We start from the raw sequence: 57,671 nt of genomic DNA on the forward strand, positions 1-57,671 counted from the left end.
AATGGTATTGGTGGAGAAATTGTTTTAAAAACGTTGGCAGATGTCAGAATGCTTGAATTTTTTACACCGGTAATTTTTGCTTCTGCGAAAACCATTACATTTTTAAAAAACCATTTTGATATAGATATAAACTTTAATGGGATTACTAATTTAGATCAGATTATAACGGGAAAAATTAATGTATTCAATGCATGGAGTGATCGTGCAGATATTAATTTCGGTCAAGAAGATCCAATAATTGGGGAGTTTGCTATAAAGTCCCTTTTTGCAGCAACCAAAGCTTTAAAAGAGGATATTATTGATGTTTTAGTTACAGCACCTATAAATAAACATACCATCCAGTCAGAACAATTTAATTTCCCTGGTCATACTGATTATCTGGCTCAAGAATTAGATGGTGAGAGTTTAATGTTTATGATTTCCAATGATTTACGTATTGGTTTATTAACAGATCATGTTCCAATAAAAGATATAGCCAGTCATATTACACCAGAACTCATAGAAAGCAAAGTCAATACGGTATATAAGAGCTTACAGAACGATTTTAATATTAGACGACCAAAAATTGCGGTCTTGGGCATCAATCCACATACAGGCGATAATGGTGTAATTGGAAAGGAAGACGATGAGGTTATGCGTCCAACACTAAAAGCACTAAATGAAAAAGGAAAATTAGTTTATGGACCTTATGCCGCTGATAGTTTTTTTGGTTCCAGTAATTACAAAAATTTTGATGCTATTATTGCATCCTATCATGATCAAGGTTTAATTCCATTTAAAACGCTATCATTTGGGAATGGTGTAAATTACACCGCAGGTTTGTCTAAAATAAGAACGTCACCCGACCATGGAACAGCTTTTGAAATTGCTGGAAAAGGGGAAGCGAATGAAAATTCGTTTAAGGAAGCCGTCTTTTTAGCGCTTAAATTATATCATAATAGAATGGAGAATGCTGAATTAGCTAAAAACCCATTAATTACACCGCAAAAAAAGATATAAACAAAAAAATGTTTATAAGTGTTATAAGCTAAATAATTTTTATATATTTGCAGGCTCAAAATAGATGTGATAATGAGGGAATTGAAAACGTTTACAATACCATTTGTAGGGTTAAAATTAGGGAAACATCAATTTGAGTACAAAATAGATAAGACGTTCTTTGATTTTTTTGAATATCAAGATTTTAATGATGCTGATATTGCTGTGGACTTAGAGTTAAACAAGAAAACAACATTATTGGAATTACATTTTGAAATGTCAGGAACTGTAAATGTGAATTGCGATTTAACAAATGAGCCTTATAATCAGGAAATTAGAAATAGTTTTGATTTGGTGGTTAAATTTGGTGAAGACTATAATGATGAAGAAATTGATCTGTTAGTTATACCACACGGAGAATATGAAGTGAATGTACAACAATATATATACGAAACCATTATATTGACAATACCTTCAAAATTAATTCATCCAGGCGTAGAAGATGGCACCTTACAGTCTGATATACTTGAAAAATTAGAAGAATTAAGCCCTAAAGAGAAACAAGAAAAAGAAGATAACGAGGAAATTGATCCGCGTTGGAATACATTAAAGAAACTATTAACGGATAAATAATAATAACAATGGCACATCCTAAAAGAAAAATCTCCAAAACAAGAAGAGATAAAAGAAGAACCCATTATAAAGCAGTAGCTCCACAAATTGCAACTTGCCCAACTACTGGTGAAGCGCACTTATATCACAGAGCTCATTGGTTTGAAGGAAAACTATATTACAGAGGTCAAGTATTAATTGACAACTCGGTAACAGAAGAAAACGCAGCATAACTACTATGCGTGCATACAAGAAAACGCTCATCACTGAGCGTTTTTTTTATGATAAATTTTTATAGAAGCCAAAAACGACTTAATTTGCACTAAATTAAACCGAATATCGGTGCGTTTTGGCGAAATTTCATCAAAAACGTCTCGTTTTAATGGTTTTAGCGAAATAATTTATACGTATGAGTAAAATCTCAGCAGCCATTACAGCTGTAGGTGCCTATGTGCCAGACTATGTGTTGACTAACCAAATTCTTGAAACGTTAGTGGATACAAATGATGAATGGATAACCTCCAGAACAGGCATTAAAGAGCGTAGAATATTAAAGGAAGAAGGCAAAGGCACTTCATTTCTTGCTATTAACGCTGCAAAAGACCTCATCAACAAAACAGGTCTCAATCCCAAAGAAATAGATTTAGTAATTGTTGCAACCGCAACACCAGATATGAAAGCCGCCTCAACAGCAGCTTTTACAGCTACCGAAATAGGCGCTACTAATGCGTTTTCATTCGATTTGGAAGCTGCATGTTCTAGTTTTTTATTCGGAATGTCTACCGCTTCTAGTTATATTGAATCGGGTCGCTACAAAAAAATACTATTAATAGGTGCTGATAAAAATTCATCATTTATAGATTATAAAGATCGCGCTACATGTATTATTTTTGGTGATGGTGCAGGAGCCGTTTTATTTGAGCCTAATACTGAAAATTTGGGTTTACAAGACGAATACCTAAGAAGTGATGGTGCTGGACGTGAGTTTTTACAAGCTACTTATGGTGGCTCATCCTATCCGTCAACACCAGAAGCCGTTGCAGAAGGCAAACATTTTATATTCCAAGATGGAAAAACCGTATTTAAAAATGCTGTTTTTAATATGGCTGATGTCGTTGTTAAAATATTAGAGCGCAATAATTTAAGTAAAGATGATATTGCATGGTTGGCCGCTCATCAAGCTAATAAACGTATTATTGATGCCACAGCAAATAGAATAGATCTTGACCAAAACAAAGTCATGATGAATATCGAAAAATATGGTAATACCACTTCGGCTACCTTACCATTATTATTAAACGATTACGAATCTCAATTAAAAAAAGGCGATAAAATTATTTTTGCAGCCTTTGGAGGTGGATTTACTTGGGGCTCTATTTATTTAAAATGGGCTTATAACTCTTAACTAACTAAAAAATTAAAATCAAAACTAAAATCTAAATAATTATGGATTTAAAAGATATTCAAAACTTAATTAAGTTTGTAGCAAAGTCAGGTGCTAGTGAAGTAAAATTAGAAACTGATGACGTTAAAATCACCATTAAAACCGGAGGTGACGAAAAAGCTGAAACAACAACTTATGTTCAGCAAATTCCAGTAGGTGCACCAGTTGGACATGTGCCTGCAGCTCCAGCACCAATGGCAGCTGCTGTTGCACCAGAAGCGGCAGAAGAAGACTCAAAATATATTACGATCAAGTCGCCTATTATTGGAACGCTTTATAGAAAGCCATCTCCAGACAAACCAGTTTTTGTTGAAGTAGGTCAAACTATAAAAGAAGGTGATGTACTTTGTATTATTGAAGCTATGAAATTATTCAATGAAATTGAATCTGAAATTTCAGGTAAAATAGTAAAAGTATTAGTTGATGATTCTTCTCCAGTTGAATTTGATCAACCATTATTTTTAGTCGATCCATCATAATCTAAAGTTTAAAGTTTAAAATTTAAAGTTCCAGTTTTTTAGCTCGAACAATAAACGTACAAAACCATAAACTTATAAACTCAATAGAATTATGTTTAAAAAAATATTAGTTGCCAATAGAGGGGAAATAGCCTTACGTGTTATTAGAACCTGTAAAGAAATGGGCATAAAAACGGTAGCTGTGTATTCAACTGCAGATGCTGAAAGTCTTCATGTAAAGTTTGCAGATGAAGCGGTTTGTATTGGACCTCCTCCAAGTAGTGAATCGTATTTAAAAATGTCGAATATCATTGCTGCAGCCGAAATTACAAATGCAGATGCTATTCACCCAGGATATGGGTTTCTATCTGAAAATGCCAAATTTTCAAAAATTTGTGAAGAACATGACATCAAATTTATTGGTGCTTCTGCAGATATGATTAATCGTATGGGTGATAAAGCCAATGCGAAAGCAACCATGATTGAAGCAGGCGTGCCTTGTGTTCCTGGAAGTGAAGGAACTATAGATGATTATAAACACTGCGAAATATTAGCCGAAGAAGTTGGATATCCTGTTATGCTTAAAGCATCAGCAGGTGGTGGCGGAAAAGGTATGCGTGCTGTTTGGAAAAAAGAAAACTTAAAAGACGCTTGGGAGTCTGCTAGACAAGAATCTAAAGCTGCTTTTGGGAACGACGATATGTACATGGAAAAACTCATAGAAGAGCCAAGACATATTGAAATCCAAATTGTAGGCGATTCTACAGGAAAAGCTTGTCATTTATCAGAACGTGACTGTTCTATTCAACGTCGTCATCAAAAATTAACGGAAGAAGTTCCTTCGCCATTTATGACGAAAGCCCTTCGTAAGAAAATGGGAGATGCTGCCGTAAAAGCTGCCGAATATATTAAGTATGAAGGTGCAGGAACGGTTGAATTCCTTGTGGATAAACACCGTAATTTCTATTTTATGGAAATGAATACGCGTATCCAAGTAGAACACCCAATCACAGAGCAAGTTATTGATTTCGATTTAATTCGTGAGCAAATTTTGGTTGCATACGGTGTGCCAATTTCTGGTAAAAATTATACACCAAAATTACATTCAATAGAATGCCGAATTAATGCGGAAGATCCATTTAATGATTTCAGACCTTCACCAGGTAGAATCACGACACTTCATGCACCAGGTGGGCATGGTGTACGTTTAGATACGCACGTTTATGCAGGTTATGTTATTCCGCCATATTATGATTCTATGATTGCGAAATTAATTACCACAGCGCAAACACGTGAGGAGGCTATCAATAAAATGAAACGCGCTCTTGATGAATTTGTTATAGAAGGTATAAAAACAACCATTCCTTTTCATAGACAATTAATGGAGCATCCAGATTATTTAGCCGGAAACTACACCACTAAATTCATGGAAGACTTTGTTATAGAAAAGCCAAGTGATAATTAATAAATAAAAGCTCCGAAATATTTTCGGAGCTTTTTTTATGAGAAACTGGATTCATTTAATAAACCTAACTTCTGTGTTTAAAAAAAAGATTTCCAATTCTAATGCTGGTTGTAAATTTAAGCCTTCTTTAAAGTTTATTATTTTATCTGCTAATAACACTTTTAATATTTTAATCCGAAACGCAATATTACAATCATCTTTATTAAGATGGAGCTCTCCGCTGACATTCATTTTGTAAAACCAATACTATAAGTTGCATACTCTTGTTGTAAGTAAATTATGTTAAGTAGCAATCTCATAACTTTCTTCAGTTTTTATTAAATTTATATTGCAATTATTATATGAGAAACTATGCGCGCAAACTTGCATTCAGGGGGATTGGTTGCATACGTTTCCTTATTCTCACCAAATAACTATATCATTTCTCGTTAAAAGTTGTTATGATAACTTGAATTCCAGTTCTAAAATTCTTACTTTAGTGGCAAAATAAATTATTTATACAAAAAAACATGAAAAAAAAATTACACAAAGTTTTACCATTCGTAATCCTTATGTTTTGTTTGTCAGCTTTTAGTCAAGAACAACACTTTAAAAAAGTGATTGCTGAACAAGAAAACAGTATGATGATTAATACCACGTATTCAATGAGTATTAATCAATTAATGAGCGATTTGAGTAAAGCGCAGCAGCGAGGAGACTCGCGAGAACAAGTTAATAACCTTGTGATTGAAGTGCCGAATCTTGATGGGGAATTAGAAAAATACTTAATTCAAGAAGCATCTGTTATGTCGCCAGGCTTACAAGCGCAATATCCAGAAATCAGATCGTATGTTGGATATGGAATTGATACGCCTAGTTCATATTTACGTTTTAGTATATCTCCTTACAAAGGAATGTCAGGTATTGTTTTATCTGGTATAGAAGGAAAAGGTCTTGTTATAGAGCCTGTTAAGAGTAATGTATCTCAAATAATTGTTCGTGAGAAACAAAATTCAAATTCGGAAATTCAAAGTTTTGAGTGTTCAACTCCTGAAGAATTAAGTGAAGAAATTGGAGATATTGTAAATTCCAACCGAACTGGAGCTAATGGTACCTTACATACTTTTGATTTAGCGATGTCTGTAACGGCAGAGTATTCTATTTTTCATGGCGGAACCTTGCCACAAGTAAATGCTGCTATCGTGAATACCATGACTGTTGTAAATGCCATTTTTGAAAATGAATTTAATGTGAACATGATATTAATTCCAAATAATGATGCTGTTATATACTTAACTACGGCAACTTCACCTTATAGTAGTACTAATGATTCTGGGTATAATGGTGTTTTGCAATCAACTTTAAATTCAGTTATAGGTAATGCTAATTATGATATTGGTCACCTAATGGGCGGTATTGGAAATAATGGTAATGCTGGTTGTATTGGTTGTGTGTGTGTTGCAAATCAAAAAGGTAGTGGATATACAACAAGTACAACCCCAATAGGTGTGAATTTTGACGTGGATTATGTTGCGCATGAAATGGGACACCAATTTGGCGCAAACCACACGTATACATTTAGATCCGAAGGTGGAATAGCTCAAATGGAACCAGGTAGTGGTAGTACGATAATGAGTTACGCAGGTATAACAGGTACTTCTGATGTTCAACCATTTGTAGACCCTTATTTTCATGCCGTATCTATTCAGCAAGTAAATGCGCATGTAAGTACCAGAAGTTGTGATATAGAAACACCTACTGGAAATAATATTCCAACGGCTAATGCTGGTGCAAACATAACCTTACCGAAAGGAACGCCTTTTAGGTTAACAGGTGCTGGAACAGACGCAGACGCAAATGATAATTTAACGTATTGTTGGGAGCAATTTGATGAGAACAATGGTGTAACTGAATTTCCAAGCCCAACATCAACAAACAGTAATGAACCACAATTCAGATCGTATTTACCAAGTACAAATGCTACGAGAACATTCCCTAAAATGGAAGATTTAATAGATTTTGGTGTCAACGGTACGTTATACGAACAAATTCCTACAGTAGGAAGAAATGCAGATTTCAGATTAACCGTGAGAGACAATAGACCTGGAGGTGCGGCAAATGCCTTTGATGATATGCGTGTTACATGGAACAATACGGCAGGACCCTTTGTAGTGACATCTCAAGAAACAAATCAAATTGTATGGACTCCAGGAGATACAGAAACTATTACGTGGGATGTGGCAGGTACAACTGCAAATGGTATTAATGCGGCTAATGTAAATATCATATTATCTACATCATTAACGCCAGATGTAGACTTTACTACAGTTTTAGCTACAAATGTTCCTAATAATGGTTCCTATCAAATTGTAGTTCCTTCTGTGACTTCTGCTTATTCTAGAATTCTTGTGGAAGCGGCAGATGGTTCATTTTTTAATATAAATGATAATTATTTCGCCATAGGAAATTATATCTACGTTCCAGGTGATAGTTGTGAAGATTATTTCTTTGCTTCGGGAGGAATACTATTAGATGAAGATGCAGGGCAGTTTAGTGGTTTTAGATTACCTATAGCCGATTCTAAAACAATTTCAGACCTTAGAATAAGTATAGATGCTTCTACATCAAATAGTGGTCAAATTCGTGCAGCTATCAGACCACCATCTCAAGCAGCAGGATTTAATCAAGTATATTGGGGTGCATGTGCTGGTTCTACAGATCTTATTTTAACGTTTGACGATGCTGGAAACCCTATTAACTGTACTGATACAGCTAATAATGATGTGGTATTACCAGCGCAACCTTTAAGTTTTGCAGATGGTCAAAATTCCTTAGGAGATTGGATTTTCTTTATTGGAGATGTTGTAGTAGATGGCGTACGAGTTACGTGGAATTCTACAACGATCACTATCTGTGAGTCTGGTATTTTTGTTCCAGAATTAAGTGTCGACGAATTTGGATTAGATGCTTCATTTGCGGTATTCCCAAATCCAAATAACGGAGATTTCTCTATTAAGTTTAAGCCTTTAACAAACGAGACTATTAATGTAGAAGTGTTTGATATAAGAGGTAGAAACGTTTATAATAAAACGTATAACAGTACAGGTGATTTTAACGAGTCTATCTCGTTGAGTAATGCCCAAGCTGGTATGTATTTATTAAATGTTACACAGGGAAGCCAGAAAATCACTAAAAAGTTAATAGTTAACTAAATAGTGTCGCTTAATTTTTATAAAGAATAACTCCGAAAGCAATTTCGGAGTTTTTTTTTGATATTCCTTTCCAATTACCGCAACCTAGTATATCATGCATTAGCTATATTTAATTATTGTATATTTTTAATTAACTAGAAAATGAAAGGGATTACAACATTAAAAAAACAGTAAATTAGCCTTATGAATTTATCGTATTGGGAAAATAAAACCTGGCTAAATCAAGTGAATTATACTGTTGTTGGTAGTGGTATTGTTGGATTAAATTGTGCATTACAACTAAAACTACAGTTTCCGAAAGCCAAAATTTTAATTCTTGAGCGTGGTATGTTACCGCAAGGTGCTAGCACTAAAAATGCAGGTTTTGCTTGCTTTGGAAGTTTAAGCGAAATTCTAGACGATTTAAAAACCCATTCAGAAGATGAGGTTATAGAACTGGTTCAAAAACGGATTGACGGATTAAATTTATTGCGTCAAAATCTTTCAGATCAAGCTATAAATTATCAGCAGCTAGGCGGTTATGAATTGTTTAATAATGATAATCAGGCATTTTATGATACGTGTTTAACTGAAAGAGAATCCATTAATAAATTGCTGTTTCCAGTTTTAAAAGAAGCGATATTTTCACTTAAAACAAACGATTTTGGATTTGAAAATATTCACAAACAACTCATTTTTAATCCATTTGAAGGACAAATTGATACAGGTGATATGATGGAGGCTTTATTATTAAAAGTGCAATCAGCAGGCATTAAAATACTTAATAACGTAACCGTTGAAGCGTATACAGAATTGAATAGTATGGTTGATGTAAAAACCAGTCACTTTCAATTTAAAACCGAAAAATTATTAATAGCAACCAATGGCTTTGCATCGCAATTAATAAACGAAGACGTAAAACCAGCTAGAGCGCAAGTGCTCATAACAAAACCAATTCCTAATTTACCCATTACAGGAACTTTTCATTTAGATAAAGGTTATTATTACTTCCGAAACATTAATAATAGAATCCTGTTAGGTGGTGGTAGAAATTTAGATTTTACGGGTGAAGAAACTACGGTAATGACCGAAACGGCTCTTATTCAAAATCATTTGGAACAGGTATTGAAAACGACAATTTTGCCAAATACGGCTTTTGAAATTGATTATTGCTGGAGTGGTATTATGGGTGTTGGAAATCAGAAAAAACCAGTTGTTAAACAACTATCAAACCATGTATATTGTGGTGTGCGGTTAGGCGGAATGGGTGTTGCTATTGGCAGTATAATAGGAAAAGATCTTGCCCAATTACTAGATTGATATGATAAAAAAACTATTCAAATTTATTTTTAAATGCATCCTATGGCTTATAGTTTTATCAGTAGCAATGGTTTTATTATTCAAATGGGTTCCCGTACCTATTACGCCATTAATGGTTATTCGTGGTGTTGAAGAATACCAAAAGGGTAACAAAATGACTTGGGAACACGATTGGGTTTCCATTGATAACATATCAAGACATTTACAATTAGCGGTTATTTGTAGTGAAGACCAGCGTTTTTTAAAGCACAATGGTTTTGATATCAAGGCTATAGAAAAAGCTTTGGAGAATAATAAAAAAGGTAAACGCATAAAAGGTGCTAGTACCATTAGCCAACAAACAGCCAAAAATGTGTTTCTATGGCCAAATAGGAGTTGGTTACGCAAAGGTTTAGAAGCCTATTTCACGTTTTTAATAGAACTGACTTGGAGTAAGGAACGCATTATGGAAGTGTATTTAAATAGTATAGAAATGGGTAATGGTATTTATGGAGCCGAAGCGGCTTCGCAATATTGGTATAATAAATCGGCTGCCAAATTATCACCTATGGAAGCAGCTTCAATTGCAGCTATTTTGCCTAATCCGTTGCGATATAGAGCGCAACCAGCATCTAATTATATTGCAGGTAGAAAGTCATGGATTGTGAAACAAATGGGGTATTTTGGACGATTAGATTACAACCAAGTCGATGAAAAAAAATAGCGCAATAAAAAGTGAATTATACAATTTGTGCTTGATGTCCTTAAACAAGCGGTTGGGCGCCATTCAGAAACAAATTGCGGAAATTCAAGAATCTTTAACAAGTGAAACCAAAAGTAGTGCAGGCGATAAGCATGAAACAGGGCGTGCCATGTTACAGCTGGAGCGTGAAAAAGCAGGAGTACAGCTTTCTGAAATACAAAAGCAACAGGACACGCTTTCTAAAGTGAACGTTATAAAAACCTCCGAAACTATTTGTTTAGGAAGTGTGGTGTTCACAACCAAATCCAATTATTTTATTGCTATTAGTGCTGGTGAATTTTTAATTGCTGGTGAATTGTTTTATGCTATTTCACCGCGTACACCAATAGGAAAATTGTTATTAGGAAAAACAGTACGGAATGAAATTGTTTTTAATAAACAGACGATTAAAATTGAAGCTATTATTTAGTAATTTCTAAATGAACGATATCACCTTTTTTCAATTCTGAAGCATGTTCAAATACGATAATTGATTCTTCAAATTCGGCCTCTATCAAAAAATAAGACCCTTTAAAATAAGCTTTTTTAACGACTACTTTTATATCCGATTTTTCAACCACTTTCAGTTGGTGTGCATAAATAAACTGACCTTTAATACGATTAAATTCTCCAAAGAAGGCAGCTACTAACGCACTTTCAGGGTTGTTATAAAGATCTTGTGGTTTTCCTTGAGCCGCTATTGTTTGGTTGTTTAAAACAATAATTTGGTCAGCAAAACCTAAAACATCTTCTTGGTCGTGTGTGGCAACCAAACAGGCGATATTTTTTTCTTTCAAATAGTTAAAAACCCGACGTCTCAATGTTTGTTTTTGGTAATTATCAATATGGCTAAAGGGTTCATCCAGCAATAAAATTTCTGGTTCTTCAGCTAAAGCGCGGGCTAAAGCCACACGTTGTTTTTGACCACCACTTAAAAGCTTGACTTTGGTTTTTGCAAATTCGGTAAGTTCAACAACATCAAGAAGTTCAGCGGTACGTTCTTTTTTTTCTTTCGGAAAAAAATTAGATAGATGCTTACCTATATTTTCTTCCACGGTTATAAATGGCATGAGTTCAAATTCTTGAGCTACATACTTCATGAAATCATAACCAACCACTAAATTGTGTTTGGGTCCAAGAATCTCCATGTCTTTCCAAAAAATATGACCTGAATCCAAATCATATTCACCATAAAGAAGTTTTAATAAGGTGCTTTTCCCTGAACCGCTTTCGCCAATTATAGCTGTGTTTTCACCGGGCTGTATGCTGAAATTTATAGCCTGTAAAATGGGTGTTTTTTGATAAGCGAATTTGAGATCTTTTACGTTTAGCATGCTGCAAAAATACGGCAAAAAAAATTCGCTTCTAAAAGAATAGAAGCGAATTTATTATGTTGATGATCTATGTTATTGCTTAATAAATTTTCTGTTTATAACGCGACCTTCAGACTCTAATCGTAAAATGTAAAAACCGGTTTGTAATTTTGAAACATCTAAAGCGTTTGTTTCTAATTTAGAGTTTAATACTTTTTTTCCATTGATATCAAAAACGGTTGCAATTTTACCATTTAAAGAAACAGGTGTTGAAATATTAAGGGTGTTTTCAACTGGGTTCGGGTAAATTGCTAACGTTTCCAATTCATAATCCTGAACCGTTAACGACTCGCCTTCAGTAACACAAAGTCTTTGATTGATTGTTGGTGTTGGAATATTATCTACAACACCTGATGGCCAGTAAATTATTAAATTATCTATGGCTGTTTCTGTTCCCAATCCGAAATGAGTATTTAACGTGCTCATAAATCTAAAACCTTCACCACTCCTTACATCGCGAATTTGAACGCCTGAAGCTGTGTGAATTTCAACACGTGCTCCAATTCCATTTATATTACTATAACCAGCTGTTCCAACAGTACAAATACTAATCCAATTATTAGCATTCCCACTATTCATATAAATACTTCCATTACTAAAAGAATCTATGAAACCATCATTATTTAAATCGCCAAATGAACCATTACTTCCTGATATTAAGTTTTCTTGAAGCGAAAATGTTAAGTCACCATTTCCAAATAGAATATTTCCATTGGATGCAATATCTAAATTTCCATCATTATCAAAGTCATACGTCACATTTTCTATACCTGTATCAGGCATCAATTGAACGCCTGAAGCAGTTGTAACATTTGTGAATATTACTGTAGTATTTCCTTGATTATCTGTTACTAAATCATTTCGCATCATTTTATGAGAACCAGAGCTGGCACCTATAAAGACGTCCATATCGCCATCATTATCAAAATCACCCCAAGCGGATGACCATGTCTGCATTGGATCTGCTAATAACAAGGCAGATGAAACTTCAGAATAAGTACCATCACCATTATTTTTATGCATTTGATTCATACGTCTGGCTTCTTCACCACCACATTTTGCAATAAACATATCTAGGTTTCTATCGTTATCATAATCAATCCAAATCGAACCATAATTTCCACCGGATTCATACATACCTAATCCGCTAGGTACGCCCTGTACGTTTTCGCCTTGATAGTAGGTTAGGTTACCCTGCCCATCGTTTATAAAATATACGTTTGGTGCTAAGTCATGACATACAAATGCATCTAAATGGCCATCGTTATTAATGTCAACAAAATTAGAGCGTTGCGAAAAAACATAGGGATCATGAGAATCTTCCGTAAAAGTACCATCACCATTGGACCTCATGAACGTTACGCCATTTCCGCCACCATATAATAAATCAGTATAGCCATCCGCATTATAATCAGCAGCAGCTAAACTCCAACCTGGCGTATTGTTAGCGTAAGATGTGGTAATATTCCTTCCTTGAAATCCGCCAGAGGGCAATTGTTCTTGAATATTAATATTGGTATTGGAAACAGAAACAATATCATCTAAATGATCACCATTCATATCTACAATAGCTCTATTTGTACCTGTAGTGGTAAGGCTACTAACTGTAAATGTTACAGCAGGCGGAATTGGAGGATCGCTTTCAGCAATTTCAAAATCAAAACCATTTGTGTCCCAGCGATTATCGAAGGCAATATAATAAGTTTCACCTGCCAAAACGTTTAAAGTCGCAACGGACAGGTATACACTACCGCTGTCATCATCACCACCTTCGCAAATTAGTGCGCCACATGTTCCACTAAAAATATGAACTCGTGTATCACGCCCAGCATTTTGAGTTAAATCGGTTGAAACGGTTAGAAAGGTATCAGATTCGGGTATGTATTTAAACCACTCGCCTAAACTAGCTGCGTCTGAGCTGGTATTACAATTGGGGCTTGGAACTTCGCCACCGTCTATTAATGCTACATTATAAATACCTGGTTGTGTAATTGGTGTAGCAGCATCTGCTTCGGAACACGTATTGGAACTTGTTTGGGCATGTGTAACGGCAAGCGTTAAAAATGCAAGTAAAAGTAATTTTGTTTTCATGAGTTAAGGAGTTGATTTCTAGCTTGATATTTTACTAATATAAGTGTTTTTTTTATTTTAATTTTAAGGTCCTACGTTTATTCACATCTGTCGGTTAAAGAATTTATCCATTCGGTAATTAAAGCAACACCTTCTGTATGTTGTAATGTGCGTCCTAATAAAGGCATACGATATTGTTCCTCAACAGAAGTCATTCTAAAAACAACTACGGAAGCTTCGGCATTTGCTGGGTTCATAATTAATGGATATTCGTCTCCAATATTGGTATCTGGTTCTACGCAAATTCCCATATTACTTGCCAATTCATTTTCATTATATGCAAAACGCATTGGTCTGTATTCGCAGTAGCTTTCTTCTGAATGACAATGCGCGCAGTTAATATCTAAATATGAACGAGCACGCATGGTTAGGGATTCTGACGTATCATCCCAAGCTACCATGGTATCAATATTTCCAGGATAATCAGCGTTTAAATACCCGAGGTCTACCCATTTCTGTAATTGATTGCTTGTACCATCTTGGTACACATAGTTTTTATTTAAATTCTGCGGTTTTGGACCTATTGGGACGGGTGTTCCAAATTTATTATGACACGTAAAACATTCGGCTCTTGCGGGAACACGATAATTCACATTTTTAATGGTACCTGCTTCGTTCCAGTCTAAATTTACAAAGCTACCATTGGTGGTAAAGGTGGCTTCGGTTTGCTCTTCATTCCAAACATATTCAGCAAATTTCCAACCACTATCTGTAAAATACATGATTCGTGTTTCCATAATTCTGGTATTACCTGTTGGCAACACATTATCGTAATAAAAATTCTTTATTAAAAAAGCACCAACGGGAAAATTTAAGGGTTTGTAATCCGTGTCATAAGATGCTTTGCTACCATTTGGCATCCATACAAATCGTTTTTTATGTGCATAGTCACTAAATAATGCTGAGTTCAAATCGTAAGGAATAACACCTGAAACGGGCTCCAGATTTTTTAAATCGCCTTCAAAAAAATTATAATCGGATAAGTTAGGATATGGCAAGTCATCTGGATTATAAATAACAGGAGATGCTGGCAAAATAGTTACCGTTACTGTTCCTGTTGCACAATTATTGTTTGAAGAACAGATAGTATATACAAAACTATCAGTCCCTAAATAATTACTAGTTGGTGTGTAGCGTATCTTATCGTCACTTGGGTTATTTGGTGTATTGTTATCAAGAATGGAAATAGTGGCATAGGTAGAATTAGTAACCGTTAATACACCGGTTTCCGGAATATTATTATCATTGGCAAGTACATCAATTTCAACAAAGCTATTTTGAAATACTTGTGCAGTATCAGCTTGAGCTTGAATTTGCAATGCTACATAATCGTCATCTTCTGATTTACAAGCAATCAGTGTAAGACCAATAAGTAGTAAATTAAGGTAGTTTTTTTTCATAATCGACTAGAAAGGCGACTACGAATTTAAGTAAAAAAAATGCCAATATTTTGATTAAAGCTTGATATTTATGTGTTTAGGGTGAATAAACGTTAAACTAAATCGTTTTTTAGTAAATATTCCGCAATTTGTATCGTGTTTGTTGCTGCGCCTTTTCTTAAATTATCGGCTACAATCCACATGTTTATGGTATTTGGTTGCGATTCGTCCCTACGGATTCTACCTACGAACACGTCATCTTTTCCGTTCGCATAAATAGGCATTGGATAGGTATTTACATCTGTATTATCTTGTAAAATAACACCTTCCGTTTCGTTTAGAAGTTTACGAACATCACTTAAAACAAAATCAGTTTCAAATTCAATATTCACCGCTTCACTATGGCCTCCAGTTGTTGGAATTCTTACAGCTGTTGCCGTAACTGCTATAGATTTATCATCTAGAATTTTTTGCGTTTCACGAACCAACTTCATTTCTTCTTTGGTATATCCATTGTCTTCAAATACATCACAATGTGGTAAGGCATTTTGGTGAATTGGATATGGGTAAGCCATTTCGCCATTAATACCAGCCATTTCATTTTCTAATTGTTTTACGGCTTTTAATCCAGTTCCCGTAATAGATTGATAGGTGGAAACAACAACACGCTTGATGTTATATTTTTTATGAAGTGGTGCTAAAACAAGTACCATTTGAATGGTAGAGCAGTTAGGATTGGCAATAATTTTATCAGCTTTAGTTAACGTAGATGCATTAATTTCAGGTACAATTAATTTGGTATTTGCATCCATGCGCCAGGCAGACGAGTTATCAATTACAGTGGTTCCAGCAGCTGCAAATTTTGGAGCCCATTGTAACGATGTTTCACCACCTGCAGAAAACAACGCTAATTCTGGTTTTAGGGAAAGCGCTGTTTCAAGATTAACAACCGTATATGTTTTACCTTTGAAAACAATTTTTTTACCAACAGATTTTTCTGAAGCTACAGGTATTAATTCGGTAACAGGAAATTGACGTTCTTCTAAAACTTTCAACATCACTTCTCCTACCATGCCTGTGGCACCAACTACAGCTACTTTCATCTTTATTATTTTAATTACAAAACTAAATAATTATTAAGGTAATTGTTTAAAAATAAACATAAAAAAACCACTTCTATTATGAAGTGGTTTAGGGTTAGAATATGCAATGTAGCGGTTACTACGTCTTATTTTTTCAAGAGATCACGGATTTCCATTAATAAATCGTTATCCGTTGGTCCTTTAGGCGCTTCAGGAGCTACCTCAACAGGTTTTTTTGTTTTATTATAGGCTTTCACAATCATAAATAATACAAAACCAACTATAATTAAATTGATTATGGTATTTATCCATTCGCCATACATAATAGCGTTTTCGGGCGTTGCTACTGTGCCATCTGCTGCTAAAACAGCTTGGTCAAGAATGATTTTCATATCAGCAAAATCAATTCCACCAGAGAAGTGCCCAATTATAGGCATCATAATATAGGTTACAAACCCTTTAACGACTAAACTAACTGCGCCAGCCAGTATAACAGCAACAGCAAGATCTATGACGTTACCCGTCATGATGAAATTTTTGAATTCTTTAAACATAATTTATAATTTTAGTTAGTGATTTACGCCTTAAATTTAATTAAAAAGTTGAATGTAAGCGAATTGACAAGGATATTATTTTAAAAAAACACGTTTTACACGTTGAGATACAGCTGTTATAATTTCATAAGAAATACTTTTTGCTGTGTTAGCGAATGCGTTAGCGGTTGGTTGTTTTCCGAAGATGATAACTTCATCTCCCTCTTGACAATCAATATCTGTAATATCCACCATAATCATGTCCATGCACACATTTCCTAAAATGTAGGCTTGTTTGTTATTGATAGTAACGAAACCTTTTCCTTTTCCATATTGCCTACCAATGCCATCTGCATGACCAATAGGAATGGTGGCCGTTTTTGTTTTTTTAGTTGCTATATACGCACGATTATAACCAACACTATCGCCTTTTTCAATGCTATGAATTTGCGAAACAATAGACTTTAAAGTTGCAATAGGTGTGAAATTTTTATCTTCTAATTCCGAGTTCCCAAAACCATATAAACCAATTCCAACGCGTACCATATCAAAATGTGCTTCAGGATAATTTAATACGCCTGATGTATTACAAAGGTGTAACATGGGTTTGTATCCAATAGAATTTATAAAGGAATCTGAAATACGTGTAAATAGCTGAATTTGTTTTTGAGTAAATTCTTTTTCATTAAAGTCTTCGCTGGCTGCTAAATGTGAAAAAATAGATTTTACCTGAATACTATGCGTCTCATTTAATGTAGAAACTATTTTAGGAACATCGGTTTCCTCAAAGCCTAAACGGTTTAAACCTGTATTAAATTTAACATGAACGGGATAGTTGGTTTGTTTTTCGCCTTCAGCAACTTTTATAAATTCATTTAAAACAAAATGACTGTATAAACTAGGTTCTAAACAGCGCTCAATAAGTGTTTTAAAATTTATAGATTGTGGATGCAAAACTAAAATAGGTGTTCGAATTCCAGCATCACGCAACGCGACACCTTCATGCGTATAGGCTACCGCCAAATAATCAACATGTAAAGTTTCTAGGTGTTTAGCAATTTCTGAAGCATCACTGCCATAGGCATATGCTTTAACAACGGCTAATATTTTGGTTTTTGAATTTGTTCTAGACTTTAAGTACTGAAAATTATTCGTTAAGGCATTTAAATCGATTTCAAGAACGGTTTCATGCACTTTTTCCATTGGAGTCTTTGGTATTGTTTTCAATTTCTTCTGCACCTTCAACTTTCATGCTTCGTATTTTATCACGTTGCATAGATTTGTAATAAGCAGCACGACTTAAAGGTTCGTACTCATCTACTTCACCTAATAAAACGAGGTCATCGCTTTTAGATTTTCGGTAGCTGTATTGTGCTAAATTTCCTGTTTTGGTACAAATAGCATGCACCTTGGTTACGTACTCTGCTGTTGCCATTAAATTTGGCATAGGACCAAACGGGTTGCCTTTAAAATCCATATCCAAACCAGCAACAATAACCCGAATACCTTTGTTGGCTAAATCATTACAAACGCGAACAATTTCATCATCAAAAAATTGGGCCTCGTCAATACCAACCACATCACAGTCGTCTGCCAAAATAGGGATATTAGCTGCTGCCGGAACTGCTGTAGAACGAATTTTATTGGCATCGTGAGATACGACCATATCATCGTCATAACGCACATCTACAGTGGGTTTAAAAATTTCAACCTTCTGTTTGGCAAATTGTGCACGCTTGAGTCTACGGATTAATTCTTCCGTTTTACCGGAAAACATGGATCCGCAAATAACTTCGATCCAGCCAAATTGTTCTTTATGATTTACTGTATTTTCGAGAAACATTTTGTAATTTTAACACTAAAATAAACGGATTGTTCGTTTTGTATAAAGGTGGCGTAAATTTATTAAAAATCAAAAGCATAATTAGGTTTTAAAGTTAAAAAGTTATGAAGAAGAAGTTAGAGGCTGAATTAATGAGTATTGCACATAGAATCTTAAAATTAAAAGGTAAAGATGATTTGAATAAAATGCATCTAGAAGTGGCTGCTTTATATGAAAAATTAACGGTATTAAAATTTGCGAAAGAAAATTTTGAGGATGATATTCCTACTATTGGTAATGATTCGTCATTTTTTGATATGCTAGATGTAGCTTTTAATAATAAAGTGAGCGACAACATTGAATTTGAAGATAAGACGTACATAAATCTTGATGATTCTGAACACGAAGAAATTATGGAACCTGCCATTGAAAAAATAAAAGATATGGTGGCTCAAATGCCTCATGAAGCGCAAATGGTAGATTCGCTTTTTGAAAAGGCAACTTCAAAAACCCAAGTTCATAAAATTGATTTGGATGATATAACTGCTGGTTTTGATAACGAACCTATTTTTGACCCTGTTAAAAAAACGGATGGTAATTTTAAAAAATCGCTTAACGATAAACTTAAAAAGGGTTTGGTAATTGGGCTTAATGATAAAATAGCTTTTATCAAACATTTATTTGAAGGTGAAGGCGATGATTACAACCGTGTGATATCGCAAATAAACACCTTGAATTCAGTTGAGGAAGTACAAAACTTAATTTTAAATATTGTAAAACCGGATTATAATAATTGGGAAGGTAAAGAGGTTTATGAAACCCGCTTTATGGAGCTTATTGAAAGTAAATTCGATTAATAATAATATATCTCAACCTACCTTTTGTTAAACATGATTTTGAATGTTGAAATACATCAGAAGATTGTAAATTTGAATAGAAATCAGTTTGCTTTATGAAACTTTACATTGTTCCAACACCTATTGGTAATCTGCAAGACATGACTTTTAGAGCTATAGATGTTTTAAAATCAGTGGATTTAATTCTTGCTGAAGATACCCGAACATCTGGAAAATTATTGAAGCATTTTGATATTGGCACACCATCACAATCACACCACATGCATAACGAGCATAAAACGGTTGATGGTTTAATCAATAAATTAAAAAGTGGTGTAACCATGGCTTTAATTAGCGATGCAGGAACACCTGCTATTTCTGATCCTGGATTTTTATTAACCAGAGCTTGTATTGAAAATAATATTGAAGTAGACTGTTTACCAGGAGCAACTGCTTTTGTGCCAGCATTAGTAAATAGTGGGATGCCTAATGATAAGTTTGTTTTTGAAGGCTTTTTACCTGTAAAAAAAGGACGACAAACGCGATTATTACTCCTTGCTGAAGAGACCCGAACCATTATTTTTTATGAAAGTCCACATAAACTGATAAAAACACTGACCCATTTTTGTGAATATTTTGGAGAAGACAGACCTGTTTCTGTTTCCCGAGAACTCTCCAAACTCTACGAAGAAACCATTCGCGGCACTGCCAAAGACGTTTTAGAACATTATACCAACAAACCTCCAAAAGGTGAAATTGTGGTAGTTGTAGGTGGTAAAAAGTAGATTTTGATTTTTCAAAAACAATTATGGAAATCTTTTTTGTAGGGCTTTGCTCCATTTCCAAATTTTAAATTTTCCCTAACAGTATCTGTCTAAAATTTCAGTATCTTAATCACTACAAATTAAGACTATGAAAAATAAGCATTACAACGTATTCGTTATAGGAAGTGGTATTGCAGGGCAAACCGCGGCAAAAATATGCCGAGAAAATAATTTAAGCGTCGCCATTTCCGATAATAGAGAATTTGGTGGAACTTGCGCCAATAGGGGTTGCGATTCCAAAAAAATATTACTGCAATTTTCGCAATTGGTTTATCAAAGTAATAAATTTCAAGGACTTGGAGTTAAAAAAAATCCGAAGTTAAATTGGAAGCAAGTTCAAAAATTCAGACGTTCTTTTTCTAATCCCATTCCCCCAAAAACAGAACAAAATTTAAAAGATTTAGGTATGTCCTTATACCACCAATCACCAAAATTTATAAGTAAAAATGAAGTTGAGGTCGAAGGGAAAGTAGTGTCTGCCGATTATTTTGTAATTGCCACCGGAAACATTCCAAGACCGTTAGATATTGACGGTAACGAATTTTTAAAAGTGAGTGAAGACGTTTTGGATTTAAAGAAAATTCCAAAATCTATTACATTCATCGGATCGGGATATATTGCCATGGAATTTGCATGTATGCTTGCAACTCTGGGAAGTCAGGTTACCATTTTAGAACGAGAGAAAACAGCTCTAGCTAATTTTGATCAATTTTTAGTAGAAAAATTAATTACTAAACTTGAAAGTTTAGGCGTGAAATTTATTTTTAATGCGGATGTAACGGGTGTTAAAAAATTAAAAAAGAATTTAGAAGTTTCATTTTCTATTGATGGCGAAGTTACCACACACAAATCGCGATTGGTTATTAATGCGGCAGGCAGAGTTCCAGCTATTGAAGCTTTAGATCTTGAAAAAGCCGATATTGAAGCGGATCATGATGGCATTGTTGTCAATGATTATTTGCAAAGTAAATCGCACTCAAAAGTTTATGCTTGTGGTGACGTTTCCAATAAATCGTTAGCTTTAACACCACTTTCAGGACTTCAAGGCTATATTGCCGGAAATAATATAATTAAAGAAAACTCTAAAACTTTTGATGTTCCGTGTATACCGTCAACTGTGTTTACAACACCAAATTTGTCATCGGTAGGATATGGTGAAGAAGACGCCAAAGCGCGCTATAAAAATATAAAAGTGTATCAAGGTGATGCTAGTAATTGGTTTAATGCCAAAAAAGAAAATGAAGACACCTATGCGTATACCATTTTAGTTAATGAACGTACTGACGAAATTGTAGGCGCTCATATTTTAAGTTCAGAAGCCAATGAAAGCATCAACGTTTTTGCAACGGCTATTTATAATAAAATGACGGTAAAAGAATTCAAGCGTATGGTTTTCACATATCCATCTTATGTTATTGACCTAAAAAGTATGATGGAAAATTAATAGATATAGAAAGCGAAAAGAGAAACAACACGTTACAAAATTGCTTTAAATATTTAAATTGAAAATATGCAAGAATTACTTCATAGCATTAGTCAATGTACCATCTGTAAAGACTATTTGCCGTTAGGTCCAAGGCCTGTGGTTTCAGCTCATAATAATTCTAAAGTTATCATTATAGGTCAAGCTCCGGGCACTAAAGTCCATGCTTCAGGAATTCCTTGGGATGATGCTAGCGGAAAGCAATTACGGAATTGGCTAGATGTGAGCAAAGAACAATTTTATAACCCTGAAAATTTTGCCATTATGCCTATGGGATTCTGTTACCCAGGAAAAGGCAAGTCGGGGGATTTACCGCCAAGGCCAGAATGTGCACCACAGTGGCATCATCAACTTTTAGAGCACATGCCGAATGTTGAATTAATTTTACTCATTGGCATGTATGCACAGCGTTATTATTTAAAAAGCGATGCTAAAAAAACGCTAACGGAAACCGTTGATAATTTTCAAGCGTATTTGCCCATGTATTTACCCTTGCCACATCCATCGCCTAGAAATCGGTTTTGGTTGACTAAAAATCCTTGGTTTCAAACGGAAGTTTTACCTATATTAAAAACAAAAGTCCATAGCCTTATCAAATAAAAAATCTATCTTTATTTTTCGGTTAAAACCCAATTATCATGATTAAAAAAATACTATTTCTATGCGTTTTCAGTGTGGCTTTTTCAAGCTTAACTCAAGCACAATCCATAAAAAAACAAACCACAAAAGAAAGTTTAGAGCAAACAGTTATAACTGATTTTTCAGGCGATTTAGCTTACGAAACTACGGCATTTGTTGAAAAATATTGGCGTGTGGTTGGAAATACAGGATTTAATGAAAGTATTAATTTCATAGCTAAAAATTTAGAAAGTGCTGGCTTCGTTTTAGAAGAAAAGTCAAAACCAAACAACCGACTTACCTACCGAATTGAAAAGCGTCCATTAAAAAATCCTACATGGGAAATGGTTGATGCGCTGGTAACTTTTAATAGCAAGGAAGCACCGCTTTTAGCACATAAAACCAACCGAAATATGGTGGCTTTAAATTCCTTCAGCACACCAAAAGAAGGTGTTACAGCAGAAGTGATTTACGTAGAAGATGTTCAGAAATTAAAAAAAATGGATGTGAATGGAAAAATTATTTTCGCTGAAACCAGTCCATCACGTATTTATAATGACGCCATCGTTAAAGGTGGCGCTATTGGTTTAATGACGTATGATAATCCATCGTATTTACAACCGGAAAAAAATACAACCTCTATTCAATTTCGCTCTATTCCTTTAAATTCTAAATTAAAGCCTTGGGCAATTGCCTTGTCCTATCAAGCTAAAGAGCGTTTAAAAGAAGCGCTTTCAAAAGGGCCAATTACCTTAAATGTTCAAATAGAAACTAAAATATATGAATCGGAAGAACTCACCATTGTTGCCGATATTAAAGGAAATAAATTGCCAAATGAACGTTTAGTTTTTAGTGCACATGTTCAGGAGCCAGGTGCCAATGATAATGCTACCGGAGTTGGTGTTGCGCTAGAAATGGCAACGCTTTCAGCAAAGTTATTAAAAGATAATACATGGAATCCTACCAGAACACTAACCTTTCTTTGGGGAGACGAAATTGTGTCTACAGGTCGTTATGTGCAAGAGGATAAAACGCGTGCTCAAGATATAAAATGGGGAATTAGCTTGGATATGGTTGGTGAAAATACAGACATCACAGGTGGTTCATTTCTCATTGAAAAAATGCCAGATCCTAGTGCTATTTGGACACGTGGTAATGATAAACATTCAGAATGGGGTGGCAGTAAAATGAGTTTAGACCAAATGAAACCACATTATTTAAACGATTTTGTTATTGGTGAATTTGAAGCCCAAGGCAAACGTGCCAATTGGGAAGTCAATACCAACCCGTTTGAAGGTGGAAGTGATCACATGCCTTTTTTACGAAGTAATATTCCAAGTGTCTTGTTTTGGCATTTTACCGATCAGTTTTATCATACGGATAATGACCGATTGGACAAAGTATCTAAAGAAACGCTTAAAAATGTGGGAACAGCGTCTTTACTGTCTGCTTATATTCTGTTGAATTCTGATGCAACAACTGCAAAAACGATAATTGCGAATATTGAAACCGCAGCAATTTCCAGATTGCATGAAGAATTAAAACAAGGAAAAATAGCCATTAAAAAAGGTGATAAGCTAGCCGAACAAATTGAAATTATAAAGGCTTGGGAAGATTGGTATGTAAAAGCAATAGCCACAACGGTTGATATGTCGCCAGAAGCGACGTCTTTAAAAGAAGCTATTGAGAAAGCACAAGCTTCGGTTCGGGCAACTTCGGAAGCTGCGCTTTTGGAGTTGAGTAAATAAAAACCTCACTATTTCTAGTAAGGTTTAATCTATTTTCTAACAGCGAAGCGGTCTAATATCTAACATCTTTTATTACACATGCTTTCCAACCTCAAAACCATGTTTTCCTAAAAATTGATTTCCACTTTCTATGGCATCATTTTCTAAAGTTGTTCCCATGCTATCGTTCCATCTATTTAAATATCCAAACAGTGAAATAACGCCCAACATTTCTACAATTTCACCTTCATTCCAATGTTGGTGTAAGCGCTTTTGAATGGTTTCATCAACGCCATTCGGCACTTGACTTGCTGCTAAACTAAAATCGAGAGCAGCACGTTCCGCTTCCGAAAAAGCCGGATGTGTTCTATAGTCCCAAATATTATCTAATTGTTCTTGTTCAGCACCATAGCGTTCAGCAGCACGAATGGCATGTGCTTGGCAATACCTGCAACCCGTTGCGTTGCTTGAAACCCAGGCAATCATGCGTTTTAAAGCAGACGTTACACGACCTTCATTCGCCATAACCGCTTTGTTGAGGTTTATAAACGCCTTGGAAATGGCCGGTCTGCGTTGCATGGTTAATACAGAATTTGGGCAAAAACCGAGTGTTTCATTAAAAAATTCTGCTAATTCTTTAGTTTCTAAATCGTGGTCTGCGGATAATGGTGTTACAAGTGGCATAGTCTATTTTTTTATTGGTATTTTTGAATGAACAAGCATCAATTTAAGCTTGTACCAGTATTTTATTTTAATCCTAACAAGTAACAAAAAAATCAACATACATGGCAAATACAAATAAAGTAATCACACATTGGAAAGGGAATCTACAATTTGAATCGGATAACCCAAATGGGAAAACGGTTTTAATGGACACCAGTCCAGAACATGGTGGTCATAGTTCAGGCTTATCACCAAAAGCCATGATGCTTTCGGCTTTAGCAGGTTGTTCAGGATTGGATGTGGTGTCTGTTTTAGATAAAATGAAAGTACAAGTTTCCGATTTCCGAATGGATACTTATGGCGAATTAACCGAAGAGCATCCTAAATATTACCATAGCGTTTCTGTAGAATATCATTTTTATGGTGACAATCTAGATGAAAATAAAATTAAAAAGGCAGTCGATTTATCTGTCGAAAAATACTGTGGTGTTATGGAAATGTTTCGAAAATTCGCAACTGTAAAAACGCGTATTTATTATCATAATACATAATTATTATCATTATTTTTCAGGGTTAATATAAACAATAATACTTAATATTAGTTTTAATTCTTATATTTAGTTAAGAATAACTGTTTAATTAAACCCAAATTTATTATGAAACCACTCGTCACATTTTTACTTTTGTTTGGCATGTTCTATAATGGAATGTGCCAAACTTTTCCTTACGAACGGGAATGGGGTACTTACGCGGAGTTTACGAGAAATACTCGTGCTCACGCTATGGACAGTGAAGGGAATATTTATTCCGTAGGTTTTGTAACAGATACAGATGTGTTTCCTACAACTGCAGCTTCTCACCAACCCATCTACGGTGGTGGCCAAGCAGATGGCTTTATTACAAAATACAGCAGTGATGGTAACTTTTTATGGGGAACCTATTTTGGAGGTGAAGATTTTGATGTCATAGAAGGCATTGCTATAGACAGTAACGATAATATTGTTGTTGTAGGCTTTACCTATTCTGCTACAGGCATTGCCACTCCAGGCGCCTTTCAAGAACAACCTACCGATCGTGGTGGTGGTGCTTTTTTAGCAAAGTTTACTGCAGAGGGTAACCAGCTTTGGGGCACGCATTTTTATAACAGTGCCATTCGTCCTGATGACGAAGCACCTTATAACTTTCATCAAGATTTTTGGTCGCCAGAATATTATAGAGCGGGAATTACCATAAATACTGTCAATGATATTTATATATATATATCAGATTATAATTATAGTCAACCCACCAATAATATAACAACTTTGGGTGCCTTTCAAACAGAAACACTTGGTAATGGAAGTACTATAAGCCAGTTTACAGCTTCTGGAGATCGTGAATGGACTAGCTATTATGGAATTAACAGTGCGCGTATTAATGGTATAGTTGTGGATGGCTCGGGATTGTATGTGACTGGTACCAAGGTGGATTTTCCTACATCTCCTAATGTGCCCAATACCTATTTTGATACTTTTGGCAGCTACACATTCTCCTATTCAAATATTTATGATGCTTTTGTTTCGGGCCTTTCATTGGATGGCAGCACCCGACTTTGGAGTCGCTATCTAGGTGGTTCTGGAGCAGAATTTTTGGGAGGAATGTCATCTTTAGCATTGGATGGCACGGGGCTTTATATAGCAGGTTACTCTGGAGGTAGTACCAATGGGAGTGTTACTGGTATTGCTACTCCGGGAGCTTATATGGAATCGAAGGGATGTGGCGATGGTTTTTTAGCAAAATTAAACCGTTCTGGTGAGATAGACTGGCTTACCTATACCTTGGATTGGGTTGAGGGAGCCTACGAGGATTTAGGTATTTCTTGTGGTGAAAATGTGCATAGAATCAAATCCGTTTTTAGCGGCAAGAGTGGCGTATATTACACAGGGCAGACAAGTGTTTTACTGGACATTGCCACGGAAGAAGCCTTTATGGAAACACTTTATGGAAACACCTTGTATGGACAAATGGATGCCTTTATTATGAAGTTCTCTACCGAAGGCGAACGTGAATGGGGTACTTTTTTTGGTGGTGAAGAAAACGAAACCATTCCTTGGGTCTTTCCTTTTGAGGATGCTTTTTACGTCGTAGGACGAACGTCTAGCACTGAAAATATAGATACCCTAGGAAGTACATATTTAAAAAGTTTACAAGGGTATATCAATAAATTTTCTCCCAGTAATTTAAGTGTGGCAGAAGCGGCTACGTCACCTTTTGCTATATATCCTAACCCTGCTAATGATGTTTTGTATATTAAATTAAATGACAATATGCAATCTTATTCCAGTTCTTTTAAAGTTTATAATATTGTAGGTCAAGAAGTTCTAAATACAAAGCTTCATACTACTGAAATCAATCAAAAAATTGATGTTTCTGGGTTGTCTTCGGGTGTTTATATCGCTTCATTATCTTATAATAACCAAATATTTACCCATAAAATCATTATCGAGTAAACAGGTACATTCCAAATAGTAGTTGGTGTGCAAACACATTATAAAAGTCTAAAGGTGTCATTGAAAAATTCCTACCTTTAGGCTTTTATCATTTACCTTGTAAATTTAATGATATTATATGCGCTGGACCATTAAACCAAAACCGGAATCTAAAAATGTGGATGCTTTGCAAAAAGTACTCAACGTGGAACCCATTGTTGCTAACTTATTATTGCAACGTGGCATAGAAACATATGATGCTGCCAAAACATTTTTCAGGCCAAGTTTAAAAGATCTACATGATCCATTTCTGATGAAAGATATGGATGTAGCGGTTTCACGAATTGAAAAAGCATTAGAAACTGGCGAAAATATAATGGTTTATGGCGATTATGATGTGGATGGCACGACATCTGTCGCCTTAATGAGTTCCTATTTAAAAACCCGAACAGAATTTGTTGCAACCTATATTCCAGATCGCTATGATGAAGGGTATGGTGTATCTTTTAAAGGTATTGATTTTGCAGAAGACAATGGATTCTCGCTCATTATTGCATTAGATTGTGGCGTAAAAGCTATTGATAAAGTGGCTTATGCGAACGAAAAGGGCATCGATTTTATAATCTGTGATCACCACAGACCTGGCGCCGAATTACCGAAAGCTATTGCTATTTTAGATCCTAAACGTGATGATTGTGCGTATCCATATAAAGAATTATGTGGTTGTGGTGTTGGGTTTAAACTCATTCAAGCTTTGGCATCTAAGCAAGGACAAACGGCTGCTGATTTAACCGAATATCTCGATTTAGTAGCTACAGCCATTGGCGCTGATATTGTTCCCATAACGGGTGAAAATCGCGCGCTAGCTTATATGGGTTTACAGGTTATTAATACCAATCCGCGCCCAGGATTTGCAGCTATCATTTCCGAAGTTAAAAAAGAAACACTTACTATTACGGATGTTGTATTTACTATTGGTCCACGAATTAATGCGGCGGGACGTATGAAACACGGTAATTATGCCGTGACCTTATTAACGGAAACCGATCCGGAATTGGCGAAAACCTATGCTGAAGAAATTGAGTTTTTTAATTCTGATAGAAAAGAAACCGATAAACGCATTACTTTAGAAGCGCTAGCCCAAATAGAAACGAATAATGAGCAGGAAGGTTTTACAACCGTTGTATATCACGAAGCGTGGCACAAAGGGGTAATTGGTATTGTAGCTTCTAGATTAATAGAAACCTACTACAGGCCAACCTTGGTATTTACCAAAAGTGGTGATCGGTTAGCGGCTTCGGCACGTTCGATCAGTGGTTTTGATGTGTATAACGCCTTGGAGGCTTGCGCGGAACATATTGAACAGTTTGGTGGCCATAAATATGCGGCAGGACTTACCTTGAAATCTGAAAACTATGAAGCCTTTAAGCAAGCTTTTGAAGATGAGGTTTCAAAAACTATTGATAGATCGTTATTAATACCAGAAATTAAAATTGATGCCCAAATTGAGTTAGCCGATGTAACATCAAAATTTCACCGCATTTTAAAACAATTTGCGCCATTTGGCCCTGGAAATATGTCGCCAGTTTTCATGACAGATAATCTGCATGATACCGGTTATGGCAAATGTGTTGGTGAAGATAAAAGCCATTTACGGATTACAGTTACCAATCCAGAACGTAGCAATAAATTAGTCTGCATAGGATTTAGTTTAGGTGATAAACTTGACTTAATTACAGATAAAAAACCCTTCTCTGCCGTGTATTCTATTGATGAAAACCATTGGAATAATCAGGTTTCCTTGCAGTTGAAACTTCGGGATATAAAATAATGCTCATTTTTGTATCTGTTCTAAATCTAAAATTAAGAAGATTGTTATTTTAGATTTCAATACTTTTGTAAAATAGTCACGATTCTAGTATCGTCTATGAATGCATCAACATGGCAAAAAAAGATCCCTACGCAGCCTTGCGTATCAAAGAATTCAATATATTTCTGTTAGTTCGCTTTGCATTGATTTTTGGTTGGTCTATGCAATTTATTGTTATAGAATGGCAGGTTTATGCGTTGACAAAAGATCCATTGAGTTTAGGGTTGATTGGTCTTTTTGAGTTTGCTCCTGCATTCGTTATGGCTTTGTTTGCAGGACATATAGTTGATCAGCGTGAAAAGAGAAATCTTTTGGCTTTATGTATTGCTGCATTTTCATTAATAAGTTTTGGATTGTTTTGGCTAACGTCTCCATCTGTGATGGAATCATGGTCTAAAAATAGCATTCTCTATTCTATTTATGCTTTGGTATTTTTTGGTGGTTTATTGAGAGCATTTTTCGGGCCAACCATTTTTTCCTTAGTAGCACTTATTGTTCCGAAAAAAATATATCCAAATGCGGCAACTTGGAATAGTTCTACATGGCAAATGGCACGAGTTTTAGGCGTTGGATTTGCAGGATTTTCAATCAGCTGGATTGGCGTTCATTGGTCTCTATGCATTATTTTTGGATTGATATTGTTTTCATTTATAACCATATTTCAAATACCAAGGAAACCAATACTGAACCCGAAAATAGGTGAGGGTGTTATTTCAAGTTTAAAAGAAGGATTATCATTCGTTTTTAATACGAAAGCAATTTTAGGTGCTATTACTTTAGATATGGTTTCCGTTTTATTTGGAGGCGCAATTGCTTTAGCAGCAGTTTTCGCAGAAGATATTTTAAAAATTGGCCCACAGGGTTTTGGGGTTTTAGTAGCAGCTCCTTCAGTTGGTTCCTTTTTAACCATGTTGGTGACTGCATATATTCCAATAAGTAAAAATGCCGGAATGAAACTTCTAGTTGCTATTTTTGGTTTCGGACTTTGTATTATTGTGTTTGGTCTTTCTTCCATATTTTGGGTTTCAGTCGTTGCGCTCTTCTTTAGTGGTGTTACTGATGGTATATCCATGGTCATTAGACAAACCATTCTTCAAATTAAAACTCCAGATCATATGCGTGGTCGTGTATCTTCAGTGAATTCTATGTTTGTGGGTTCTTCTAACGAATTAGGTGCGCTTGAAAGCGGTTTAACAGCCAAATATATGGGAACAGTAACAGCTGTTGTTTTTGGTGGAACTATGACTTTAATTACGGTACTTACTACAGGAATTGTTTCGCCAACATTTAGAAAGCTAGATTTAACAGCCGATTTGGAGGAACATGAAAATGCGGAGTAAATGTTTATACTTTAAAATTTCTTCAACTCTAATGTTTCACCATCAAAAACACCATAGGTATAATATTGAATCCAATCGCCTAGATTCACATATTTCGAATTTTCGTTGAGGTCTATTTCTAACGGTAAATGTCTGTGGCCAAAAATAAAATAGTCGCTGTGTTTAGTTTCTAATTTTCGTTTGCAATATTGAACCAACCATTCATTGTCTTCGCCTAAAAACTTGGCGTCATCATCACCTGAAATCAGCTTATTTTTCACACTTAAATATTGGGCAATTCTCACACCAATATCAGGATGCAACCATTTAAAAAGCCACTGAAAAACAGGGTTTTTAAAAACTTTTTTCATGCGTTTGTATCCTGTGTCACCAGGGCCTAATCCATCACCATGACCAATTAAAAACGTTTTATTGTTAAAGGTATATTCTTGTGGTTTATGATAGACAGAAATCCCCAACTCTTCTTCAAAATAGCCATCCATCCATAAATCGTGATTACCCACAAAAAAGTAAATAGGAATCCCAGAATCCGTTATCTCGGCAAGCTTGCCTAGCGTTCGCGTAAAACCTTTTGGCACCACGGTTTTATATTCGAACCAAAAATCGAATAAATCACCCATCAAGAAAATAGCAGCAGCATCGCCCTTAATTTCGTCTAACCACGCAACAAATTTTTGTTCACGAGGGCGTGAGGCTTCTGCTGTTGGTGCACCCAAATGATTATCGGATGCGAAATATATTTTTTTTCCTTTTGGGATGTTCATGTAGTAAATATAATCTATTCCTGCGGAGGCAGGAATCTAATAGTTATTCAGTTTATAAACTTAAATACACAACATAATGTTCAGTGTCTTTTAGTTATGAGATCCTTTTTTTTAAAGTGGTTTGTTATCACTAGCATACCATTCTGCAAAACTGGTATCTGTTTCCTGAAGTTTTAAAGAATGTAATGCAATATGACTAGGTAATAAGGACTTTATTTTGTCGGCAAAATCAATCACCATCATTTCACTTGTTGGCTGATAATCCACCAAAAGTACATTATGACCACGAACCTGAAGCTCTTTTGCCAGTTCTACATGTGGTGTGTTTTTATTAAAAACAGTGGCATGATCAAACACATCAACAATTTCTGTTTTCACAATTTTTTTTAAATCACCAAAATCAATCACCATTCCAAACTTGACATTACCCGAATCTGAAATTGGTTTTCCAATAACGGTTACCGATAATTTATAACTATGGCCATGTACATTTTTACATTTCCCGTCATAGCCATAAAGGGCATGTCCTGTCTCGAATGAGAACTGTTTTGTAATTCGAATATTTCCCATACTATTAATTTTCCATGCAAAGATAATCGTTTTGTAAAAGGAAACGGTTTTTAGAGTACATTTGCCCACTTTTTATTTTGCATCTACTTATGAATCAATTATTTGAAGAAATTGCTTTTGTTGAAAATTTACAATATGAGCGTATTATTGATGATATTTTAACACAGAAATACAGTTTGGTTGAAAATTTTTTCACCGATCTGGAGGTTTTGGAATTAAGAAAATCGTTATTAGATAAACATGAAGCTGATGTTTTTAAAAAGGCCGCTATTGGGAATAGGGTGAATGAAGTGATAGAAAAATCCATTCGTGGTGATGTGATTTTATGGATTGACGAAAACCGAGCAGATCCATTAGAAGCCGCTTTCTTCAGTAAAATAAATAACCTCATTGAATACTTAAACAAAACGTGTTTTTTAGGTATTTTACATAAAGAGTTTCACTACGCATTGTATCCGGAAGGTACATATTACAGACGGCATTTGGATACGTTTCAGAACGACGACCGACGAAAATTATCCTTTGTATGTTATTTAAATGAAGATGGATGGCTCCCTGAAAACGGTGGGGAATTGGTATTGTATTTAAATGAAAATGGCAAAGAAACAGAAAAGGTAATCTACCCGTTTCCAGGGCGTGTGGTTATTTTTGAAAGTCAAATATTAGAACACGAAGTCAAGCCCGTAAAAACCGAACGATTAAGTATTACCGGCTGGCTTAAAACGCGCTAATTATCGGCGTTTATTGCGGTTGTAAACATAAATGATTATCAATACAATTGCCAAAACTAAAAAAAGCATATTTCCGCCCATACTAATCTATATTTGAGTTGTTTTTATTATATCTGTAAATAGCGTAAGCAATTATTACAAGTACCAAAAAGGGTACAAATGAGCCTATAAATACACCTATTTCATAATCGCTATTTGGTGCGTTTTTTACTTTCTCTTCAATATTTACTTCTTGCAAAATCGAAATAAGTGCCATCATTTTACTAACAATTAGATGTCAAAGTTACTGTTTTTCCGAAAGCGGTAAAAATTCTTGTCTAAATTTTATAATTAGTGGCAATCCTCTGGCAATAATCCAAAATGTAAAAGCAATAAAAATGCCATAAAGCTTGTAATCTAAACTATCCAACAAAAATAATAGCGGAACAAAAACGAGAAAGGTTGCCATTAATAATACGTTGCGTAGAACTTTCATTTTTCCAAGCCCTTTAAACATGCCATCAAAAATAAATGCAATAGCACATAGTGGTTGCATGGCTAAAACAATCCAGAACACATTGTAAAACTCAATTAAAACTGATTCTTCCTTCGTGAAAACATGACCAATAAAATTATAGAAAATGGAACCTAAAACAGCCATAATAACACCTAAAATAACGCCATATTTTATCAGTTTATTACTTAAGGTAATTAATTTGCCATATTCTTTTCCTCCTAATAATTTTCCTGATAAAATATTTCCAGCACTGGCATAACCATCAATTATAAAAGCACCTAAAAACCATAAATTTATAGCAATGGTGTATGCGGCAATGTATTCTTTACCATAACTGGTAGAAAATGAACTAGCAAAGTAAAGGGTTACATTCAAAGCAAGAGTTCTAACAAACAAATTGAGAATCATAATAGCAAACCGATTAATTTCTTTGTTAAACGGAAAACTAAAACGCAATGGAATAGCTGTTTTTGTCAATAAATAATAAGCCGAAATAATAGCCATTAACATTTGAGCAATAACACTTGCATAAGCTGCGCCTTTAATATTCATGGCAGGAACATATCCTTCAATACCATAAACCAAAACGATGTCTAGAACAATATTCACACTGGCGCCAACAATGGCAATAATCATTGGGTAATAGGTGTTTTGAAGTCCTCTAAAGGTGCCAAAAATTGCAATTGTAAATAGGGTAAAAGGAAATCCAAAAACCCGAATTTGATAATACTCAACACTATAATTCAGAATTAAATCAGAGGCATTATAGAGTTTAAAAATGCTTTCGGCAAACGGATAGGTTCCTAGAATTATAAAAATACTTAATGATGTAATTATAAAAATAGCTTGAGCTGGCAGATTTTTTACCTTATCTAGATTATTAGATCCAACATATTGTGAAACAATGGACGAAATAGCACTTCGCGTTTGGCCTAAAACCCAAATTAGCATGGAAATAAAGGTGCCAACAATACCCACAGCTGCTAATGATTCTGTAGCGTTTTCGGAAATATTTCCTACAATAGCCGTGTCAGTAATAGACAAAATTGGTTCTGCCACACCAGCAATTAATGCAGGAATGGCTAATTTATTAATATGTTTTAAACTAATGTTGGTGCTCACAATACGAATTCGTAACAGTAAAAGGGATGTTCACTTTGTTTTGGAAAATAAATAGACCCTAATTTCTTATAACCGCGAAGTTCGTAAAACTTTTGGTTTCTAGCGTTCTTTGAAAACGTATCTAACCTGATAGAGGTAAATTCATTTTTGTTTGCAATATTTTCAGCAAAATCCATCAGTTTTCTAGCCCATCCTTTACCTTGGTAATCCGGGTGTATGGCCACCCTATGAATATATAAGTTATTGGAGTTTGGTGTTAGCCAGCCTATAGTTTCGTATTCAGCATCCATTTTAGTAGAAAGAACTAAACAGCCTATAATTTTTTTAGCTTCCTCTAGAACGTATAATTCATTTCTAGCCACATCATTTTTAAAGGCACTTCGGCTAGGGTATTGAGAATTCCATTGTTGTATGTTTTTAGAAATCATATCAATAGCACAGGCTTTGGTAATTTCTAAAATTGCATCAATATCTTGAGTGGTTCCTTTCCGAATCATAATAAAAGCGTATTTTTGCGTAAATTTTCACCTAAATTAGTTATAATTTTTTCAATATGAAGAATATTTTAGTACCAGTAGGATCGTCTAAAAATGCGGTTAGTCATTTGCAGTATGCTGTGGATTTTGCCAAAGCATTTGGTGCGAAAATTTATGTGGTTCAAGTTTATAATATTTATTCCAAAGCTGGAACCATGATAAAAGTGGATCATATTTTAGAGCGTGAAAGTTATGAATTTTTAAAGTCGCACGTGGCTCAAGTTGATACAAAGGGTGTTGAGGTTGTTGTAAAATCATTTAAAGGAAAATTGGTAGATACGCTTGAATTGGTTTGTCACTCTTTAGATATTGATTTAATTATGATAGAACCAAGGACTAACTCCTTGCGGGAAGAAGTATATCTAGGAAAAACGTCTGGAAAAATCATTAAACAGACTAATATTCCAGCATTAATAGTCCCTGAAGGCATCAGTTTTAAACCTATTGTTTATATTTTAGTCGCTTTAAAGTCGGCTATAATTAAAAAGGAATCAGCCTTAATACCGCTAATTGCCATTAAAGATCAGTTCCGATCTATTGTGAATTTATTGCTCGTACAAACACCATTTTATAATGAAGGTGATTTTGAAATAAATCCAGATTTGGCGAAATTAATAACGAATATTACTAAAACGGAAAATGGCACAACGTTTCAAGGCGTGCTAGAACATTATAAGGATAATGATCCAGATATGTTATGTGTGGTAAGACGTAAACGTGGATTTTTCTCTAAACTTTGGGAGAAAAATACCATCTTGAAAAAAGATTTTCAGAGCAATACACTACCTGTTTTAGTATTAAGTGGTGTGAAATAAATAATTCTTCAGAAGAAGGATTAAACCTAAATAAAAATAGTTTATTTTCGTTGCTCAATAGACAATATTACTAGCCATACGTTTATTTTGGGGGATTAGCTCAGCTGGCTAGAGCGCTACGCTGGCAGCGTAGAGGTCATCGGTTCGACTCCGATATTCTCCACTTAAAAAGCAATGTGAAAGCATTGCTTTTTTTATGCTTAAATTTTATAATAGTTTTTCGCAGTTTCAGTAAAATCGTGTATTTCAAAGGTTTTTTCGATGGTTTTATCGAATATCAGACGCTTTTTAAAACCTCATGAATTAGTACTGCGTAGATATGGCCCCAACCTAACTTATTATGAAATTTGTTTTATTAATTGCCCTTTTTTGCAGCTATTCTATAAACGCTCAAAGCCAAGAATTTAATCCAGAAACTAATGATGTTCCTTTATATCAATTTGCAAGTTTTACCAATGTTGGTGATATAGCTTATAGTATTGAAGACATTCAATTAAACGAAAATTTAATTTATAAACCGTTGCAATCAGAAAACCACAGTGTAGGTTTTACGTCTGATAATTTTTGGATTCAGTTTAAACTAACCAACTCGCAAGCAACTGAACATGTTTATTATTTAGAAACAGCCAGACCTATTACAGATGTTGCCAATTTATATCAAATAGCAGCTACTGGTACTGAACGTTTTAAAAGTGGCGACCAAATTCCATTTGGTGAGCGCCAGGTTAACTACAGATCAACCGTTTTTAAAATTAAACTACCTCCTAAATCTACTCAACAATTTTATTTGCATTTAAAAAGTGATGGTGAAACTATCAACTTACCATTAAATTTATATAATGAGTCTGAATTTTTACAAAACACCTACAACCAACAACTATTTCTAGGTTTGTTTTATGGTGTTTTATTGCTAGCAGGTATAATCTATTTGTTTTTCTACATTAGTTTAAAAGAGCGTTCATTTCTATATTACGGATTATATGTGTTTTCAATAGCTTTGCTTCAAGCGGCATTAGATGGATTATTATTTGAATTTGTTTGGCCAGAAAGCGGGTATTTTAATAGTCGTATGGTTTTAATTACGGCATTATTTTCTAATTTATTCTTGTTGAAGTATTGTGAACATTTTTTAAATATAAAAAGCCATTTTAAAAACGTGACTAAATACTATCAAGTTATTTACATCGTGATATCTATTCTATTTGCTTGCATTTTTATTAATGAATTTACATTAAAAATGACCTATCCTGTTAGTAATGTTAATGGTTTGATTAGTCTGCTATTAATCTTGTTTACGGTATTTGTTATGCGCTATAGACGGATTGCTTTAGATGCTTTTTTCTCAATAGGCATTTTGTTTTTAGTGATTGGCTTACTCGGTTTCGTTATGAACAACTTGAGTTTGTTGCCTAATAATTTTTACACTGAAAATAGTGCCAAATTTGGTGCAGGTCTTGAGGTGATATTCTTATCCTTATCCATGACGAACCTGATTAGAAAGTTACGTGAAGAAAAAGAAGTTTCACAAGCTTTAGCATTAAAAAAATCAGAAGAAATTAGTGAGGTGAAAACCTATTTCATGTCTAATATGAGTCATGAATTGCGAACGCCTCTCAATGCTATTTTAGGGGCCACTCAAGAACAATTGGAACAGCAAAACGGGGCAGTAGATAGTTCATGTTTAGAAATTATTAAAAACGCCTCTTATAGCTTACTCAGTAATATAAATGATATTTTAGATTTTGAAAAAATTGAGAAAAACGAATTAATTTTAAAGCATGATGTTTTTAAACCCTTAGAACTATTACAGCAGATTAGCGAAAACTGGAAACTTCAAGCCGAAAATAAAGGTCTACAATATACGTTTCAAATTAAAGGAACGGTACCAAAAAGTGTTCTTGGCGATAGCGATCGGTTTATACAAATTATCAATAATGTTCTTGGAAACGCGGTAAAGTTCACGGAGTCTGGTACAGTTTCTTTTGAAATGCAATGCGTTGATATCTCTAATACTACAAGTCGCTTTTCTTTTCATTTTTCCGATACAGGTGTAGGCATACCATTAAATTTACAAGAAGATGTTTTTGATAGTTTTAGTCAAATGCGAAATGATAACAAACGTCAGTTTGGTGGATTGGGATTAGGGTTAACCATTGTAAATCATTTAGTAAAACGTTTTGAAGGCGAAATTACTATTGATAGTCAAGAAGGTGTGGGAACGGACGTTTATATTGATATTCCTTTAGAAATTAATCGTGAACAACAGCAAAAACCACTAATTTCCATAAATAATGATTCAAATGCCGAGAAGCATATTTTAATTGTAGAAGATAATTTAATGAATCAAATGATTATGAAAAAGCTTTTACAAATGAATTCTAAATTTACATTTGAAGTAGCCGAAAATGGTTTAAGAGCTATAAATATGTTAAAAGAAACCTGTTTTGATGTTGTTTTAATGGATTTGCAAATGCCAATTATGGATGGGTATGAAGCCACTGAAATAATTAGAAGTGGACAACTTGGTTTAAAGAATCAAAATATTCCAATTATTGCAGTTACTGCTGATGCTATGCAGGAAACACAACAGAAAGTAATTGATATTGGTATGACTGATTATATGACCAAGCCAATAAATAAAGCGCTCCTATTTGAAAAATTATTTGATTGTACTCCTGTTTTGGCAAAACCAGCTTAAAAGTAAAGTTGCTGTTTTAAATCTGGAATGTCAATAACATCATTTAAATGGCAATTGTCAATTTCAAATAAATCGGCAAAGGTTGTAAATGTTGTATTATTGGTTCGGGTACGAATGGTTCCTTTAGGGAAAAACCGTCTTTTTTCTATGAAACTAACTTTATCTATCCATCCGCAAACGGTCAATTCTTGTTTGGTTTTATGATAACTACAAAAAATATAAATTTCTGTTTTAAAATAGTCTTGAAGTTTTAAAAAATTGTTGGTGTAATATTTCCTAACATCAGTCGTGCGCCCCATTGTTTTAACATCAATAGTTTTGTTGTTCACAATTAAATCTACGCCATCATCACATCCGCCTGATCCATCCATCATGCCTAAATTAAAAAAAGACATCACCACAGACTGCCCAATAATTCCAGTTAGTTGTTGTTTTTTGGTACCATTAGCCGTGAAACGCTTTCCGAAATCATGAGTTTTAACAATAGTTTCGCAATGCGTAATCAGACTATTTTCAACTTTTACGGTAAACATATCGGTGTTATTTCATCGATTATTTACTGTAAGATACTAAAAATGTGTTAAGTAGATTTTTGTGAGAATGAAAAATAAAGGTTGCAGCTTATTAAAATCAGATTTTTTTTGGCGGCATTATAAAAGAAATACTTGATGAAACAACAGTTTCAAGTGCTTTGGGCAAAACCATATTATTCCAAGGATGCTGTCCATTAAAAACGTGATTAGAATTTTCTATTCCAATTAATTGACTACTCATATTCCATTTATGCAATGCTTCTGCCTCATTAAATTTTACGGATGGATCATCAATACCGTGTATTATTAGCTGCGGAATTTTAATTCTTTTAGATGCTGCTTCAATATTGAGTTGTTTTTCATGAGTTTTAAAATCTTCATAAAATTGATAATTATGAGGCATTTGCTGTTGGGTTCTACTGTTTAAAACATACTTAACGCCTTCTTCTTTCCATGCTTTTAAATCTCCTATCGTTGCCGTTCTATTGGAAAAATTAGAAACACTTGCCCATGTAATGAGTTTTTTTATTCTAGCGTCTTTGGACGCTTTTAATATTGAAATTCCACCACCACGTGAATGCCCAATGAGCGTCACATTATTGGGATTAATTTCTTTTAATAATTCATTTTCTTCTGACATTAAAAAATTTAGAAAGTCGCCCAAATCATTCAGCTCTTTACTGTAATTATTTTCTGCAAAGGCCTCTAAATCCGGAAAATCAATTGGATTTTCAGCGGTACCTCCATTATGTGAAAAATTGAATTTAACAAAAAACAAATTAGCTTTTGAAAACTGTTCGGCTACCATATTCCATGGTCCCCAATCTTTAAAACCTTTATAGCCGTGACAGAATACAACTAATGGTTTTTGTTCCCCATTTTTATTAAAAAAAGCGTCCCAAACAATTGGTTTCTGGTGGTTTCTATTTAAAATTAAATTTTTGAGTATCACGAAATCTTTTTTTCAATAAAATCTACTTTTTGGTTGCAGATTTCTAAAATAAGCTGTTTTAGTTGGGCTTCATAGTCTGCTAATATTTCATTAGAAATAAGCGCTTCCTTATCGCGACTTCCCATTTGTTTTTTATGAAATTTTAAAAATCCAGCGCTTAAGTTCTTAAACGAAATTATTCCCGCTTCTACAGGTTCCGTAAAAGGTTTTTTAGCATGCATTAGGTACGCATACGTTAAAACCTGGAATGATTTACTGTACTTGTCGTAATCCGTTGTTAAATCGTCCCAATTGGTTATTTGTACTTTAGCAGGATCTACACGACCCGATTTATAATCTATAATTCGTGTTATACCATTTCGTTTGTCAACACGATCTACTTTACCCGTAATTCTAACAGGAAAATCAAGTTCAGGAATTTGTATTTCTGCTGTATTATTAAGTTCAATAGCGATAATTTCAAGAATGTTTCCGTCTTTTAAATCGGCTATTTCTAAATCTAAAAAATTAGATATGTAGCGCTTGGCAATTTCAAAGACAATTAAATTTTTCCCTTTCGTAATATCGCCTTCTTTATATAAATCTTTAAAATGTTTGGTAACGGTTGCATTTATTTTGAGTTTCATTTCTGCAACCTGTTCCCATGTTATTTGTTGGCCTTCAAAAGGTTTGTAGAAATCTTCCAATGTGTTATGGATAACCGTTCCAAGTGTATTGGCAGCAACGGTTTCTTCAACATCATCATGTTCTTTTATTTTCAACACTTTCTGAAAATAAAAATCGATAGGATTCCGAATATAACTGGTTAAAGCAGATGGTGAAAACCCCTTGGCGGCATAGGTTTTAATTTGATTTAGAATATCGTCATTTTTTGTAATAACAATTTCGTTCAAATTAGAATTCATGGAAATATCTGGAACAGCAATGGTGTGCTTAATTTTATGGATATTTTCTAGATCCAATTGGGTTATAAAACGACTTTTCTCACCACCCTTTAACGCGTCAATTTCGGTATTATAAATAATGAATACACGTTTAGCACGTTGTAATAATCGGTAAAAGTGATAGGTATAAACAGCATCCTTCTCTTTATAGGTTGGGAGTTTGTTTTCCAGTTTTACATCAAAAGGAATAAACGAATTATTACTTTTTCCCGATGGTAAAATGCCTTCATTTACGGATGATATAATAACGGTTTCAAAATCTAAAACACGGGATTCTAACATACCCATAATTTGTAAACCTTCTAATGGTTCGCCTTTAAAATCTAATGTTTCGGAACTTAAGAGCTCTTTGTACACGCTAAATAGACTAGTAATATCTTTTAGATGTTTATACTGATTATCCAAAAGGGTAAGCTCATTAAAAAGCGTATTGAATTTGAATAGATGTTCTAGTGCTAATATATTTTCCTTTTTATGCTGTTCTAAATGTGCTTTTATTTTTAGAATTAGTTGTTGACAGCTATTTAAGGCAGTTGATGTGTTATTCCTCCAGTTTCCAAAAAGCAGGTGAAACAAAGCTTCGTGTTGAGGTGCTAATGCCGTTAATCGCGCTAAAGAAATGTATATTAAATTATTAGATTCTATAATTTGAACCACCTTTTGCAAGTCGTTAGAAGTGCCAGATTGGAGTAGTGGACTTATAAATTGATGTGATAATAATTTAATAACGTCCTTAAAATAATAGTCATTTGTTTCCTTTTTGTGGATAAAGAATAGCTGTTCAAACAAGGTTGCTAATGGAATGGATTTTAAGGGCAATCCCATCGTGATATTCAGTGCATTTATGGATTCTGGGATAGAATTTAAAACAGGTAATAACAAGGATTCTTCGCCCAAAACAACCGCTGTATTATTAAGCGAATTATTTTCTTTATGGAGTTTATTCAGGATATTACCGATACATTTAGCTTGCCCAACATTTTTGGGTACACCAATAACCGAAATGCCTTTTGGTTCTGTGTAGTTGTCCGCTATCCAATTCATAGAATTGGTTTCGAAATAATTCCAATTTTTTTTATGTTGCCTGATAAATAAGCTGGCATCATGATTTTTATTTTCAAAAAATGCTTTATCAATATCCCAATAAATATCAGCATGACTATTTTCTAATAGTTCTTGAATTATGGTTTCTTCGGCTTTATTCAGCGCGTTGAAACCTAAAAAGACGTGATGTTTTTCAGGGTTGGCTTCAATATAATTCTGAATGCTTTCAACAGCTTCTCGATATATTAAACCTTGATACCCTTTCTTTTTATTTACGAGATTTTCGGTAAGTTGGTTGTAATAGATTTTAAGCTTTTTCCAGAATACGAGATAATTTTTTACAAAATCCGTTTGGTTGGTGTCAACTGACCAGTGATTTATCTCTTTAATAGCACTTAAATAGTCGAATATCTTTTCTTGCGGAATAAGATATCTGTCAATTTCATTAAAATCTTGAAGCAGTATTTGTGCCCATTTAGAAAAGACATCAAAGCTATCTGGATTTTTTTCGTTGTGAACCTGAAGATAGGTTTCATAAAACTCAAAAAGTAATTCGGTATTTGAAATAGCTCTAAGCTGTGAAAGTTCCTCTACAAACTCTTCAATACTTAATATGGTTGGAGAAAATATGGGTTTTTGTAATGACGTGGATAATTCATGTTTTAAAAACACACCAGCACGTTTGCTAGGCAGAATAAGTGTAATATTGGAAATATCAACTTGCTTTTTAGTTAAATCGGCAAGGACGTCATGTATAAAAGTTGTCATGTTATAAAAATAAAAAACGCTCCGAATATTCGGAGCGTTTTTCTATTTATTTATGAGAAATAAATTATTTCACTAAATTGATTTCTACACGTCTGTTGTTAGCTCTACCTGCTCTAGTTTTATTAGAGTCAATTGGTTTAGCCTCTCCAAAACCTTTAGAAGATAATCTAAACTGATCAATACCATTATTAGTTAAGTAATCTTTTACAGATAACGCTCTAGCTTCAGATAAGTTCATGTTTAATTTCTCGCTACCAACACTATCCGTATGACCTTCTACTGTAAATTTAGCATTAGGATACTCATTTAAGATAGCAATAATATCTGCAAGTACTTTTTCAGATTGTGTTTTGATAGTAGATTTACCTGTATCAAATAAGATTGTTTTAGCGTAAGCATTTAAAGCTTTTTGTACAGCTTCAGTTACTTCTGGACAACCATTGTTTGCAACAGTACCTACTTTGTCTGGACATAAATCATCTTTATCAGCAACACCGTCACCATCTCTATCTGGCCAAGGACAACCTTTATTAGCTGCAGGACCTGCTACATTTGGACATTCGTCTAAATGATCAGCAACACCGTCACCATCAGCATCAGGACAACCGTTTAAAGATTTTAAACCAGCAACTGTTGGACAATCATCGTCTTTATCAGCGATACCGTCACCATCAGTGTCAGGACATCCATTAAATTCAGCTGGACCAGCTTCATTTGGACAAGAATCTTTACTATCTTCAATACCGTCACCATCTGTATCAGGACAACCGTTGAAAGCTGCTAAACCAAATACTTCTGGACAAGCGTCATCTTTATCATATATTCCATCACCGTCAGTATCTTTACCTCCAAATTTGAAAGTAACACCAGCAGTATGTTGCATGTGAGAATCTAAATAATCTTCGAAAGCATGCTTGTAAGCAGATTGAACTGTAATACCAACATTTTCGTTAACCCAGAAATTAATTCCTAAAGTTCCGTTTAATGTTCCAGCACCAATTTCGTCAACCCATGTGTAACCACCACCTACTCCTAAGTAAGGGTCTAACCATGATGAGTCTAATAATTGACCAAAACTGTATTTAACAATACCGTCAAGTCCGAAATAAGTTACTTCATCATATCTAGCTCTGTCATCTCCAAATTTATCAATTTTGTTTAAAGAAGCTGTTGCGCCTAATGTGAATCCATTACTTAAGTAACGACCTACCGTTAATGAAGATAATGAAGGTAAAATGTTCCAGTGGTCTGTAGCATTAAAATACTCATCAAAATAATCACCAAGAGGTGCATCTTCACCTGTAGGATAGAAATCGACTGCGTTTACTCCAAGGCTTATTGCCCAAGGGTTGTTTTCATCTTGTGCGTAAGTGTTACTCATACCTAACATAAGTAACATAGCGAACAATAATCTGCTAAGATTTTTCATATTCAAAAATTTAATTTTTAAGTGTTAATTGTAAACAAAAGTAAGTTGTTAAATATTATTAACAAAGACAAATATAGAAAAATATTGTATAATTCCCCTAAAATCTGCTTGTTTGTCATTATTTTAAATAATTTCTAATTGTTTGCCGACTTTTATAAAAGCAGAAATGGCCTGATCCAAATGTTCTTTTTCATGTGCAGCCGATAGTTGTACACGAATACGTGCTTTATCCTTTGGTACAACCGGAAAAAAGAACCCAATAACATAAATTCCTTCTTTTAATAACATATTTGCCATAGTTTGCGATAATTTTGCGTCATATAACATAATAGGTACAATAGCCGAGTCACCATCTACGATATCAAAACCTGCTTTTTTAATGCCTGCTTTAAAGTAATCTGTGTTCCAAGCTAACTTATCTCGTAAGGTTGTGTCATTAGATAACATATCAAACACCTTAATAGAAGCGCCAACAATTGCTGGTGCTAAAGAATTTGAAAATAGATAAGGTCGTGAACGTTGACGTAATATTTCAATAATTTCTTTTTTAGCTGTCGTATAACCACCCATTGCACCACCCATGGCTTTTCCTAAAGTTCCAGTAATGATATCAACACGATCCATAACACCTTTTTCTTCAAGGGTTCCACGTCCTGTTTTTCCTATAAAACCGGTAGCATGACATTCATCAATCATCACCATGGCATCATATTTATCAGCTAAATCGCAAATTTTATCTAAAGGTGCTACCAAACCATCCATAGAGAAAACACCATCTGTAACTATAATTTTATGACGAGCACCATTTTTATTAGCCGCAATCAATTGTTTTTCCAAATCTTCCATATCGTTATTTTGGTAACGATATCTGGCTGCCTTACATAAGCGAACACCATCAATTATTGACGCGTGATTTAAAGCGTCAGAAATAATAGCATCATCTTTTCCTAATAAAGGTTCAAAAACACCTCCATTGGCGTCAAAAGCTGCTGCATATAATATGGTGTCTTCCGTTCCGTAAAAATCGGCTATTTTTTGTTCTAGTTCTTTATGGATATCCTGTGTTCCACAAATAAAACGTACTGAAGATAAACCAAATCCGTGTGTATCCATAACATCTTTTGCTGCTTGAATAACATCTGGATGTGAGGATAGCCCTAAATAATTATTCGCACAAAAGTTTAAAACGGTCTCGCCTGTGTTTAATGTAATTTGTGCACCTTGTGCAGAGGTGATAACACGTTCGGTTTTATAAAGTCCGTTGTCTTTTATTTCTTCTAACTCGTTTTCTAAGTGTTGTTGAATTTTTCCGTACATAATCTTTAATATTTTTACAAAGTTAAAATTCTTTTATAGCAATGCCATCATTTATATAGATAAGTATTTTTTTGGTGACCTCAAAGTTCATAACCTTTAAAATAGATTCATAGCTTTCTAATTGCTGAATATGTGTTGGCATTTCCTTTCCTGCTTTATAATCTATAATTACAGCGTCTTTATTATTTCGTATAACCAATCTGTCTGGTCTTAATATGCTGCCATCATTTGAAATAATATCACGCTCATTATAAACTGTTATGTTTTCGTCCGTATAATAAGGTGACAGTTTTGGATGATTAATAATTTGCAATACCGTTTCCTTTAAAATAGGTTCTTGAGTTTGATTAATGGTGCCATTTTCTAAAAAAGATTGCAAGACATAATCTACATCAGCTTCCGTTTTGATTTCAGCCATAATATCATGGATCAAGTTTCCTTTTTCAATGGCTTTTTCTTGAATGGTATCCCATAAACTTGCCGAACGCGTTATAATCTTAATGTTGTGTGCTTCTTTTGGTGTTGAAATAAAACTATTCCGAATAATTGTTGACAGCTCTTTAGCCTTCGTTTTAGATTCCTTTATTTGATTCCCAAATTGATACAGCATTTGATTGTTTTCCCATTTACCTATTTGTTGCAAATAGCTAATTAAAAAGTCAGCATAACTTTTTTGGTTGACATCTCCTTTTGCATTGATATCCAATTTTGAAATAACGTATAATTGTTCAACAGGTCTGGTAAGTGCTACATATAATATATTAATATTATCGAGTTCTAGTTCCGATTGATGCCTATCAAAAATCTCCTTACCAGCATCACCATAATTTTCAAAAGCTTTACTGTAATTTAATAAGGTGTGACTAAAACCATTAAAGGTTTCTGGATTAATAGGAAACCACTCTTGAGGTGTAATTTCTCGATATATATCCAAATCTGCAAATGGGAATATAACCACTGGAAATTCGAGGCCTTTAGATTTGTGAACCGTCATGATTTGAATAGCCTGATAACCTTCAGGCGTTACAATACTTAATTTCTCATTTTTAGAATCGAAATAATGCAAAAAGCTGCCAATATCAGCTAGTTGTTTTTCGGAAAATTCTAAAACCACATCCATATAATATTGAATAAATGCATCCGAATGACTTACCAATTTAAATTGGCGAATGATGGTTTCTACCAAATCATAAAATGACAGCTGAATCAATTCATTATAATCAATAAAAAAGCCTAGCGACTCCAATTGTTTGAATAAGGCCGAAACATCAAATTGAATATGGGCTTTTAAAAAGCTATGCTTATCTTCAATTTGGCATAAATGCGTAATATGGAGTAGAATTTCAGCTTTGGTTTCTTGATTTTCAGGTTGTAAAAGCAAGCGTAATATATTGTTGACAAACTGCACATTTTGCGAGCTATTCAATAATAAGGTTTCAGACGACATGATGTTCAACCCTTGTTCACTTAAATAATTAGCTATGGCAATGCCTTCTTTTTTCTTTCGGACCAAGACGCAAATATCGGCTTCTTGATAACCGTTTTCCAAACAGGATTTAATGGTGTTATATACTTCTTCGGAATAAGCTAAAGCTTTATCATCTACATCATTTAAATCCAAAAACTCTAATTGCACATAACCAGACTCTTCTTTTCTTGTAAGCTGTTTAGCCGTTTGATATAAGCCACTATGATCTGGATGACTAAAAATAGTGTCTGATAAATAGTCGAAAAAACCATTATTGAAATTAATGATTTCTTGAAAGCTTCTAAAATTAGATTCTAAAGGAATTATTTCCGGTTCTAAATGAAAGGCATTTTCTGTTTTATTATATAAGTTGATAAACTGTTCGGCTTTTCCACCACGCCATCTGTAAATAGCTTGTTTAGCATCGCCTACCAACATTATGCTTCCTGGTTGTGATGCTATGGCATTATCCAACAATGGTGTTAAATTTTGCCATTGTAATTCAGATGTGTCCTGAAACTCATCAATAAAATAATGCTTGAACTTTTCGCCAATTCGTTCATAAATAAAAGGTGTTGGTTGGTTTTTTATTTCCTGACTAATTAAGCCATTGAACTCGGAAATAAGCATCACATTTTGTTCCTCTTTAATAAGTTGAAGTTCGGTATTTATAGCACTTAAAACGGATAGTGGTGTTAAGTTTCTATAAATAGCTTTTAAAAGTTTAAAATTTAATACGGCCGTTTTGGTGGTTATAAAAAACTCGGCTAATTGCGGTTGGATGCTCTCAATAGTTGCCGCAGTATCTGCATCGGTTTTAGATTTTGGGTAAATCGTGCTGCCTTCTACTAATTCGGTAGGCCATTTTACGCTATCTACATTTTGATTAAAATCGCCATCCGATACCTTTTTGAAATAATTAGGAATAGACCCGCGCGAGAAATTTTCAAATACCAATCCGTTATCGGCTATGAAACCCAGCGCATGAGTTGCACTATCAATACTTAATTGTTCCGTTTTTTTAATTTCCTGACGTAATGTCGTTTTTAATGCTTTAAAATCGTCTAGCGTTTTGTCTTGGAGGTTTTCAATAAACGGTCTATCGTTTTCATTGACTAACAATTTTGAAATTGCATAAAAATCTCTCGCCACGTCCCAACTTTTATCATCATCGGCTTTTTCAATGGCAAAATCGACCAACGTTTTGGTTAAGCGTTTATCGGTTCCGGCTTTGGAAATTAATCGGTCTACAGCTTCATTTAATAAGGTTTCCACATCTAAAGCGACTTCAAAATTTAAGGGTAGTTTTAAATCGTGCGCAAAGGTTCTAATAATCTTGTGTGTAAAACCATCAATCGTAGATATATCAAAAGCCGCATAATTATGCATAATAGCATCTAGAATCCGATTGCTTTTAGCGGTTAAATCTTCTGCAGACAAATTTAAATCGCGACAAAGTTCATCAAACATCGGATTTGATTGTGTGACTATATCTTCTGAAGAAAAATCTTTTAAAGCATCTATTATGCGTGTTTTCATTTCACCAGCTGCCTTATTGGTAAAGGTAATAGCTAGAATATTCTTAAAAGCTAGGGTACTAGAAGCTTGTAGTAAAATAGTTAAATAAGCTTTTACTAGTGTATACGTTTTACCACTTCCTGCTGAAGCATTATAAATAAGGTACGGATGGTTGGCCGACATAAGGGATATGAAATTTTATACAATATAAAAACTATCGATGAGTTGATAGGTATTTATTATTTTTAATTGATAGCGATATTCCGTAAATTTGAGTTAATTAAATTATTAACACTTAAAACATAAATATTATGGCTTTCGAATTACCGAAATTAAAATATGCTTATGATGCGTTAGAGCCGCACATAGATGCACGCACGATGGAAATACATCATTCTAAACATCACGCTGGATATACATCAAAATTAAATGCTGCTGTTGAAGGCACTGATTTAGAAGGTAAAACAATTGAAAATATCCTTATTAATTTAGATATGGATAACAAAGCGGTTAGAAATAATGGTGGCGGATTTTATAACCACTCCTTATTTTGGGACGTAATGAATCCAGAAGGGAAAGGCCGTTTGTCTGGTGACTTAAAAGATGCTATTGATGCAGCTTACGGAAACATGGAAGAATTTAAAACAAAATTTAGTAATGCAGCTGCAACGCAGTTTGGTTCTGGATGGGCTTGGTTATGTGTTCATAAAGGTGGTAAAGTTGAAATTTGCTCCACACCAAATCAAGATAATTCATTAATGCCAGGTGTTGGTTGTGGTGGAACACCAATTTTAGGATTGGATGTTTGGGAACATGCATACTACTTAAACTACCAAAACAGACGTCCTGATTATATTGATGCATTTTTTAATGTAATCAATTGGAATGAAGTTGAAAGACGTTATGCTGAAGCAAAATAAGGCATAAAACGTATAATTATATTGAAAGCAAATCCGAAAGGGTTTGCTTTTTTTTTGAACATGAAAGGAATGAAAATGAAAAAAGGCGAACAGATGTTCACCTTTTTTGCCCCAAATCTACCATAAACTTAACCTACTTATGTTATGGTGAAGCAAATAAACGGCACTTATTTTCCACTAAAAAAAATATTAGACAAACGACTTATAAACTAGGACAAACGAATGTTTGTGCTTTGAAATACGTTTTTTTTATATAAAATCTAAAATTTGTAAGCGCTTGAAAATGAATGACAAACTCAAATAATATGATATAATTGGGGAGTTGAGCAACTTGCTCGCTCGTTAACAGTGGAAATTACGTGTAATGGAATGTTTTTAATTTTAGGTGCCTTTAAAAAATAAAAAAAGGCGAACAGAAGTTCACCTTTTTTTGCCCCAAATCTACCATGAACTTAACCTACTTATGTTATGGTGATTCTAAAGTATATTATTTTTAAGCTTATAAACTATTAATCCGTTGAAATGCTAATAAATTCGATAAAAAGCATCAATCTACAGTTAATTAGCACATATTCAATATGTTAATACGCACGATCTTTGTTTCCTTCAAAGAAATTAATAAAGGCACGATTTACAACGCGATTACCACCTGCTGTTGGGTAATTACCAGTAAAATACCAGTCGCCTAAATTTTTAGGACAAGCTTTGTGTAAATTTTCTATGGGTTGGAATATGGCAACGACTTCCGCGTTGATGTTTTCATTAGATATTAATTGGGCTATTTTATCCGAAATGGCATCAGCTGAAAATTGTGAATACAAATCCTTTACAAAATTCCGGACATCTTTATCTTCCAATTCAACTTGGGCTTTACATTTGTCGTAAACCTCTTGTATTAAATGGTATTTGTTATTTTCTTTCAATAATTCTAACATGGCTCTAAAAGCAATTAAATCTTCCAAACGTGCCATATCAATACCATAACAATCTGGATATCTAATTTGTGGTGCTGATGATACAACTACAATCTTTTTAGGATGTAAGCGATCCATCATTTTAATAATACTTTTCTTTAATGTGGTACCACGAACAATACTGTCATCAATAATCACCAAATTATCGGTTGGTTTAATAACACCATAAGTTACATCATAAACGTGAGCAACTAAGTCATCACGACTACTATCTTCCGTAATAAAGGTTCTTAATTTAACATCCTTGATGGCTATTTTTTCAATACGTGGTCGTTCAGATAAAATATTGGTGACAGCTTCCGCACTTAATTTTCCATTACCATCTAAAATAGCTTGCGTTTTTTTCTTGTTTAAATGTTCCTCAACCGTTTCTATCATTCCGAAGAAAGATGTTTCAGCAGTATTAGGAATATAAGAAAACACGGTATTCTTGGTGTCGTTATCAATGGCTTCTAAAACTTTAGGCATTAAAAATTTACCCAAGTTTTTTCGTTCTTGATAAATTTCAGCATCACTACCACGAGAAAAATAAATACGTTCAAAAGAACAAGCTTTACGCTCTAAAGGTTCCAGTATTTTTTTAATTGCAACTTCACCAGATTTTTTGGTAATAATAGCATGTCCAGGCTCTAGCTCCTTGACATCATCAAAATCCACATTAAAAACGGTCTGAATAACAGGGCGTTCAGAAGCCACTACAACCACTTCATCATCCTTATAGTAATAAACAGGTCTTATTCCCGCTGGATCACGCAGAACGAAGGAATCTCCGTGCCCTAATAATCCAGCCATAGCATATCCACCATCCCAATCTTTAGCCGATTTTTTCAGGATTTTAGCGACATTTAAGCGCTCTGCAATTAATGGCGAGCATTCATGTTTATTATAACCTTCTTTTTTTAATTTTTTATATATTTTGGAAACAGCATCATCCAAGAAATGACCTATTTTTTCCATGATAGTAACGGTATCTGCCATCTCTTTAGGGTGTTGGCCAATTTCCACCAAACCATCAAAAAGCTCATTAACATTGGTCATGTTAAAGTTTCCAGCTACAATTAGGTTTCTATGCATCCAGTTGTTCTGTCGTAAAAATGGATGGACACTCTCAACACTATTCTTACCAAATGTTCCGTAACGTACATGTCCTAAAAGTACTTCGCCTATATAAGGAATATGCTTTTTTTGAAGTTCCACATTATCAACATATGCTGGATTTTCGGTAAGTTCCTTATTAATACGTTCATTTATTTGCGCAAAAATATCCTGAATAGGTTGTTGCGCAATGGAGCGTACACGACTAATGTAGCGCTCGCCAGGTTGTGTATCTAATTTAATACTTGCAAAACCAGCACCATCTTGTCCACGGTTGTGCTGTTTTTCCATTAACAAATACATTTTGTTAACACCATAAAAGGCGCTACCGTATTTTTCTTTATAGAATTCCAGTGGTTTTAGTAAGCGAATTTGGGCAATACCACATTCATGTTTTAAAGCGTCACTCATTGCTGTGTTGTGTTGTGTTGTTGTGTGTACTATTATGTAAATTAAAAACGCGCTCCATTTAAGAGCGCGTTTGTATTATGTTAATTCGATATCGAATTGTGTTATACTCTTAAATTGTTGCAAGCGTTGGTGAACTTCGCTACTTTTTAAATTAACCATGCGTTCTGTGCCAAATTTCTCGACACAAAATGAGGCTAATGTAGATCCATAGATAACGGCATTCTTCATGTTTTCAAACGATACATCTTCAGATTTGGCTAAATAACCAGCAAAACCACCAGCAAACGTGTCACCAGCTCCTGTTGGATCAAAAACTTCTTCTAATGGTAGAGCAGGTGCAAAAAACACCTTTTCGCTATGAAACAATAAAGCGCCATGTTCCCCTTTTTTAATGACCACATATTTTGGTCCCATTTCATGAATTTTTCTGGCAGCAACAACTAACGAATATTCGCCAGTAAGCTGTCGTGCTTCTTCATCATTAATGGTAATCACATCTACTTTTTTAATTACGTTTAGCAAATCGTTTAACGCACAATCCATCCAGAAATTCATGGTATCTAAAATTACCAATTCTGGTTTAGTTTCCATTTGTTCTAGAACGCTTAACTGTACTAAAGGATGTAGGTTTCCAAGCATTACAATTTTAGCATCGCGATAAGCGGTTGGAACTACTGGTTGAAAATCTGCTAACACATTCAGCTCTGTTACCAAGGTGTCACGCGTATTCATATCATTATGATATTTACCACTCCAGAAGAATGTTTTACCTTCTTTTACGATTTCAACACCCGAAATATCCACGTTTCTATCTGATAATAAATTTAAATATTCCTGTGGGAAATCGCCGCCAACAACTGAAACAGCTGCGGCATCCACATTAAATTGCGAAGCGGCAAGTCCAATATATGTAGCTGCGCCTCCTAAAATTTTATCAGTTTTTCCGAAAGGTGTTTCAATAGCATCAAAAGCTACAGTTCCTACAATTACTAATTTACTCATAAAAAAGGTTTCAAATTTTGATGCAAATATAGGGTTTTTTGGCAGTTCACTAATATAAAATAACAACTCACTGTTTTATTTTTCTTGAAATGAATTGAAATGACCATTTTTGTTTCAGTTGAAAATATAAAAGTTATGGATAGAATAAAGTTGGCTTTAAAATTTGCCCTTACTGTGTGTGTGATATTCCATGTAATAGGTTTTCTATTTGCTATATACCTATCAGATTGGGAGACCACTTTAACCGATTTTAGATATATAGGACCAATTACTATTTCTCACTTTCTGTTTCCTTGTTTTTTAGCAGTGTATTTTTATGAAGACACCGTTTTTTCTAGTTGGCGTAATGTCATGAATATGCTTTTGAAACCTGCTTTAATAGCATTTTTAATGCTTTATGTCATTGTTTTTATTACGATGAGTAATAAGGATTTCGCTGTTTCCTTTTTCAATATAGCATCGTTGTTTAATGCTATTATTGCTTTTTTTATTACACTTTTTAGTTCATTTATTTATTTTATATTAACGAGTAAACCTAATAAATCAGTACATACCGCAATTAATTTATCTCTTGGAATAGTCCTTTTGTTGAGTTTAGTTAGTAGTGTGATTTATAGTTTAATTTTGAGTGTTATGGGAAGTAATTTTGTGTCTGCAAAGACTTTCGGCCCTATTATATTTCAAGGCGTATTAGTGACTTTTAGTACCTATACTTTTTTTGATGTTATCAAGACTAAAAATTTGAATAGGCTGAAAAGTAATTTTTTAATTTTTTGTCTTTATGTGTTCAATATTCTAATATTACCACTTATTTCTTTTGTTGTATCTGCGCCAGATGTCATGCACGTAAAACTCATTAAAATAGTTCAATCAATAACGGTAATTAGCCCTTATTATTTATTTATCACTTTGGGTATTCATGTCTATTATTTATACAATCGTAATAAAAGCGAAAAGGAATTTTTAGCGCAACAAGGTCTTTCGGCTAATTTGAAATATCAACAATTAAAATCGCAATTAAGTCCTCATTTTCTATTTAATAATTTAAGTGTTTTAACGGCTTTAATTGAAGAGAATCAGGAAAAAGCAGGTCAATTTTCTCAAAATTTATCAGATGTTTATCGGTATTTTTTAAATCAAGAACATCAAGATTTAGTGACATTGGAGGACGAATTAACTTTTGCAAAACACTATCTCAATTTGCTTAAAATTCGATTTGAAAATGCATTACATATTTCATTCAATTTAGAAAATCCACGTGATATTAATTATTATGTTTTGCCATTATCATTACAGCAAGTATTTGAGAATATTATAAAACATAATGAAATATCTGTTGCTATACCTATGAAAGTTTCGCTTTCTATAGAAGATGATTACTTAATAATTTCGAACAAAATCAATCTTAAAAAAACTCAAAATTCGTTACCAAAAACAGGAATTGAGAATATGCGAAAACGCTATTCGTATTTTACGAATCAGTTAATAGTAGTAACTTCGGAAAGCGTTTCATACACGATAAAATTACCATTAATTAAAACTGAATGACGATGAAAGTTCTTATTATAGAAGATGAGTTGCTATCAAGCCGGCGTTTAGAGCGTATGGTGAGCAATTTGGACTGTGAAATTCTGGCATCTTTTGTTTCCGTAAAGAAAACGGTTTCGTGGCTGCAAAATAATAAGCATCCCGACGTTTTATTTCTTGATATTCAATTATCGGATGGTTTATGTTTTGAGATTTTTGATCAGGTTGATGTTTCATCTGCCATAGTTTTCACAACTGCTTTTAGTGATTACAGTTTAGAGGCCTTTGATTATAACAGTTTATCCTATTTATTAAAGCCTATAAATATGGAAAAACTGGAAATAGCTGTTCAAAAAGCCAAAACAGTTATCACGAGTAAAGAAGCCGTTAAAGCTTTGAGGAATTTGATTCAAACAGAAGCTATTTCGCAATATAAAAACACATTTCCAGTAAAAATTGGAACAGCCATAAAAATAATTGATATTTCAGAAATTTCTTGTTTTTACAGTTTAGAGAATAGCACCTATATTCATGCTCAAGGGGCTAATTATATTATAAATTATTCCTTGTCAACCCTAGTAGATATTCTGAATCCGCAACTCTTTTTTCAGATAAGCAGGAAATGTATTATTAACAAAAAGATCATAAAAAGTATAAAGCAGATTAAAAATGGCAGATTACAAGTAATTGCGGGTTCGTTTACTGAATTTGTTATGCTAGTAAGCCGAGAACGTGCAAAACATTTTAAAGCTTGGTTGGAGTAGGGTTACTTTACTATTAAGTTGCTATACGTAAATTATACGTACATTTATCGTAAAAATTTTTGAATATGAAATCTACAAAAAAGCGAAAAGAAGTCGTTTTAGATGAGGAAACTCTTGCCATTCTTGAAGAAAAGGCCAAAAGTCAAGGTCGGAATTTAAAAAATTATATGGAGTTTGTTTTGCGTGAGGATGCGAATGCTTTTGAGCCATCAGAGGAATATAAAGTCATGATGGAAAAAATGATTGATGACCATAATTCTGGTAAATCTAATTATATGAGTGAATCTGAATTCAGAAAAGCCATTAAGAAATAGTGACTTATATCCTTAAGTTTCAAGAAAACAGTTTATATGATTTCAATGAAGGTTTATCATATTACAAAAAAATATCTAAAACTTTAGCAGAACGTTTTTTCGATGAGTTTTGGATCTGTGTGGCAGATTTAAAGAAAAACCCGAATGCTTGTCAAATTCGATATTTAAATATTAGAATTATCCAAATACAGAGATTTCCATTCACTATTCATTTTTTAATTGAAAATAATGTAATTTATGTTCAACGGGTGTTGCATGATAAACGTTATTATTAATTTACTTCCGCCCAAAATCTGCAGGAATTTCTCCCCAAGCTTTCGTTTCCCATTTTACAATAGTGGTTGTGTACGTATTTTCTTTTAGCCATTTTACACCACGATCTACCAATTCAAAGAGTTTTTCGTTTTTAGTACTACGTGGTAGTTTGGTGTTGCAGGTTTTTTTGCGCACCCAACTCATGGCTATTTTAGAATCGGTGTACAAAATCCGTTCGCTATTATGTTGCTTTAAAAATGCTAATCCGTGAACAAGTGCTAAAAATTCGCCAATATTATTAGTCCCTTCTGGAAAAGGACCTTGAATAAATAATTGTTTTTTACTTTTGGTATCTACACCTCTATATTCCATAATACCTGGATTTCCAGATGAAGCGGCATCAACAGATATAGAATTATAATTTGGAAGGCCTATTTTTTTGAGTTGGGCTTCAGACAATTCACTTTTAAAGTCTTTCTTCTTGCCAATAAAATCTTTGTAATTACTGTTTAAGGCTTTTTTGGCTGCATCAAAGGTGTCAAAAGATTTATAAATCGCACCTTGGTAATCCTTAACCTGCGCTTTGCAGTCGTTCCAAGTTTCAAAAACACCAGTTTTATGACCTTTCCAAACGGTATAATATTTCTTTTTCTTTTTACTCAAGGTGAAAATTATTTTAAATTACTTCTCGATACAAAATCTCAATATTTCAATTTTACTCCAAGTGACGTTCGTTCAAGTTGAGCATAGCGAACTATTTTTCAATTAATAATTTATTTACCACCTTCGGAAAATGTTCCATTTCCAAAGCATGAATTTTTTCGGCCACATTTTCGGCTGTATCAGTAGGTAAAACAGGACAGGTTGCTTGAAATATGAGTGCACCTTCATCATAATGTTCGTTTACATAATGAATACTAATACCTGATTCTACTTCTTTATTAGTAACAATAGCATGATGAACATGCATGCCATACATACCTTTACCACCATAATTGGGCAAAAGTGCAGGATGAATATTAATAACTTTATTTGGAAATGCTGCCAAGATATGTTCGGGAAATTTCCAAAGAAAACCAGCTAACACAATTAAATCTGGTTGGAAGGTTTTTAGGATATTCAATACATCATCCGACTTTGAAAACGCTTGCCTATTGAATGAAAATGCGCTAATGTTTAGATTTTTAGCCCGATCCAATACTTTGGCATGAGGATTGTTAGTCATAACATGCGTAACTTCAACATGCGCGTTGTTTAGAAAAAACCTAATTAAATTTTCAGCATTAGATCCAGATCCGGACGCAAAAATTACAATACGTTTCATATAGCAGCTTGTCATGTCATGATTAGTTCCGCAAAAAAAAGAATAAATTATAACAATTAGAAGGTAAAAAGGATTTACTTAAAGGAAATTTAGTAAATTACAACCACATTTTTGCAGTAAAGGTGTGGAATAAGAATAAAATTTTTATTTTTGCCAACTAATTAAAACTTAAAATTAAAAGATTATGTCAGACATTGCATCAAGAGTAAAAGCGATTATCGTAGACAAATTAGGTGTTGATGAAAACGAAGTTGTAACTGAAGCTAGCTTCACGAACGATTTAGGAGCAGATTCATTAGACACTGTAGAATTAATCATGGAATTCGAAAAAGAATTCGATATTCAAATCCCAGACGATCAAGCAGAAAACATTGCAACGGTTGGTCAAGCTATCTCTTATATAGAAACAGCAAAATAATTCATTAGAATTTATGGAATTAAAGCGAGTTGTAGTTACTGGTTTAGGAGCACTAACACCTATAGGGAATACCAAAGATGAATTTTGGGAAGCACTTATTAGTGGGAAGAGTGGTGCTGCACCTATAACGTATTTTGACACTGAAAAGTTCAAAACAAAATTCGCTTGCGAATTAAAAAACTTTAATGCCACCGATTTTCTTGAAAGAAAAGAAGCGCGAAAAATGGACCGGTTTACGCAGTATGCTATGGTAGCTTCAGATGAAGCTATTGCAGATTCTAAACTGGACCTAAACGCGGTAAACAAATTAAGAGTCGGTGTTATTTGGGGAGCGGGAATAGGTGGTTTGGAAACCTTCCAGGACGAAGTTTTAAACTTTGCCGCTGGTGATGGTACACCAAGATTTAACCCATTCTTCATTCCGAAAATGATTGCAGATATTGCACCAGGAAACATTTCCATTAAACATGGATTTATGGGTCCTAATTATACAACAGTATCTGCTTGTGCATCTTCAGCCAACGCTATGATTGATGCTCTAAACTATATTCGTTTAGGACATTGTGATGTTATAGTAACCGGTGGAAGTGAAGCTGCAGTAACTATGGCAGGTATGGGTGGTTTTAACGCCATGCATGCCTTATCA

At 34.2% G+C, this 57,671-nt stretch carries 51 protein-coding genes and 1 tRNA gene (2 of these 52 running past the window's edge); 29 read left to right on the forward strand and 23 right to left on the reverse strand.

Annotation, left to right across the window (positions count from 1 at the left end):
- The 10 genes from pdxA to ES675_RS03345 form a co-directional block, all read left to right on the forward strand.
- Positions 1-999: the 3' portion of a 4-hydroxythreonine-4-phosphate dehydrogenase PdxA gene (pdxA, locus tag ES675_RS03300; RefSeq protein ID WP_066247041.1), read on the forward strand. Its footprint begins 48 nt before the window's first position; the window shows 999 of its 1,047 coding nt (coding positions 49-1,047); the start codon falls outside the window, past its left edge; it ends in the stop codon at positions 997-999.
- A 72-nt stretch (positions 1,000-1,071) separates the two neighbouring features.
- Complete coding sequence (locus tag ES675_RS03305) at positions 1,072-1,611, forward strand: YceD family protein (protein WP_066247047.1); 540 nt, start codon at positions 1,072-1,074, stop codon at positions 1,609-1,611.
- Between the two features lie 8 nt (positions 1,612-1,619).
- Complete coding sequence (gene rpmF / locus ES675_RS03310; protein ID WP_008637644.1) at positions 1,620-1,823, forward strand: 50S ribosomal protein L32; 204 nt, start codon at positions 1,620-1,622, stop codon at positions 1,821-1,823.
- Positions 1,824-1,999: 176 nt separating this feature from the next.
- Positions 2,000-2,995 carry a beta-ketoacyl-ACP synthase III gene (locus ES675_RS03315; protein WP_066247048.1) on the forward strand — a complete coding sequence of 332 codons (996 nt, stop codon included), beginning with the start codon at positions 2,000-2,002 and terminating at the stop codon, positions 2,993-2,995.
- Positions 2,996-3,036: 41 nt separating this feature from the next.
- Positions 3,037-3,513, forward strand: a complete 477-nt coding sequence (gene accB / locus ES675_RS03320) for an acetyl-CoA carboxylase biotin carboxyl carrier protein (protein ID WP_066247052.1) — start codon at positions 3,037-3,039, stop codon at positions 3,511-3,513.
- A 91-nt stretch (positions 3,514-3,604) separates the two neighbouring features.
- Complete coding sequence (accC, locus tag ES675_RS03325; protein WP_066247057.1) at positions 3,605-4,957, forward strand: acetyl-CoA carboxylase biotin carboxylase subunit; 1,353 nt, start codon at positions 3,605-3,607, stop codon at positions 4,955-4,957.
- A 509-nt stretch (positions 4,958-5,466) separates the two neighbouring features.
- Positions 5,467-8,148, forward strand: coding sequence for a zinc-dependent metalloprotease (locus tag ES675_RS03330; RefSeq protein WP_066247063.1), 2,682 nt, complete (start codon positions 5,467-5,469; stop codon positions 8,146-8,148).
- Positions 8,149-8,331: 183 nt separating this feature from the next.
- Positions 8,332-9,447 (forward strand): NAD(P)/FAD-dependent oxidoreductase, encoded by a 1,116-nt coding sequence (locus tag ES675_RS03335; protein WP_066247068.1) that lies wholly within the window; start codon positions 8,332-8,334, stop codon positions 9,445-9,447.
- Between the two features lies 1 nt (position 9,448).
- Positions 9,449-10,150 (forward strand): monofunctional biosynthetic peptidoglycan transglycosylase, encoded by a 702-nt coding sequence (gene mtgA / locus ES675_RS03340; RefSeq protein ID WP_066247071.1) that lies wholly within the window; start codon positions 9,449-9,451, stop codon positions 10,148-10,150.
- Positions 10,137-10,598 carry a 3-oxoacyl-ACP synthase gene (locus ES675_RS03345; RefSeq protein WP_231931245.1) on the forward strand — a complete coding sequence of 154 codons (462 nt, stop codon included), beginning with the start codon at positions 10,137-10,139 and terminating at the stop codon, positions 10,596-10,598. Before mtgA ends, ES675_RS03345 begins: the two co-directional genes overlap by 14 nt.
- On the opposite strand, the gene ES675_RS03350 is transcribed toward ES675_RS03345, so the two are convergent.
- The 7 genes from ES675_RS03350 to ES675_RS03380 form a co-directional block, all read right to left on the reverse strand.
- Positions 10,591-11,502 (reverse strand): ABC transporter ATP-binding protein, encoded by a 912-nt coding sequence (locus ES675_RS03350; RefSeq protein WP_066247073.1) that lies wholly within the window; start codon positions 11,500-11,502, stop codon positions 10,591-10,593. The genes ES675_RS03345 and ES675_RS03350 overlap by 8 nt on opposite strands.
- A 72-nt stretch (positions 11,503-11,574) precedes the next feature.
- Positions 11,575-13,632: an FG-GAP-like repeat-containing protein gene (locus ES675_RS03355; RefSeq protein WP_066247076.1), complete on the reverse strand. Its 2,058-nt coding sequence runs from the start codon at positions 13,630-13,632 to the stop codon at positions 11,575-11,577.
- A gap of 77 nt (positions 13,633-13,709) precedes the next feature.
- On the reverse strand, positions 13,710-15,071 hold the full coding sequence (locus tag ES675_RS03360) for an Ig-like domain-containing protein (protein ID WP_066247080.1): 1,362 nt from the start codon (positions 15,069-15,071) through the stop codon (positions 13,710-13,712).
- A gap of 92 nt (positions 15,072-15,163) precedes the next feature.
- Positions 15,164-16,153, reverse strand: coding sequence for an aspartate-semialdehyde dehydrogenase (locus ES675_RS03365; protein WP_066247082.1), 990 nt, complete (start codon positions 16,151-16,153; stop codon positions 15,164-15,166).
- Positions 16,154-16,278: 125 nt separating this feature from the next.
- Entirely contained in the window at positions 16,279-16,686 is a 408-nt protein-coding gene (mscL, locus tag ES675_RS03370) for a large conductance mechanosensitive channel protein MscL (protein ID WP_066247087.1), read from the reverse strand.
- A gap of 75 nt (positions 16,687-16,761) precedes the next feature.
- Entirely contained in the window at positions 16,762-17,868 is a 1,107-nt protein-coding gene (gene alr / locus ES675_RS03375; RefSeq protein WP_066247091.1) for an alanine racemase, read from the reverse strand.
- The gene (locus ES675_RS03380; protein WP_066247094.1) at positions 17,852-18,508 is read right to left on the reverse strand and encodes a thymidine kinase; all 657 of its coding nucleotides are present in this window, start codon (positions 18,506-18,508) and stop codon (positions 17,852-17,854) included. Before ES675_RS03380 ends, alr begins: the two co-directional genes overlap by 17 nt.
- A 104-nt stretch (positions 18,509-18,612) precedes the next feature.
- On the opposite strand from ES675_RS03380, the gene ES675_RS03385 reads away from it, so the two are divergent.
- The 5 genes from ES675_RS03385 (at position 18,613) to ES675_RS03405 (ending at position 23,996) form a co-directional block, all read left to right on the forward strand.
- On the forward strand, positions 18,613-19,344 hold the full coding sequence (locus ES675_RS03385) for a hypothetical protein (protein WP_066247097.1): 732 nt from the start codon (positions 18,613-18,615) through the stop codon (positions 19,342-19,344).
- 95 nt (positions 19,345-19,439) lie between these two features.
- Entirely contained in the window at positions 19,440-20,108 is a 669-nt protein-coding gene (gene rsmI / locus ES675_RS03390; RefSeq protein ID WP_066247101.1) for a 16S rRNA (cytidine(1402)-2'-O)-methyltransferase, read from the forward strand.
- A gap of 127 nt (positions 20,109-20,235) precedes the next feature.
- The gene (locus tag ES675_RS03395) at positions 20,236-21,591 is read left to right on the forward strand and encodes a dihydrolipoyl dehydrogenase family protein (RefSeq protein ID WP_066247104.1); all 1,356 of its coding nucleotides are present in this window, start codon (positions 20,236-20,238) and stop codon (positions 21,589-21,591) included.
- 66 nt (positions 21,592-21,657) lie between these two features.
- Entirely contained in the window at positions 21,658-22,230 is a 573-nt protein-coding gene (locus tag ES675_RS03400; RefSeq protein WP_066247107.1) for a uracil-DNA glycosylase family protein, read from the forward strand.
- Between the two features lie 38 nt (positions 22,231-22,268).
- The gene (locus ES675_RS03405) at positions 22,269-23,996 is read left to right on the forward strand and encodes a M28 family peptidase (RefSeq protein WP_066247111.1); all 1,728 of its coding nucleotides are present in this window, start codon (positions 22,269-22,271) and stop codon (positions 23,994-23,996) included.
- 72 nt (positions 23,997-24,068) lie between these two features.
- On the opposite strand, the gene ES675_RS03410 is transcribed toward ES675_RS03405, so the two are convergent.
- Complete coding sequence (locus ES675_RS03410) at positions 24,069-24,659, reverse strand: carboxymuconolactone decarboxylase family protein (protein ID WP_066247114.1); 591 nt, start codon at positions 24,657-24,659, stop codon at positions 24,069-24,071.
- A gap of 101 nt (positions 24,660-24,760) precedes the next feature.
- Between ES675_RS03410 and ES675_RS03415 the strand changes: the two genes are divergently transcribed.
- The 4 genes from ES675_RS03415 to ES675_RS03430 all read left to right on the forward strand — a co-directional run bounded on the left by ES675_RS03415 (position 24,761) and on the right by ES675_RS03430 (position 30,316).
- Positions 24,761-25,189, forward strand: a complete 429-nt coding sequence (locus tag ES675_RS03415) for an OsmC family protein (protein WP_066247117.1) — start codon at positions 24,761-24,763, stop codon at positions 25,187-25,189.
- Between the two features lie 105 nt (positions 25,190-25,294).
- Positions 25,295-27,127 (forward strand): T9SS type A sorting domain-containing protein, encoded by a 1,833-nt coding sequence (locus ES675_RS03420; protein WP_082985822.1) that lies wholly within the window; start codon positions 25,295-25,297, stop codon positions 27,125-27,127.
- 118 nt (positions 27,128-27,245) lie between these two features.
- Positions 27,246-28,937, forward strand: a complete 1,692-nt coding sequence (gene recJ, locus ES675_RS03425) for a single-stranded-DNA-specific exonuclease RecJ (protein WP_066247123.1) — start codon at positions 27,246-27,248, stop codon at positions 28,935-28,937.
- 110 nt (positions 28,938-29,047) lie between these two features.
- Positions 29,048-30,316 (forward strand): MFS transporter, encoded by a 1,269-nt coding sequence (locus ES675_RS03430; protein ID WP_066247127.1) that lies wholly within the window; start codon positions 29,048-29,050, stop codon positions 30,314-30,316.
- An 11-nt stretch (positions 30,317-30,327) separates the two neighbouring features.
- Here ES675_RS03430 and ES675_RS03435 read toward each other — a convergent pair whose 3' ends face one another.
- Positions 30,328-31,080 (reverse strand): UDP-2,3-diacylglucosamine diphosphatase, encoded by a 753-nt coding sequence (locus ES675_RS03435; protein ID WP_066247130.1) that lies wholly within the window; start codon positions 31,078-31,080, stop codon positions 30,328-30,330.
- A 111-nt stretch (positions 31,081-31,191) separates the two neighbouring features.
- The gene (locus ES675_RS03440) at positions 31,192-31,650 is read right to left on the reverse strand and encodes a 6-pyruvoyl trahydropterin synthase family protein (protein WP_066247133.1); all 459 of its coding nucleotides are present in this window, start codon (positions 31,648-31,650) and stop codon (positions 31,192-31,194) included.
- An 89-nt stretch (positions 31,651-31,739) separates the two neighbouring features.
- On the opposite strand from ES675_RS03440, the gene ES675_RS03445 reads away from it, so the two are divergent.
- Positions 31,740-32,381 (forward strand): 2OG-Fe(II) oxygenase, encoded by a 642-nt coding sequence (locus tag ES675_RS03445; protein ID WP_066247137.1) that lies wholly within the window; start codon positions 31,740-31,742, stop codon positions 32,379-32,381.
- A gap of 82 nt (positions 32,382-32,463) precedes the next feature.
- Here the strand turns inward: ES675_RS03445 and ES675_RS16375 are convergent, their stop codons facing one another.
- Genes ES675_RS16375 through ES675_RS03455 form a run of 3 tightly spaced genes read right to left on the reverse strand, consistent with a single transcriptional unit; the run spans position 32,464 to position 34,496 of the window.
- On the reverse strand, positions 32,464-32,637 hold the full coding sequence (locus tag ES675_RS16375) for a hypothetical protein (protein WP_211362532.1): 174 nt from the start codon (positions 32,635-32,637) through the stop codon (positions 32,464-32,466).
- A gap of 27 nt (positions 32,638-32,664) precedes the next feature.
- A complete protein-coding gene (locus tag ES675_RS03450; protein WP_066247140.1) occupies positions 32,665-33,999 on the reverse strand; it encodes an MATE family efflux transporter in 1,335 nt (444 codons plus the stop codon).
- Positions 33,996-34,496 carry a GNAT family N-acetyltransferase gene (locus tag ES675_RS03455; protein ID WP_066247142.1) on the reverse strand — a complete coding sequence of 167 codons (501 nt, stop codon included), beginning with the start codon at positions 34,494-34,496 and terminating at the stop codon, positions 33,996-33,998. The genes ES675_RS03450 and ES675_RS03455 overlap by 4 nt, the downstream gene beginning before the upstream one ends.
- Positions 34,497-34,552: 56 nt before the next feature.
- Here ES675_RS03455 and ES675_RS03460 point away from each other — a divergent pair, with 56 nt between their 5' ends.
- The 3 genes from ES675_RS03460 to ES675_RS03470 all read left to right on the forward strand — a co-directional run bounded on the left by ES675_RS03460 (position 34,553) and on the right by ES675_RS03470 (position 38,048).
- Complete coding sequence (locus ES675_RS03460) at positions 34,553-35,350, forward strand: universal stress protein (protein WP_066247146.1); 798 nt, start codon at positions 34,553-34,555, stop codon at positions 35,348-35,350.
- A gap of 89 nt (positions 35,351-35,439) precedes the next feature.
- Positions 35,440-35,513: transfer RNA gene (locus tag ES675_RS03465), tRNA-Ala, on the forward strand.
- Between the two features lie 177 nt (positions 35,514-35,690).
- Positions 35,691-38,048 carry a hybrid sensor histidine kinase/response regulator gene (locus ES675_RS03470; protein ID WP_066247149.1) on the forward strand — a complete coding sequence of 786 codons (2,358 nt, stop codon included), beginning with the start codon at positions 35,691-35,693 and terminating at the stop codon, positions 38,046-38,048.
- On the opposite strand, the gene ES675_RS03475 is transcribed toward ES675_RS03470, so the two are convergent.
- The 6 genes from ES675_RS03475 to ES675_RS03500 form a co-directional block, all read right to left on the reverse strand.
- Positions 38,045-38,581 carry a hypothetical protein gene (locus ES675_RS03475; RefSeq protein WP_066247151.1) on the reverse strand — a complete coding sequence of 179 codons (537 nt, stop codon included), beginning with the start codon at positions 38,579-38,581 and terminating at the stop codon, positions 38,045-38,047. The two genes, ES675_RS03470 and ES675_RS03475, sit on opposite strands and share 4 nt — an antisense overlap.
- A gap of 97 nt (positions 38,582-38,678) precedes the next feature.
- Positions 38,679-39,533: an alpha/beta hydrolase family protein gene (locus tag ES675_RS03480; protein ID WP_066247156.1), complete on the reverse strand. Its 855-nt coding sequence runs from the start codon at positions 39,531-39,533 to the stop codon at positions 38,679-38,681.
- Positions 39,530-42,289, reverse strand: a complete 2,760-nt coding sequence (locus ES675_RS03485) for a PD-(D/E)XK nuclease family protein (protein ID WP_066247159.1) — start codon at positions 42,287-42,289, stop codon at positions 39,530-39,532. Before ES675_RS03485 ends, ES675_RS03480 begins: the two co-directional genes overlap by 4 nt.
- Before the next feature lie 64 nt (positions 42,290-42,353).
- Entirely contained in the window at positions 42,354-43,718 is a 1,365-nt protein-coding gene (locus ES675_RS03490; protein ID WP_066247163.1) for an OmpA family protein, read from the reverse strand.
- A gap of 123 nt (positions 43,719-43,841) precedes the next feature.
- Positions 43,842-45,035 carry a glycine C-acetyltransferase gene (gene kbl / locus ES675_RS03495; RefSeq protein WP_066247168.1) on the reverse strand — a complete coding sequence of 398 codons (1,194 nt, stop codon included), beginning with the start codon at positions 45,033-45,035 and terminating at the stop codon, positions 43,842-43,844.
- Between the two features lie 22 nt (positions 45,036-45,057).
- Positions 45,058-48,204: a UvrD-helicase domain-containing protein gene (locus ES675_RS03500; RefSeq protein WP_066247171.1), complete on the reverse strand. Its 3,147-nt coding sequence runs from the start codon at positions 48,202-48,204 to the stop codon at positions 45,058-45,060.
- Positions 48,205-48,332: 128 nt separating this feature from the next.
- On the opposite strand from ES675_RS03500, the gene ES675_RS03505 reads away from it, so the two are divergent.
- The gene (locus tag ES675_RS03505) at positions 48,333-48,941 is read left to right on the forward strand and encodes a superoxide dismutase (protein ID WP_066247173.1); all 609 of its coding nucleotides are present in this window, start codon (positions 48,333-48,335) and stop codon (positions 48,939-48,941) included.
- Positions 48,942-49,522: 581 nt separating this feature from the next.
- Here ES675_RS03505 and ES675_RS03510 read toward each other — a convergent pair.
- Positions 49,523-51,421: an amidophosphoribosyltransferase gene (locus ES675_RS03510; RefSeq protein ID WP_148367255.1), complete on the reverse strand. Its 1,899-nt coding sequence runs from the start codon at positions 51,419-51,421 to the stop codon at positions 49,523-49,525.
- Positions 51,422-51,496: 75 nt separating this feature from the next.
- On the reverse strand, positions 51,497-52,423 hold the full coding sequence (locus ES675_RS03515) for a PfkB family carbohydrate kinase (protein ID WP_066247176.1): 927 nt from the start codon (positions 52,421-52,423) through the stop codon (positions 51,497-51,499).
- Between the two features lie 135 nt (positions 52,424-52,558).
- Between ES675_RS03515 and ES675_RS03520 the strand changes: the two genes are divergently transcribed.
- The 3 genes from ES675_RS03520 (at position 52,559) to ES675_RS03530 (ending at position 55,028) form a co-directional block, all read left to right on the forward strand.
- Complete coding sequence (locus ES675_RS03520) at positions 52,559-53,971, forward strand: sensor histidine kinase (RefSeq protein ID WP_197503457.1); 1,413 nt, start codon at positions 52,559-52,561, stop codon at positions 53,969-53,971.
- Between the two features lie 2 nt (positions 53,972-53,973).
- Positions 53,974-54,714, forward strand: coding sequence for a LytR/AlgR family response regulator transcription factor (locus ES675_RS03525; RefSeq protein WP_066247182.1), 741 nt, complete (start codon positions 53,974-53,976; stop codon positions 54,712-54,714).
- Between the two features lie 65 nt (positions 54,715-54,779).
- Positions 54,780-55,028: a hypothetical protein gene (locus tag ES675_RS03530; RefSeq protein WP_066247185.1), complete on the forward strand. Its 249-nt coding sequence runs from the start codon at positions 54,780-54,782 to the stop codon at positions 55,026-55,028.
- Positions 55,029-55,304: 276 nt separating this feature from the next.
- Here the strand turns inward: ES675_RS03530 and ES675_RS03540 are convergent, their stop codons facing one another.
- Positions 55,305-55,946, reverse strand: coding sequence for a ribonuclease H1 domain-containing protein (locus ES675_RS03540; protein ID WP_066247193.1), 642 nt, complete (start codon positions 55,944-55,946; stop codon positions 55,305-55,307).
- 91 nt (positions 55,947-56,037) lie between these two features.
- Positions 56,038-56,607: a phosphoribosylglycinamide formyltransferase gene (gene purN / locus ES675_RS03545; RefSeq protein WP_066247195.1), complete on the reverse strand. Its 570-nt coding sequence runs from the start codon at positions 56,605-56,607 to the stop codon at positions 56,038-56,040.
- A 184-nt stretch (positions 56,608-56,791) separates the two neighbouring features.
- Here purN and ES675_RS03550 point away from each other — a divergent pair, with 184 nt between their 5' ends.
- Positions 56,792-57,025: an acyl carrier protein gene (locus ES675_RS03550; RefSeq protein WP_008637711.1), complete on the forward strand. Its 234-nt coding sequence runs from the start codon at positions 56,792-56,794 to the stop codon at positions 57,023-57,025.
- A gap of 13 nt (positions 57,026-57,038) precedes the next feature.
- Positions 57,039-57,671 carry the 5' portion of a beta-ketoacyl-ACP synthase II gene (gene fabF / locus ES675_RS03555; RefSeq protein ID WP_066247200.1) on the forward strand. It continues 618 nt past the right edge of the window, so the window shows 633 of its 1,251 coding nt (coding positions 1-633); it begins with the start codon at positions 57,039-57,041; its stop codon lies beyond the right edge, outside the window.

It is taken from the genome of Algorimicrobium algoritergicola (assembly GCF_008086165.1).
Classification (GTDB): domain Bacteria; phylum Bacteroidota; class Bacteroidia; order Flavobacteriales; family Flavobacteriaceae; genus Algorimicrobium; species Algorimicrobium algoritergicola.

Excerpts from the sequence above, each read along its gene's own strand:
- ES675_RS03305 (WP_066247047.1), top strand. The coding sequence starts at position 1,072 with ATGAGGGAATTGAAAACGTTTACAATACCATTTGTAGGGTTAAAATTA.
- rpmF (WP_008637644.1), top strand. The coding sequence starts at position 1,620 with ATGGCACATCCTAAAAGAAAAATCTCCAAAACAAGAAGAGATAAAAGA.
- ES675_RS03315 (WP_066247048.1), top strand. The coding sequence starts at position 2,000 with ATGAGTAAAATCTCAGCAGCCATTACAGCTGTAGGTGCCTATGTGCCA.
- accB (WP_066247052.1), top strand. The coding sequence starts at position 3,037 with ATGGATTTAAAAGATATTCAAAACTTAATTAAGTTTGTAGCAAAGTCA.
- accC (WP_066247057.1), top strand. The coding sequence starts at position 3,605 with ATGTTTAAAAAAATATTAGTTGCCAATAGAGGGGAAATAGCCTTACGT.
- ES675_RS03330 (WP_066247063.1), top strand. The coding sequence starts at position 5,467 with ATGAAAAAAAAATTACACAAAGTTTTACCATTCGTAATCCTTATGTTT.
- ES675_RS03335 (WP_066247068.1), top strand. The coding sequence starts at position 8,332 with ATGAATTTATCGTATTGGGAAAATAAAACCTGGCTAAATCAAGTGAAT.
- mtgA (WP_066247071.1), top strand. The coding sequence starts at position 9,449 with ATGATAAAAAAACTATTCAAATTTATTTTTAAATGCATCCTATGGCTT.
- ES675_RS03345 (WP_231931245.1), top strand. The coding sequence starts at position 10,137 with ATGAAAAAAAATAGCGCAATAAAAAGTGAATTATACAATTTGTGCTTG.
- ES675_RS03350 (WP_066247073.1), bottom strand. The coding sequence starts at position 11,502 with ATGCTAAACGTAAAAGATCTCAAATTCGCTTATCAAAAAACACCCATT.
- ES675_RS03355 (WP_066247076.1), bottom strand. The coding sequence starts at position 13,632 with ATGAAAACAAAATTACTTTTACTTGCATTTTTAACGCTTGCCGTTACA.
- ES675_RS03360 (WP_066247080.1), bottom strand. The coding sequence starts at position 15,071 with ATGAAAAAAAACTACCTTAATTTACTACTTATTGGTCTTACACTGATT.
- ES675_RS03365 (WP_066247082.1), bottom strand. The coding sequence starts at position 16,153 with ATGAAAGTAGCTGTAGTTGGTGCCACAGGCATGGTAGGAGAAGTGATG.
- mscL (WP_066247087.1), bottom strand. The coding sequence starts at position 16,686 with ATGTTTAAAGAATTCAAAAATTTCATCATGACGGGTAACGTCATAGAT.
- alr (WP_066247091.1), bottom strand. The coding sequence starts at position 17,868 with ATGGAAAAAGTGCATGAAACCGTTCTTGAAATCGATTTAAATGCCTTA.
- ES675_RS03380 (WP_066247094.1), bottom strand. The coding sequence starts at position 18,508 with ATGTTTCTCGAAAATACAGTAAATCATAAAGAACAATTTGGCTGGATC.
- ES675_RS03385 (WP_066247097.1), top strand. The coding sequence starts at position 18,613 with ATGAAGAAGAAGTTAGAGGCTGAATTAATGAGTATTGCACATAGAATC.
- rsmI (WP_066247101.1), top strand. The coding sequence starts at position 19,440 with ATGAAACTTTACATTGTTCCAACACCTATTGGTAATCTGCAAGACATG.
- ES675_RS03395 (WP_066247104.1), top strand. The coding sequence starts at position 20,236 with ATGAAAAATAAGCATTACAACGTATTCGTTATAGGAAGTGGTATTGCA.
- ES675_RS03400 (WP_066247107.1), top strand. The coding sequence starts at position 21,658 with ATGCAAGAATTACTTCATAGCATTAGTCAATGTACCATCTGTAAAGAC.
- ES675_RS03405 (WP_066247111.1), top strand. The coding sequence starts at position 22,269 with ATGATTAAAAAAATACTATTTCTATGCGTTTTCAGTGTGGCTTTTTCA.
- ES675_RS03410 (WP_066247114.1), bottom strand. The coding sequence starts at position 24,659 with ATGCCACTTGTAACACCATTATCCGCAGACCACGATTTAGAAACTAAA.
- ES675_RS03415 (WP_066247117.1), top strand. The coding sequence starts at position 24,761 with ATGGCAAATACAAATAAAGTAATCACACATTGGAAAGGGAATCTACAA.
- ES675_RS03420 (WP_082985822.1), top strand. The coding sequence starts at position 25,295 with ATGAAACCACTCGTCACATTTTTACTTTTGTTTGGCATGTTCTATAAT.
- recJ (WP_066247123.1), top strand. The coding sequence starts at position 27,246 with ATGCGCTGGACCATTAAACCAAAACCGGAATCTAAAAATGTGGATGCT.
- ES675_RS03430 (WP_066247127.1), top strand. The coding sequence starts at position 29,048 with ATGGCAAAAAAAGATCCCTACGCAGCCTTGCGTATCAAAGAATTCAAT.
- ES675_RS03435 (WP_066247130.1), bottom strand. The coding sequence starts at position 31,080 with ATGAACATCCCAAAAGGAAAAAAAATATATTTCGCATCCGATAATCAT.
- ES675_RS03440 (WP_066247133.1), bottom strand. The coding sequence starts at position 31,650 with ATGGGAAATATTCGAATTACAAAACAGTTCTCATTCGAGACAGGACAT.
- ES675_RS03445 (WP_066247137.1), top strand. The coding sequence starts at position 31,740 with ATGAATCAATTATTTGAAGAAATTGCTTTTGTTGAAAATTTACAATAT.
- ES675_RS16375 (WP_211362532.1), bottom strand. The coding sequence starts at position 32,637 with ATGGCACTTATTTCGATTTTGCAAGAAGTAAATATTGAAGAGAAAGTA.
- ES675_RS03455 (WP_066247142.1), bottom strand. The coding sequence starts at position 34,496 with ATGATTCGGAAAGGAACCACTCAAGATATTGATGCAATTTTAGAAATT.
- ES675_RS03460 (WP_066247146.1), top strand. The coding sequence starts at position 34,553 with ATGAAGAATATTTTAGTACCAGTAGGATCGTCTAAAAATGCGGTTAGT.
- ES675_RS03470 (WP_066247149.1), top strand. The coding sequence starts at position 35,691 with ATGAAATTTGTTTTATTAATTGCCCTTTTTTGCAGCTATTCTATAAAC.
- ES675_RS03475 (WP_066247151.1), bottom strand. The coding sequence starts at position 38,581 with ATGTTTACCGTAAAAGTTGAAAATAGTCTGATTACGCATTGCGAAACT.
- ES675_RS03485 (WP_066247159.1), bottom strand. The coding sequence starts at position 42,289 with ATGACAACTTTTATACATGACGTCCTTGCCGATTTAACTAAAAAGCAA.
- ES675_RS03490 (WP_066247163.1), bottom strand. The coding sequence starts at position 43,718 with ATGAAAAATCTTAGCAGATTATTGTTCGCTATGTTACTTATGTTAGGT.
- kbl (WP_066247168.1), bottom strand. The coding sequence starts at position 45,035 with ATGTACGGAAAAATTCAACAACACTTAGAAAACGAGTTAGAAGAAATA.
- ES675_RS03500 (WP_066247171.1), bottom strand. The coding sequence starts at position 48,204 with ATGTCGGCCAACCATCCGTACCTTATTTATAATGCTTCAGCAGGAAGT.
- ES675_RS03505 (WP_066247173.1), top strand. The coding sequence starts at position 48,333 with ATGGCTTTCGAATTACCGAAATTAAAATATGCTTATGATGCGTTAGAG.
- ES675_RS03510 (WP_148367255.1), bottom strand. The coding sequence starts at position 51,421 with ATGAGTGACGCTTTAAAACATGAATGTGGTATTGCCCAAATTCGCTTA.
- ES675_RS03515 (WP_066247176.1), bottom strand. The coding sequence starts at position 52,423 with ATGAGTAAATTAGTAATTGTAGGAACTGTAGCTTTTGATGCTATTGAA.
- ES675_RS03520 (WP_197503457.1), top strand. The coding sequence starts at position 52,559 with ATGGATAGAATAAAGTTGGCTTTAAAATTTGCCCTTACTGTGTGTGTG.
- ES675_RS03525 (WP_066247182.1), top strand. The coding sequence starts at position 53,974 with ATGAAAGTTCTTATTATAGAAGATGAGTTGCTATCAAGCCGGCGTTTA.
- ES675_RS03530 (WP_066247185.1), top strand. The coding sequence starts at position 54,780 with ATGAAATCTACAAAAAAGCGAAAAGAAGTCGTTTTAGATGAGGAAACT.
- purN (WP_066247195.1), bottom strand. The coding sequence starts at position 56,607 with ATGAAACGTATTGTAATTTTTGCGTCCGGATCTGGATCTAATGCTGAA.
- ES675_RS03550 (WP_008637711.1), top strand. The coding sequence starts at position 56,792 with ATGTCAGACATTGCATCAAGAGTAAAAGCGATTATCGTAGACAAATTA.